Source organism: Polaribacter sp. (assembly GCF_049276715.1).
GTDB lineage: Bacteria > Bacteroidota > Bacteroidia > Flavobacteriales > Flavobacteriaceae > Polaribacter.
In genome coordinates, this window is the sequence record NZ_JBASWY010000016.1 from 57,672 (window position 1) to 115,342 (window position 57,671).

General features: G+C 30.6%; 54 protein-coding genes (2 of these 54 cut by a window edge). 30 read left to right on the forward strand and 24 right to left on the reverse strand.

Going from position 1 to position 57,671, the window contains the following annotated elements:
- The 3 genes from WAO74_RS04320 to WAO74_RS04330 all read left to right on the forward strand — a co-directional run.
- Window positions 1–1,746: the 3' portion of a hypothetical protein gene (locus WAO74_RS04320; RefSeq protein WP_422159939.1), read on the forward strand. Its footprint begins 594 nt before the window's first position; the window shows 1,746 of its 2,340 coding nt (coding positions 595–2,340); its start codon lies off the left edge, out of view; it ends in the stop codon at window positions 1,744–1,746.
- Window positions 1,747–1,924: 178 nt separating this feature from the next.
- Complete coding sequence (locus WAO74_RS04325; RefSeq protein ID WP_422159940.1) at window positions 1,925–2,383, forward strand: lipocalin family protein; 459 nt, start codon at window positions 1,925–1,927, stop codon at window positions 2,381–2,383.
- Between the two features lie 5 nt (window positions 2,384–2,388).
- Entirely contained in the window at window positions 2,389–3,093 is a 705-nt protein-coding gene (locus WAO74_RS04330) for an OmpA family protein (RefSeq protein ID WP_422159941.1), read from the forward strand.
- A gap of 49 nt (window positions 3,094–3,142) precedes the next feature.
- Here the strand turns inward: WAO74_RS04330 and WAO74_RS04335 are convergent, their stop codons facing one another.
- The 6 genes from WAO74_RS04335 to WAO74_RS04360 form a co-directional block, all read right to left on the reverse strand.
- Complete coding sequence (locus tag WAO74_RS04335; protein WP_422159942.1) at window positions 3,143–4,024, reverse strand: GIN domain-containing protein; 882 nt, start codon at window positions 4,022–4,024, stop codon at window positions 3,143–3,145.
- A 4-nt stretch (window positions 4,025–4,028) separates the two neighbouring features.
- A complete protein-coding gene (locus WAO74_RS04340) occupies window positions 4,029–4,412 on the reverse strand; it encodes a hypothetical protein (RefSeq protein WP_422159943.1) in 384 nt (127 codons plus the stop codon).
- Between the two features lies 1 nt (window position 4,413).
- Window positions 4,414–4,908, reverse strand: a complete 495-nt coding sequence (locus tag WAO74_RS04345) for a DoxX family protein (RefSeq protein WP_422159944.1) — start codon at window positions 4,906–4,908, stop codon at window positions 4,414–4,416.
- A gap of 171 nt (window positions 4,909–5,079) precedes the next feature.
- Window positions 5,080–6,069 (reverse strand): helix-turn-helix domain-containing protein, encoded by a 990-nt coding sequence (locus WAO74_RS04350; RefSeq protein WP_422159945.1) that lies wholly within the window; start codon window positions 6,067–6,069, stop codon window positions 5,080–5,082.
- A 196-nt stretch (window positions 6,070–6,265) separates the two neighbouring features.
- Window positions 6,266–8,416 carry a molybdopterin cofactor-binding domain-containing protein gene (locus tag WAO74_RS04355; protein ID WP_422159946.1) on the reverse strand — a complete coding sequence of 717 codons (2,151 nt, stop codon included), beginning with the start codon at window positions 8,414–8,416 and terminating at the stop codon, window positions 6,266–6,268.
- A gap of 13 nt (window positions 8,417–8,429) precedes the next feature.
- Complete coding sequence (locus WAO74_RS04360) at window positions 8,430–8,891, reverse strand: (2Fe-2S)-binding protein (RefSeq protein WP_422159947.1); 462 nt, start codon at window positions 8,889–8,891, stop codon at window positions 8,430–8,432.
- Window positions 8,892–9,049: 158 nt separating this feature from the next.
- Here WAO74_RS04360 and WAO74_RS04365 point away from each other — a divergent pair, with 158 nt between their 5' ends.
- Window positions 9,050–11,644 (forward strand): hypothetical protein, encoded by a 2,595-nt coding sequence (locus WAO74_RS04365; RefSeq protein ID WP_422159948.1) that lies wholly within the window; start codon window positions 9,050–9,052, stop codon window positions 11,642–11,644.
- A gap of 105 nt (window positions 11,645–11,749) precedes the next feature.
- On the opposite strand, the gene WAO74_RS04370 is transcribed toward WAO74_RS04365, so the two are convergent.
- Window positions 11,750–12,085: a single-stranded DNA-binding protein gene (locus WAO74_RS04370; RefSeq protein ID WP_422159949.1), complete on the reverse strand. Its 336-nt coding sequence runs from the start codon at window positions 12,083–12,085 to the stop codon at window positions 11,750–11,752.
- A gap of 176 nt (window positions 12,086–12,261) precedes the next feature.
- Here WAO74_RS04370 and WAO74_RS04375 point away from each other — a divergent pair, with 176 nt between their 5' ends.
- Entirely contained in the window at window positions 12,262–12,612 is a 351-nt protein-coding gene (locus WAO74_RS04375; RefSeq protein WP_422159950.1) for a hypothetical protein, read from the forward strand.
- A gap of 202 nt (window positions 12,613–12,814) precedes the next feature.
- Complete coding sequence (locus WAO74_RS04380) at window positions 12,815–13,516, forward strand: tectonin domain-containing protein (RefSeq protein ID WP_422159951.1); 702 nt, start codon at window positions 12,815–12,817, stop codon at window positions 13,514–13,516.
- A 119-nt stretch (window positions 13,517–13,635) separates the two neighbouring features.
- Here the strand turns inward: WAO74_RS04380 and WAO74_RS04385 are convergent, their stop codons facing one another.
- Complete coding sequence (locus WAO74_RS04385) at window positions 13,636–14,100, reverse strand: CBS domain-containing protein (protein ID WP_422159952.1); 465 nt, start codon at window positions 14,098–14,100, stop codon at window positions 13,636–13,638.
- A 104-nt stretch (window positions 14,101–14,204) separates the two neighbouring features.
- On the opposite strand from WAO74_RS04385, the gene WAO74_RS04390 reads away from it, so the two are divergent.
- Window positions 14,205–16,502, forward strand: a complete 2,298-nt coding sequence (locus WAO74_RS04390) for a M28 family peptidase (RefSeq protein WP_422159953.1) — start codon at window positions 14,205–14,207, stop codon at window positions 16,500–16,502.
- Window positions 16,503–16,575: 73 nt separating this feature from the next.
- On the opposite strand, the gene pyk is transcribed toward WAO74_RS04390, so the two are convergent.
- The 5 genes from pyk to WAO74_RS04415 all read right to left on the reverse strand — a co-directional run bounded on the left by pyk (window position 16,576) and on the right by WAO74_RS04415 (window position 20,814).
- Window positions 16,576–18,003: a pyruvate kinase gene (gene pyk / locus WAO74_RS04395; RefSeq protein ID WP_422159954.1), complete on the reverse strand. Its 1,428-nt coding sequence runs from the start codon at window positions 18,001–18,003 to the stop codon at window positions 16,576–16,578.
- Window positions 18,004–18,008: 5 nt separating this feature from the next.
- The gene (locus WAO74_RS04400; protein WP_422159955.1) at window positions 18,009–18,479 is read right to left on the reverse strand and encodes an IPExxxVDY family protein; all 471 of its coding nucleotides are present in this window, start codon (window positions 18,477–18,479) and stop codon (window positions 18,009–18,011) included.
- 92 nt (window positions 18,480–18,571) lie between these two features.
- On the reverse strand, window positions 18,572–19,309 hold the full coding sequence (gene rnc, locus WAO74_RS04405) for a ribonuclease III (RefSeq protein WP_422159956.1): 738 nt from the start codon (window positions 19,307–19,309) through the stop codon (window positions 18,572–18,574).
- Between the two features lie 7 nt (window positions 19,310–19,316).
- Window positions 19,317–20,570, reverse strand: coding sequence for a beta-ketoacyl-ACP synthase II (gene fabF, locus WAO74_RS04410; protein WP_422159957.1), 1,254 nt, complete (start codon window positions 20,568–20,570; stop codon window positions 19,317–19,319).
- A gap of 7 nt (window positions 20,571–20,577) precedes the next feature.
- Window positions 20,578–20,814, reverse strand: a complete 237-nt coding sequence (locus tag WAO74_RS04415; protein WP_422159958.1) for an acyl carrier protein — start codon at window positions 20,812–20,814, stop codon at window positions 20,578–20,580.
- A gap of 175 nt (window positions 20,815–20,989) precedes the next feature.
- Here WAO74_RS04415 and WAO74_RS04420 point away from each other — a divergent pair, with 175 nt between their 5' ends.
- The 4 genes from WAO74_RS04420 (at window position 20,990) to WAO74_RS04435 (ending at window position 26,841) form a co-directional block, all read left to right on the forward strand.
- A complete protein-coding gene (locus tag WAO74_RS04420) occupies window positions 20,990–21,562 on the forward strand; it encodes a phosphoribosylglycinamide formyltransferase (protein ID WP_422159959.1) in 573 nt (190 codons plus the stop codon).
- A complete protein-coding gene (locus tag WAO74_RS04425) occupies window positions 21,555–22,190 on the forward strand; it encodes a viroplasmin family protein (protein WP_422159960.1) in 636 nt (211 codons plus the stop codon). The genes WAO74_RS04420 and WAO74_RS04425 overlap by 8 nt, the downstream gene beginning before the upstream one ends.
- Window positions 22,191–22,264: 74 nt before the next feature.
- Window positions 22,265–25,519, forward strand: coding sequence for a VCBS repeat-containing protein (locus tag WAO74_RS04430; protein WP_422159961.1), 3,255 nt, complete (start codon window positions 22,265–22,267; stop codon window positions 25,517–25,519).
- A gap of 2 nt (window positions 25,520–25,521) precedes the next feature.
- Window positions 25,522–26,841, forward strand: a complete 1,320-nt coding sequence (locus WAO74_RS04435) for a vanadium-dependent haloperoxidase (RefSeq protein WP_422159962.1) — start codon at window positions 25,522–25,524, stop codon at window positions 26,839–26,841.
- 56 nt (window positions 26,842–26,897) lie between these two features.
- On the opposite strand, the gene WAO74_RS04440 is transcribed toward WAO74_RS04435, so the two are convergent.
- The 6 genes from WAO74_RS04440 to WAO74_RS04465 all read right to left on the reverse strand — a co-directional run bounded on the left by WAO74_RS04440 (window position 26,898) and on the right by WAO74_RS04465 (window position 34,535).
- Window positions 26,898–27,638 carry a succinate dehydrogenase/fumarate reductase iron-sulfur subunit gene (locus WAO74_RS04440; RefSeq protein ID WP_422159963.1) on the reverse strand — a complete coding sequence of 247 codons (741 nt, stop codon included), beginning with the start codon at window positions 27,636–27,638 and terminating at the stop codon, window positions 26,898–26,900.
- A gap of 34 nt (window positions 27,639–27,672) precedes the next feature.
- Window positions 27,673–28,212 carry a hypothetical protein gene (locus WAO74_RS04445; protein ID WP_422159964.1) on the reverse strand — a complete coding sequence of 180 codons (540 nt, stop codon included), beginning with the start codon at window positions 28,210–28,212 and terminating at the stop codon, window positions 27,673–27,675.
- 4 nt (window positions 28,213–28,216) lie between these two features.
- On the reverse strand, window positions 28,217–30,214 hold the full coding sequence (locus tag WAO74_RS04450; RefSeq protein ID WP_422159965.1) for a fumarate reductase/succinate dehydrogenase flavoprotein subunit: 1,998 nt from the start codon (window positions 30,212–30,214) through the stop codon (window positions 28,217–28,219).
- Between the two features lie 11 nt (window positions 30,215–30,225).
- Window positions 30,226–30,900: a succinate dehydrogenase cytochrome b subunit gene (locus tag WAO74_RS04455; protein WP_422159966.1), complete on the reverse strand. Its 675-nt coding sequence runs from the start codon at window positions 30,898–30,900 to the stop codon at window positions 30,226–30,228.
- 133 nt (window positions 30,901–31,033) lie between these two features.
- Window positions 31,034–31,648, reverse strand: coding sequence for a DUF6973 domain-containing protein (locus WAO74_RS04460; protein ID WP_422159967.1), 615 nt, complete (start codon window positions 31,646–31,648; stop codon window positions 31,034–31,036).
- 55 nt (window positions 31,649–31,703) lie between these two features.
- Window positions 31,704–34,535: a WD40/YVTN/BNR-like repeat-containing protein gene (locus tag WAO74_RS04465; protein ID WP_422159968.1), complete on the reverse strand. Its 2,832-nt coding sequence runs from the start codon at window positions 34,533–34,535 to the stop codon at window positions 31,704–31,706.
- Between the two features lie 140 nt (window positions 34,536–34,675).
- Between WAO74_RS04465 and WAO74_RS04470 the strand changes: the two genes are divergently transcribed.
- From WAO74_RS04470 to WAO74_RS04480, 3 genes are all read left to right on the forward strand, one after another.
- Window positions 34,676–34,942, forward strand: coding sequence for a GlsB/YeaQ/YmgE family stress response membrane protein (locus WAO74_RS04470; protein WP_422159969.1), 267 nt, complete (start codon window positions 34,676–34,678; stop codon window positions 34,940–34,942).
- A gap of 171 nt (window positions 34,943–35,113) precedes the next feature.
- Window positions 35,114–36,430: a DEAD/DEAH box helicase gene (locus WAO74_RS04475; RefSeq protein ID WP_422159970.1), complete on the forward strand. Its 1,317-nt coding sequence runs from the start codon at window positions 35,114–35,116 to the stop codon at window positions 36,428–36,430.
- A gap of 180 nt (window positions 36,431–36,610) precedes the next feature.
- Complete coding sequence (locus WAO74_RS04480) at window positions 36,611–37,903, forward strand: aminopeptidase P family protein (protein WP_422159971.1); 1,293 nt, start codon at window positions 36,611–36,613, stop codon at window positions 37,901–37,903.
- A 62-nt stretch (window positions 37,904–37,965) separates the two neighbouring features.
- Here WAO74_RS04480 and WAO74_RS04485 read toward each other — a convergent pair whose 3' ends face one another.
- The 3 genes from WAO74_RS04485 to WAO74_RS04495 all read right to left on the reverse strand — a co-directional run bounded on the left by WAO74_RS04485 (window position 37,966) and on the right by WAO74_RS04495 (window position 40,799).
- Complete coding sequence (locus WAO74_RS04485) at window positions 37,966–38,970, reverse strand: sugar kinase (RefSeq protein ID WP_422159972.1); 1,005 nt, start codon at window positions 38,968–38,970, stop codon at window positions 37,966–37,968.
- A gap of 70 nt (window positions 38,971–39,040) precedes the next feature.
- Window positions 39,041–39,823 carry an alpha/beta fold hydrolase gene (locus WAO74_RS04490; protein WP_422159973.1) on the reverse strand — a complete coding sequence of 261 codons (783 nt, stop codon included), beginning with the start codon at window positions 39,821–39,823 and terminating at the stop codon, window positions 39,041–39,043.
- Window positions 39,824–39,923: 100 nt separating this feature from the next.
- Window positions 39,924–40,799 (reverse strand): winged helix-turn-helix domain-containing protein, encoded by an 876-nt coding sequence (locus WAO74_RS04495; protein WP_422159974.1) that lies wholly within the window; start codon window positions 40,797–40,799, stop codon window positions 39,924–39,926.
- Window positions 40,800–40,919: 120 nt separating this feature from the next.
- Between WAO74_RS04495 and WAO74_RS04500 the strand changes: the two genes are divergently transcribed.
- The 4 genes from WAO74_RS04500 (at window position 40,920) to WAO74_RS04515 (ending at window position 44,727) form a co-directional block, all read left to right on the forward strand.
- Window positions 40,920–41,483 carry a YceI family protein gene (locus tag WAO74_RS04500; RefSeq protein WP_422159975.1) on the forward strand — a complete coding sequence of 188 codons (564 nt, stop codon included), beginning with the start codon at window positions 40,920–40,922 and terminating at the stop codon, window positions 41,481–41,483.
- Between the two features lie 5 nt (window positions 41,484–41,488).
- Window positions 41,489–42,070 carry a hypothetical protein gene (locus tag WAO74_RS04505; protein WP_422159976.1) on the forward strand — a complete coding sequence of 194 codons (582 nt, stop codon included), beginning with the start codon at window positions 41,489–41,491 and terminating at the stop codon, window positions 42,068–42,070.
- Between the two features lie 9 nt (window positions 42,071–42,079).
- Window positions 42,080–42,670: a hypothetical protein gene (locus WAO74_RS04510; RefSeq protein WP_422159977.1), complete on the forward strand. Its 591-nt coding sequence runs from the start codon at window positions 42,080–42,082 to the stop codon at window positions 42,668–42,670.
- Window positions 42,671–42,975: 305 nt separating this feature from the next.
- Complete coding sequence (locus WAO74_RS04515) at window positions 42,976–44,727, forward strand: T9SS type A sorting domain-containing protein (protein WP_422159978.1); 1,752 nt, start codon at window positions 42,976–42,978, stop codon at window positions 44,725–44,727.
- A gap of 120 nt (window positions 44,728–44,847) precedes the next feature.
- Here WAO74_RS04515 and brnQ read toward each other — a convergent pair whose 3' ends face one another.
- The gene (gene brnQ, locus WAO74_RS04520; protein WP_422159979.1) at window positions 44,848–46,125 is read right to left on the reverse strand and encodes a branched-chain amino acid transport system II carrier protein; all 1,278 of its coding nucleotides are present in this window, start codon (window positions 46,123–46,125) and stop codon (window positions 44,848–44,850) included.
- Window positions 46,126–46,169: 44 nt separating this feature from the next.
- Between brnQ and WAO74_RS04525 the strand changes: the two genes are divergently transcribed.
- Window positions 46,170–46,955 carry an alpha/beta fold hydrolase gene (locus WAO74_RS04525; RefSeq protein WP_422159980.1) on the forward strand — a complete coding sequence of 262 codons (786 nt, stop codon included), beginning with the start codon at window positions 46,170–46,172 and terminating at the stop codon, window positions 46,953–46,955.
- Between the two features lie 68 nt (window positions 46,956–47,023).
- Here WAO74_RS04525 and thiL read toward each other — a convergent pair whose 3' ends face one another.
- On the reverse strand, window positions 47,024–48,073 hold the full coding sequence (gene thiL, locus WAO74_RS04530) for a thiamine-phosphate kinase (RefSeq protein ID WP_422159981.1): 1,050 nt from the start codon (window positions 48,071–48,073) through the stop codon (window positions 47,024–47,026).
- A gap of 165 nt (window positions 48,074–48,238) precedes the next feature.
- On the opposite strand from thiL, the gene WAO74_RS04535 reads away from it, so the two are divergent.
- From WAO74_RS04535 to sufD, 11 genes are all read left to right on the forward strand, one after another.
- Window positions 48,239–49,510, forward strand: a complete 1,272-nt coding sequence (locus tag WAO74_RS04535; RefSeq protein ID WP_422159982.1) for a choice-of-anchor B family protein — start codon at window positions 48,239–48,241, stop codon at window positions 49,508–49,510.
- Between the two features lie 16 nt (window positions 49,511–49,526).
- Window positions 49,527–50,849: a hypothetical protein gene (locus WAO74_RS04540; RefSeq protein ID WP_422159983.1), complete on the forward strand. Its 1,323-nt coding sequence runs from the start codon at window positions 49,527–49,529 to the stop codon at window positions 50,847–50,849.
- A 2-nt stretch (window positions 50,850–50,851) separates the two neighbouring features.
- Window positions 50,852–51,601: an MbnP family protein gene (locus WAO74_RS04545; protein WP_422159984.1), complete on the forward strand. Its 750-nt coding sequence runs from the start codon at window positions 50,852–50,854 to the stop codon at window positions 51,599–51,601.
- 82 nt (window positions 51,602–51,683) lie between these two features.
- A complete protein-coding gene (locus WAO74_RS04550) occupies window positions 51,684–52,700 on the forward strand; it encodes a cytochrome-c peroxidase (RefSeq protein ID WP_422159985.1) in 1,017 nt (338 codons plus the stop codon).
- 106 nt (window positions 52,701–52,806) lie between these two features.
- Window positions 52,807–53,136, forward strand: coding sequence for a HesB/IscA family protein (locus WAO74_RS04555; RefSeq protein ID WP_422159986.1), 330 nt, complete (start codon window positions 52,807–52,809; stop codon window positions 53,134–53,136).
- A 36-nt stretch (window positions 53,137–53,172) separates the two neighbouring features.
- On the forward strand, window positions 53,173–53,544 hold the full coding sequence (locus WAO74_RS04560; protein WP_422159987.1) for a four helix bundle protein: 372 nt from the start codon (window positions 53,173–53,175) through the stop codon (window positions 53,542–53,544).
- A gap of 33 nt (window positions 53,545–53,577) precedes the next feature.
- A complete protein-coding gene (gene sufB, locus WAO74_RS04565; RefSeq protein WP_422159988.1) occupies window positions 53,578–55,026 on the forward strand; it encodes a Fe-S cluster assembly protein SufB in 1,449 nt (482 codons plus the stop codon).
- Window positions 55,027–55,049: 23 nt separating this feature from the next.
- On the forward strand, window positions 55,050–55,916 hold the full coding sequence (locus WAO74_RS04570) for an N-acyl homoserine lactonase family protein (RefSeq protein ID WP_422159989.1): 867 nt from the start codon (window positions 55,050–55,052) through the stop codon (window positions 55,914–55,916).
- Between the two features lie 19 nt (window positions 55,917–55,935).
- Complete coding sequence (gene sufC, locus WAO74_RS04575; protein ID WP_422159990.1) at window positions 55,936–56,685, forward strand: Fe-S cluster assembly ATPase SufC; 750 nt, start codon at window positions 55,936–55,938, stop codon at window positions 56,683–56,685.
- Between the two features lie 29 nt (window positions 56,686–56,714).
- Window positions 56,715–57,104, forward strand: a complete 390-nt coding sequence (locus WAO74_RS04580; RefSeq protein WP_422159991.1) for a four helix bundle protein — start codon at window positions 56,715–56,717, stop codon at window positions 57,102–57,104.
- A gap of 48 nt (window positions 57,105–57,152) precedes the next feature.
- On the forward strand, window positions 57,153–57,671 hold the 5' end (the start) of the coding sequence (gene sufD / locus WAO74_RS04585) for a Fe-S cluster assembly protein SufD (protein WP_422159992.1). Its footprint extends 795 nt past the window's final position; the window shows 519 of its 1,314 coding nt (coding positions 1–519); its start codon is at window positions 57,153–57,155; its stop codon lies off the right edge, out of view.

The window sequence follows — 57,671 nt, forward strand, 5'->3', positions numbered from 1 at the left end:
GATGATCAAAACAATTTCATTACCTCTTTTCAAGTAAATAAAAATGGAATTGGTCGGTTTTCTTTTATTCCGAAGTTTGAAAACAATTATAAAGCCAAAATAAAATACAAAAATAAAGACTTAGAAATCCCTTTTTCTCAGAATGTAGAAAAAGCTGGTGTATTATTAAAAGTGGCTCAAAACAAAGAAAATGCCATAGTTTCTGTCGTTACAAATTCTGATATTTTAAAAAATAAAAAGTATTTATTAACCTTTCATGATGGCAAAAATTTAAATAATATCGATATTAATTTTGATAAGGAAATGACAATTACAAAAAAAATCCCTTTTAAAAATTTATCAAAAGGTATTACTATTTTTACACTCTTTACAGAAGATAAAACTCCAGTTGCAGAAAGGCTTTTTTTTAATCATCAAAAAATAAAAATTATTAAAAGCGAGAATTTTACAAAAACGAGCTTAAAAGACACCTTGTATTTATCTGCAAAATATGATTCAAAAGATACACTTGGGTTTAACAATGTGAGTGTTTCTGTATTGCCAGCAACTACAAAATCGTATCAAAAAAATTCAAATATTATTTCTCAAGTACTTTTACAGCCCTACATTAAAGGCGCTATCGAAAATGCGAATTACTACTTCACTGATATTAACGAAGAAAAAATGTATGAATTAGATAATTTACTAATTACACAAGGTTGGAGCAGTTATAATTGGAATTCTATTTTTACAAACGATAATAAACCTATTTATGAATTCGAGAAAGGTATTTCTATAAACGTAAATATCCCAAAAACAGAAAAAAACAGAAAATTTTTTATCCATAATCTTTCTAATAGACCACCTCAAATATTAGAATTTACTGAAGAAATTAAATCTTTTAATGCAAAAGGTTATTTTCCTATAAACGATGAAAAACTATTTATATCTAAAATTAATAAAAGTGGAAATATTGAAACTGCATCTCTTTACATTCAATACAGCCCAAATGATGTGCCAAATCTAAAAACTGGTAATTCACCTTTATTAAAACCAGATTATTATGAAGATGAAAATTATACTGATTTCTCCATTTTCGAAAAGCTAAATAAAAAAGACGTGTTAAATGAGGTTGTTATTAAAGCGAATCTAGAAAAAAAGAGAATATTAGAAATCAAAAGAAAGTCTATGGGAAATGTTTATTTTCCATCAGATTTAGATAAAAACTTTACACTTGCACAGTTTTTAAACTTTAAGCCAGGAATTACAGCAGAAGATGACTTTAGCACTAATACCTTTAGAGCATATAATAGAATTGCCCAAGGCACACCTGCTGTTTATTTAGATGGTTTTCTAGTAATGGATAGCTTTCAACTATTTAGTTTTAATATGCAAATTGTAGATTACATAGAAATTAACCTATTAGATGCTTCTGGAGGCTCTATTATGGGTGTTGGAGGTTCTATTAAAATATTTACAGACCCTTATAAATATGGAGTAGATAGAACTGTGGTAAGTGATTTCGAGTTTCCTATTTCTTTTTCTTCGGATAAAAAGTTTTATGTGCCTCAATACGAAAATTACAATGGTGAGTTTTATAAAAATTACGGAGTTATAGATTGGTTACCTGCAAATAAAATTGATGAAAATGGTAACTTAAACTTCAGCTTTTACAATCCGCAAAAAAATGATATCAAACTATTTATAGAAGGTGTTACAGAAGATGGAACCTTTGTTTTCGAAGAAAAATTAATTACACTTAACTAATTGTAAACCAATATAATATTAGTTTACAAATTCGCATTATCAAAGCATGATAATGCGAATTTTAATTTATAGAAATTATATAAAACGTTAATATTTCGAATAAAGTAACCATTATATCATTTAAGTAAATTTACTGTGCTCTTTTACTCGACCTTTACTTAAAAATAAGATACATATAATGAAAAAAATATTGATATTTTCACTTACGCTGCTGCTATTTTCTTGCGGAGCTTCTAAAAATGTAAGGTCGAAAGAAAAAACAATTAAAGGAAATTGGACTTTAACAAATGTAAACTACAGTAATCTTGGAAATTACAAAATAACACTATTTCAAGACGAATCTAAAGAATGTTTTGAAGGCAGTGAATGGAGATTTATACCTAACAATAACACAGGTACTTATTCTATTCAAAAAACAAACTGCAATGCAGGAATTAGAGATTTTGTTTTTGTAATTCAAGAAACAGATGCAGCAACTGGTTATTTCAGTTTTTTACTAAAACCAGATGACAATGAAAACAATATAGGCTACAAAGTAGAATTAAAAGAATTAACAGAAAACACCATGTTATGGCAACAAAACTTAACTGTAGATGGTAAACTTTTTCTAATTAACATGAAATTTATAAAACAATAATAAAGATGAAAAATTTAACAAAAAATATATTTTTAGCAGTTTTAGTATTGACTATTACTTTCACATTTACTAACTGTGAAGCTACAAAAAACGCAAATAATAAACAGAAAGGTGCTGTAATTGGAGCCGCTGGAGGAGCAATACTTGGAGCGATAATTGGCAACAATGTTGGGAATAAAAATAACAGTGAATTAGGAGCTGTAATTGGTGGTGTTTTAGGAGGAACAGCAGGTGTTCTAATTGGGAAAAGAATGGATGAACAAGCTAAGAAAATTGAAACTGAAATTCCTGGAGCAGAGGTAGAAAGAGTAGATGATGGTATTGTAGTTACTTTTGATGAAAATAGTGGGGTTTATTTTGATACGAATAAAGCCGATATAAACCCTAAATCTAAAGTTACTTTAGACAAATTAGCGAATATATTTATAGAATTTAAAGACACTAAAATTTTGGTTGTTGGGCATACAGATAACACTGGTAAAGATGATTATAATATGATGCTTTCAGAAAAAAGAGCAAAATCTGTAACCAATTATTTAGTTAGTGATGGTATTTCAAATTCTAGATTTGAAACTCTTTGGTATGGAGAGACACAACCAAAATATGATAATACAACAGCCACTGGAAGAGCAAAAAACAGACGTGTTAATGTTGCAATTATACCAAATGATAAAATGAAAAATGAGGCAATTAAAGATGCACAACAATAAAAAATAGTTGACAAATAAAAGAAGAAAAGCCGCTTTTAAGCGGCTTTTTTTATTCAAATAATTTTAAAGTTTTATCTTTATCCTCTTGCTTTATTTCTACCAATAGCTCTCTTAAACCTAAACTATTTACTTTGTATACTTTAGTACCCACACTCCAATTTTCTTTTCTGGTATAACCTGGCATCATAGGAAAACCATAACTAAATTTAGAACCATCTTTTTTAGGCCCAATTACAAAAAACTGATTTCTATTCCATGAGTTGTTTTTAATCTTAAAATTTATCCATGCAATATTAGAATTCCATTCGTTTTTTGAATCTGTAACCGCTTTTTTGGTATCTCCTTTTAAAATTAGTGGTTCATTGGTTAGTACTAGCTTTCCATCGTTTTTAAGAATAGAATCTACTTCATTTTCTACATTAATAATTACTTTCCCTCTACCCCAAATATTAACTCTAGCATTCTCTGCAATTAAATTCGAGGCATCAATCTCACCAATTTCTGCTCCAATATTTAGTTGATCTACTTTTCCAGAAACCACAACTTTACCCACAATTGCCATAATATTTAAACTTTCTGAGTTTACGTTTACAATTTGCAAAGTTTCATGAGTACCAGTTTCTATTCTTTTTAAATTGGGTGCACCAATTTTTATAATCACTTTTTGTGAAGATTCAATCCATTCTAACTGATTTAAATTTAGTTTACCATCAACAATTTCTGTATCAATTTTATCAAACAAATTACTATCTGTAATGATTGTCATTTTTTCTTCTGCTGTATAATCAATAATAATTTTTGCGTACAAATTGATTTTAATATCTTCTAAATTTTCAACTGAAAAAGTTCTAGATTCTATGTTTTTATTTCCTTTTACTTGTGCAACTATTGATGCGTTTATCAATAAAGCAATTATGATTAATTTTTTCATGTTATTATTTTTTAGTGATTTCTGATTTTGGATCGTTAAATGTGGCTTTATAAATAATGGTTTCTGGTTTGTATTCAAATACAATATTTCTATTATTCTTATCTAATAATTCAAACTCGTTTCCATTTTTTACAAACTTGAAGTCTATCCCATAAACTGCTGTTTTTTCGTTAAATGTTATTTCGTAAATACCATCTTTATTTTCATCAGTTAAAGCCATATTTTCCCTCCATTTATTTGGTAAAAAATCTCCTCTAACTCCAATAGATTGGACATTTTCTAATCCATTAGTATCTACAAACAATGTTATTTTTTTATCAAATTCTTTTTGAACACAACTAAATAATACTATAGTTGCAAGTGCTAATATTGTTATTGTTTTTTTCATTTTATTTAATTTTTTTTGAAATTATATAGTCGACTCCAAAACGTCCAGAACCTAAATACAGATGATATAAAGACACCCATAGAAAACCCATTGCAGGCAGCATTGCCCAAGTTCCTTGATTCCATTTTTGCATAAATATGGCTACTAACATTGTGCACATAATTAAAAAGGATGCAATTCTTGTTTTTAAACCTAGAGCTAAAAATAAGCCGCCAACTGCTTCTGCAAATGCACCCATCCAAGCAAAGAAAACAGGGAATAAAGCAAAGATTCCTCCATATTCAGCTACGTCTTTTGGAAACCAAGCTGCTACTTCAAAGAAACCTAAATTTGGAGTATTAGACCATGGCAATCCAAATTTATCTGAGCCGAAGCTTAAAGTAAGTAGCATGCCACAAACAAATCGTGGAATTGAAAAAATTACATCTGCAAACCAATGTTTTTGAATTACGGGAGTAATAATAATTTTTAATAATTTTAAAATTCTTGTTTTCATAATAGATAAAATTTATTAGTTTCCTGTTTACACAGGAATGATAGTTTAGAAGTATGTTGAGAAATTCTCAAAATACATTTTTAAATTTTTCGATGGTACAAAGTTGGGACTTATCTATTCTGTGAGCGACTTACAACGTATAATAAGGTATTAAATACGTTTTGAGACGTCTTATTCTGCTTGGGAATTCAGAAATTCTGATGGTGAAGTATGTGTGAGTTTTTTAAAAACTCTATTAAAAGTCGCTTTACTATTAAAGCCACAATCGTAAGCGATGCCAAGTAAAGAGAGTTGTTTGTGTTCTCCTATTTTTAACTTTTCTTTGAAAGTGTTTACTCTATATTCGTTTATAAAATCATTAAAATTTTTATTGAACCCAGTATTGATTATTTTACTTAATTCTGCACGATTCATTTCTAATAAATCTGCTAAATCAGATAAATTCAAGTCCGGGTTTAGGTATGGTTTTTCTAATTTCATAAAATTTGAAACTTTATCAATGTCTATTTTAGAAGCTTCCTTTTTATCATCTTTTACTTCAGGGATACTTTCTGGATTTGGAGAAAAACTAAAAGATAGTTTATTCAATTTTGTAGTATCTGTAAAATATCCTTTTATCCCAACAAATAAAACAACTAAAGCCATAAAAATATTTAGCCACCAACGTTGCTCGTAGTTCAATTCTATAATTAAACTGCCAATAACACTTTGCAAAGAACTGTATAAAAATAAAGCAGTAAAAACAATTAGAAAACTTAAAATCCAATTCAACTCTAATTTATAAGTGTTTGAAAAATAGGCAGTAATACGTTTTCTGTAATTATAGAAAAGTTGAAAAGTGAATGCTAGATACAATAACATTTGGGCAAAACTTACAAACATTAAAATTGGCAAAACGATGGCTTCATCAACAGAAAGTTTTAGAATACCATTTTGTGTTTCAGAAAAACCTGGTTGTAAACTGTCATAAATATAAATTGATAATCTAAAAGTGATTAATAAAAAAATAGGAGCAAAATGCCACCAATTTTTTTTGTCGAATTTAAAATTTGAAGTGGTAATCGATTTTACATAAAAGTAAATTAAAGGGGCAATAGCTATGCCCATATCAATTAAAAAGTAGTTGATTTTTGTATTTTTAAACACATCATACCAACCCATAAAACCAATGGTGTAGCAAATCTGTTCATAACAGATAATTAGCAAAATAAGTCCCAAAAGAAGATCTGAAATGTTTTTTCTTTTGATGTATCTAGATAACAATAAGCTTACAAATAGTAACCCCTGCACTACAAGAATTAATAGTGGAGTGCTATAAATATTAAAGTTTGGAAATAGAAAAAATGCTTGCATTACATTATCCTAAAACTATACTTTTTTTCAGCTCTTTATAAAAAGGTTGACTATAAATTCTATTTCCTAAAGCAGCATTAATTGCATTGGCTACTGCACCACCTGCAGGAGGTAAACCTGGTTCTCCTAAACCAGTTGGAGATAAATTATTTTCTACAAAATGAACCTCAACTTTTGGTGTTTCTTGCATTCTAATTAACCTATAAGTATCAAAGTTTTTGTCTTTTGGCTTTCCGTTTTCGAAAGAAAAATCGGCATACATTGCATGCCCAATTCCATCTAAAACTCCACCTTCTACTTGGTTTCTAGCTCCAGTTGGATTTACAACAATTCCACAATCTACAGCTGCAGTAACTTTCTGAATTACAGGAAAACCATCTTTTAAAATAATATCTGCAATTTCTGCAACGTGTGTATTATGACTGTAATAAGCTGCAAAACCTTGATAAACACCTTCTTTAGAATTGCCCCAATTTGCTTTTTCTCTTACCAATTTAATAGTGTCTTCCATTCTTTGTCCAGAATATTCTATTTTTTCATCTGTATTATTTTTTACATTTTGCAATAAATCTAAACGTAATTGAATGGTATCAATCCCTAACTCTGTTGCTAATTCATCAAAAAAACTTTGTTCAGCAAAGGCTAAAAAGTTAGTGTAAGGTGCTCTCCAAGCTCCAGTTGTTATATTACTATTATAACTACCAGTGTCTACTTTATAATTTGGAATACAACCTGCAGGAAAAAAGTTTGGAATTAAGCCATACATATTTCCATTAATGGCGGCTTCTTTTAAATGATAAGCTGTTACTTTTCCGTCTTTTAAAGCAGCCTTTATTCTGTATTTTATAGCAGGTCTGTACGTTCCAGCAGTCATATCATCTTCTCTCGAAAAAACAACTTTTATGGCTTTATTAGTTAAGCTAGAAATTTCTGCAGCTTCTAAAGCAAAATCGCCATACAAACGTCTTCCAAAACCTCCACCCATTCTTGTCATTTCGCAATGAATTTCTTCTGGTTTTCTTTTTAATAATTCAGCAACTCTGTTCACTGTCCATTGTGGAGTTTGAATTGGCCCCACTAAATGTACCTTTTCTGCAGTTACGTTTGCATAAAAATTCATAGGTTCCAAACAATTATGAGGTAAAAAAGGCGAATGATATGTTCTCTCTATTACCTTGTCTGCTTTTGCAAAAGCCTGTTTTATATCACCATCTTCTCTTTCTGTTTTAAATTTTTTACCATCTAAAATTTTGGTTAAAATTTCCTCGTGATTTTCTGTACTTTCTAATTTATCATCTGTCCATATTGCAGTTAAAGCTTTTTTGCCTTTCATGGCTGCCCAAGTAGAATTTGCCAAAACAGCAACTTTATCTCCGAATTTTATTACTTCTAAAACTCCATTTACATTTTTTGCATTGGTGTCATCAAAACTTTCTAGTTTCTGGCCAAATGCTGGAGGTCTTAAAACTGAGGCAATTATCATTGCATCTGCTTTATAATCCAAACCAAATAAAGGTTTTCCTGTGATAATTTTATCAATATCTACGTTTACAATTTCTTGCCCAATAATTGTATAATCTTTACTTTCTTTTAGTATTACATTTTCTGGAACTTGTAACAACGCTGCTTCTTTTACTACTTCTCCATACCCTAATGTATCTCCATTTCCGTTTGTAATAATTCCTTTTGATGCTTCGCAAGAACTTGGCACCACATTCCATTTTTTTGCAGCAGCATTTATAAGCATTTGTTTTGTGGTTGCTCCTGTTTGTCGAAAAGCATCCCAGCAAGAGCGTATAGATTGACTTCCACCTGCAACTTGTCGTGTAAAATTTTTAGTGTCTAAAGCTCCTTGCACGACAGTAACCATTTTCCAATCTACATCTAATTCTTCTGCAATTATCATTGGCATGGATGTTTTTACACCTTGCCCAATTTCTGGATTTGGAGAAAATATTGTTACATAGCCTTCATCAGAAATTTTAATAAACGCATTAAAATCGTTAAAATTTAGGTTATTTATATCTACAGGCATTACTGCTTCTGGCTTGCATGCAGATAATAAATTGAAGCCAACTAACATTCCTCCACTTGCTAAAACAGATGTTTTTAAAAAGTTTCTTCTGCTAAAATTTGTATGTATTTGAGATTTCATTTTTGTGTAGGTTTTAAGACATTTTTTCTGCAGCCACTTTAACCGCTTTTTCAATTCTGTTATAAGATGCACATCTGCAAATATTACCATGCATGGCTTGTCTTATTTCATCTTCTGAAGGGTTTTTGTTTTCGGCTAAGAATGCTGATGCTGTCATTATTTGTCCTGCTTGACAGTAGCCACATTGTGGCACATCAATTTCTTTCCATGCTTGTTGTACTGGATGCTTACCATCATCAGACAGTCCCTCTATTGTTACTATTTTTACATCGTCTAACATAGAAACTTGCATTTGGCAACTTCTAGTTGCTACACCATCAATATGCACTGTGCACGCGCCACATTGTGCAATTCCACAACCAAATTTTGTTCCTACCAAATTAAGTTCGTCTCTTAAAACCCATAATAAAGGTGTGTCTTCGTCTGCAGTTACAGAGCGTTCTTTTCCATTGATGTTTAATGTATAATTTGGCATAGAAAGTAGTTTAATAATTTAAGTTGTAAGTTACAAAAAATTAGAATTCAAATTTTGATTTGTTTCTAAATAGATTTTTTATGAAGTTTTTAACACAAATAAGACTATTTTTAAGGGATTTTTAGTGCGAATCTGAAACATATCAATAAAACTTTTAAATGATGAAAACAATAAAGCTAAGGTTGTTTTTTTTAACATTCATTATATCCTCAATAATTTACTCTCAAAAAAACCAAACTACAGATAATGTTTTTGTTGATAAAAAAGGTGTTATGCGTTGGCAAAAAACCAATGATGAAGTAAAAGGTTTTGGGGTAAATTATTCTGTGCCTTTTGCACATGCTTATCGCTCTGCAAAAAGATTAAATATTGATGTAAAAAAAGCAATTGATAATGATGTATATCACTTTACAAGATTGGGTTTTGATTTGTACAGACTGCATGTTTGGGATACAGAAATTAGTGATACTCTTGGCAATTTAATTAATAACCAACATTTAGAAACTTTTGATTATTTACTAAAAAAGTTAAAAGACAATAATATTAATTATGTAATAACTCCCATTGCTTTTTGGGGAAATGGTTGGCCAGAACCAGATTCAAATTCTCCAGGATTTTCAAATAAATACGGAAAAGGGAAATCTTTAACCAACCCAGATGCTATTAAAGCACAACAAAATTATTTATATCAATTTTTAAATCATATAAACCCATATACAGAAGTTGCTTACAAAAACGAACCCAATGTAATTGCTTTTGAGGTTAGCAATGAACCACATCATAGTGGAGATGCAAAAAAGGTGACCGAATTTGTAGAAAGTATGGTGAATTCTATGCGCAAAACAGGCACAAAAAAACCTATTTTTTATAATATTAGTCATGGTGTACATTTTGTTGATGCCTATTTTGAGGCAGGAATTAATGGTGGTACTTTTCAATGGTACCCAACTGGTTTAGGTTATGGGCAAGAATTGTCTGGTAATATGTTACCAAATGTAAATGATTATAACATCCCTTTTAATGAACAAATTAAAAAACACAAAGGAGCCAAATTAGTCTATGAATTTGATGCTGCAGATATTGGAAAATCTTACATCTACCCAGCAATGGCAAGAAGTTTTAGAACTGCTGGTATTCAAATAGGTACTCATTTTGCATATGATCCAACTTATATGGCGTATGCTAATACAGAGTATAATACCCATTATATGAACTTAGTATACACACCTCAAAAAGCATTAAGCTTAAAAATTTCTGGGGAAGTTTTTAGAGAAGTGCCAATGTATAAACAATTTGGAAAATATCCTTTAAATAAAACCTTTGATAACTTTACAATAGATTATGAAAATGATTTAGCTCTTTATAATTCTAATGAAAAATTCTATTACACAAACAGCACAAATTCAATTCCCAAAAACCAAGCCTCATTAAAAGAAATTGCAGGTTCTAAAAACTCCTCTGTAATAAAATATGATGGTTGTGGAGCGTACTTCTTAGATAAAATTGATGCTGGTATTTGGCGATTAGAAGTTTTACCAGACGCTGTTTGGGTTGACGATCCTTTTGGAAGAAATAGTCCAAAAAAAACGGTGGCTGTTATAAAATGGGATGAACATAATATGACAATTAATTTAAATGATTTAGGTGAAAATTTCAAGATAGAGGCAATAAACGATGGTGAAAATTACAAAACATCAACCAACAATAAAACTTTTATAATTAAGCCAGGGACTTACATTGTAGGTAAAAATGGAGCAGCCAAAAACTGGAAAAAGACGGATGCTTTTAAAACTCATAAATTAAATGATTTTTTTGCACCTAAAACAACTGTAGATAAAACTTGGTATACACACAATGCAAAAGTTGAAGTTTCTGAAAACTTAGAGATAGAATTATCGGCTCAAATTGTTTCTAATAAAAAAATTAAAGAGGTTACTGTTTTTGGTTACAATAGCTATAACCAGTATTTTAATGTAAAAATGGAGTTAAAAAATCCTTATAATTATGTGGCAAAAATTTCATCAGAATACGTAAAACAAGGTTTTATAAACTACAATATTGTGTTAAAAACAGTTGATGAAGAGCAAATAACATATCCTTCAGGAAAAGAAGGAAACTTGTATGACTGGGATTTTTACGCTCGTGAACCTTATAAAATAGCAGTGGTTGCCAATACAAATCCTATTTATTTATTTGACGCTATTACAGATGCCGATTTTTTAGTTAAACAGTGGAAACGTACTTTTAAATTAGTGCCAACAGACAAAAAAAATGAGGCAGAATATCAAATGAGCTTAGATCAATTGTTTTCTCCTGATAATGAAAACTTAAATGCAATACCCATATACGATTACTCTTTTAAACATTTTGTAAGCAAACAATTCAACGAAAGAAAAATAGATTTAAAAGATAAAAAAGAACTTGTTTTTTATGGGCGATCTTTACAAAATAAACCTGTAAAATTACAAATTGCACTCGTTTTAAAAGACGGTTCTTCATTTGGAAAAGTTATCGAAATTAACTCTAAAATGGATACCTATAAAATCTCCCTAAGCGATTTAAACCCAGTTAAAACAGTTACTTTACCTAGACCTTATCCCAGTTTTTTACCTTACTTTTTTGAGCATGAAAACAACTCAACTTTCAATATTATGAAGGTGGAAAGTGTTCAATTTTCTATTGGGCCAGAATTAACCAAAAAAGAGCAGCTAGGAGAGCATGGTTTGGGTTTTGTGAAATTATGGTTAGAGTAAAACTAAAAATGTTTTTACTATTTAACAAAATATTGATGAAAATAAATGAATAACATAAGCATTGGAAAACACTCCAATGCTTATGTTAACATTAAAAAGATCAAGTTATTTTCCTCCTAGCATTAATAATTCGTTACAAAGTATTTCTGTAACATATCTTTTTTCGCCATCTTTAGTGTCATAAGATCTATTTGTTAATTTGCCCTCAATTGCAATTTCTTGCCCTTTATTTACATAGTTTTCTACAACAGTTACAAGACCTCCTTTTACAACTATGTTATGCCAATAAGCACGCTCTACTTTATTTCCATCTTTGTCTTTGTAGCTATCGTCTGTAGCCATAGAAAATTTTGCCATTTTATTTCCATCTTGGAAAGTTACTATTTCAGGATCTTGACCTAATCTACCAATTAACTGTACTGTGTTTCTTAACGTATTCATAAGATAAGTTTTTAAAAAATTATTATTTTGTTTCGTCAATTCGTTTTGACACTGCAAAGATGAATCTGTTTGCAAATTTAAATTGGTTATTAAACATTTGTTTTCGTTTGTAAATGAATGCATTCGTTTAATTATTTTTAATATATTTGTAATCAACAAGTTAATAAATTTAAAAAATGAAAGAAAGAAGCTGTTTAGAGTGTTCAGACAAAGTAGTTGGAAGAATTGATAAAAAATTCTGTTCTGATTATTGCAGAAATGCTTACAATAATAACGTGAACAAGGAAAGTAAAAACTTAATTAGAAACACAAATAATAGGCTTAGAAAAAATTACAAAATCTTATCAAAATTAAATGTTTCTGGTAAAACGAAAGTATCTAGAAGAAAATTATTTGATAATGGTTTCGACTTTCAGTTTTTTACTTCAATATATACCACTAAAACCGGAAACACTTATTTTTACATATATGATGAAGGCTATTTAGCACTAGAAAATGAGACTTTCTTATTAATTAAAAAAGATTAAATCTACCTTTTACTAACTTAAACTATCTTTTCAAAAAATATTTCTTTGTAAAATCTTGTAAAAGATTATATCACAATTATCAAAATAAATATTATAACATATCATCTTAAAAATAAATTTAATACTTTAGCTATGTCAAGTATTAACTTATAATTCTATAAAAATCCAGTCCATAAAAATTAAAATCAAAAAATTATATCTGATGAAAAACACCAAAAAAATTACACGAAGTTTTTTAACCGCAACTATTTTTACCTTATTATTTGCATTCAATTTTTCATTTAGTTATGGACAAAGTGAAACTAGTAAAGGAGAAACCGATAAAGGAACTATTTACGGAGTTGGAACTAACGATCAACTTTATCTTTGGGAAGGCACTGGATGGAAACATATACCCAATACTGGCGATATTACTGATATCGCTGTAATGAATGATGGGACTCTTGTGGCTATAGGAAAAAACAAACAGCTATACACCAGAACAAATTCTAATTGGGTAAATGTGCCTAACAGTGGAGATGTTTTTTCTGTTGCTGTAGCAAAAGATGGAACTATTTTAGGAGTTGGAAAAAACAAAAATTTATATAAATGGACACAAACTGCTTTAGCTAGTTCTTGGACACTTATTCCAAATAGTGGAGAGATTAACGATATTACTGTAATGAATGATGGAACTATTTTAGGTGTTGGAAATAATAAAGAGCTTTATATAAGAAATGGAAATTCTTGGAAAAACATTGTTAACAGTGGTTTTGTTATAGATATTGCTGTTGCAAAAGATGGTAGCATTTTAGGCGTAGGTACAAACAGTAAAATGTATATTTGGGTGAAAACTGCCTTATATTCAGCTTGGGAAGAAATACCAAATAGCCAAGGAATTGTGGCTATTGCTGTGAAACACTAACCAAAATAATTTAACTTTTATAAAAAAAGGATTATTTTCTACAAGAAAATAATCCTTTTTTTAATTCGTAAAAATTTAGATAAAGATGTAATCGTTAAATAACGATACCGAAAGTTATACTACCAAGTATTTCCCTTTACTTTAATTGCAGCTTTTAAAACATCTTTCTGACTTAACTGACCAATCAATTTACCATTATCACAAACAGGAAACCTTCTTCTGTGCGAACTAATAAACTTAAAGGCAGCATCAAAAATGTTCATGTCTTTATCAATAGTATCAACATCTGTAACCATGTATTTACCTACAGTATTGTTAGTATCTGCAGGCATATTATAATATTTACTCTCAGAAATATGTTTGATACAATCTGTCTCAGAAATAATACCAATTAACTCGTTATTGTCGTTAACAACTGGTCCTCCAGAAATTTTATGTTTTATCAATAAATTAATTACATGGTCTAAAGAATCTTCTGCTTTAAACGTAATTAGATTTGTTGTCATATAGTCAGATACTAGAATTTGCTCTTCTTCTTTTGGTTGATTCGTATCTCTTTTTCCTTGAAAGCTTTTAATACCCATTTTGTTCGTTTTAAGTTGTTTTAAATTTACAGAATTTTCTGTTCTGTTTAACAATTATAAAAAGTTTTTTTTATTTACTACTTTTATAAAAACTTTTATATCAAATGAAAAGATTTTCCACTGCTTTATCTATACTCATAATTTTAGGCGTTATCTATTGGAGTTTTTCTGATTTAAAACCTTCTTTACCACAAGAAAAATCTACTTTAAAAACCGATTTTTCGATTGATAATACATTATTTCACTTAAAAAATATTAGTGAAAAAGCGCATTATGTTGGTTCTGAAGAACATAAAAAGGTGCAAAACTATATAGTAAATGAACTAAATAAATTAGGTTTTAAGACTGAAATACAAACCCAAACTGCTGTTAATAAAAAATGGTTTGCAGCAACTACTCCCGAAAATATTTTAGCGCGTTTAAAGGGTTCAGAAAATGGAAAGGCACTCATGCTTCTAACTCATTACGATTCTAACCCACATTCGTCTTTAGGTGCTAGTGATGCTGGTTCTGGAGTGGTAACAATTTTAGAGGGTGTTAGAGCTTTTTTAGCAAAGAACGAAACTCCGAAAAATGATATTATTATTCTAATTTCAGACGCAGAAGAATTGGGCTTATTAGGTGCACAAGCTTTTGTTGATGCACATTCTTGGGCAAAAGATGTGGGTTTAATTCTAAATTTCGAAGCTAGAGGAAGTGGAGGCCCAAGTTACATGTTAATGGAAACCAATGGAAAAAATAGCAAGTTATTATCTGAGTTTTTAGCTGCAAAACCCAATTATCCTGCAGCCAATTCTTTAATGTATAGCATCTATAAAAAACTACCAAATGATACAGATTTAACTGTTTTTAGGCAAGATGCGAATATAAATGGGTTCAATTTTGCCTTTATTGGAGATCATTTCGATTATCACACAGCACAAGATTCTTACGAACGTTTAGACAAAGAAACGCTTTTGCATCAAGCAGATTATTTAACAACTACTTTAAACTATTTTGCGAATTCAGATTTAGAAAATTTGAATTCTGATGAAGATTTTGTGTACGTGAATTTTCCTTTTATAAAAATGCTAACCTACTCTTTTTCTTTGGTTTTACCTCTGGTAATTGCAGCATTCATTCTTTTTCTAATTTTACTTTTCTTCGGATTTTCCTTGAATAAAATTACCATAAAAGGTGCTTACAAAAGTTTTATTCCGTTTTTAATTTCTGTGGTTTTATGTGGTGGCATTTCTTATTATTTATGGAAATTATTGCTAATAATTCACCCACAATACACAGACATGTTGCATGGTTTTACCTATAATGGTTATACTTATATTTTTGCATTCGCATTTTTGAATCTCTGGATTCTATTAAAAGTTTACAAATATTTTTCGAAGCAAGAAAAAACAGCAGATTTATTAATTGCACCAATATGTATTTGGTTGCTCATTAATTTTTTAATTCTTGGAGACTTTAAAGGTGCCAGTTTTTTAATAATTCCTGTTTATTGTGCATTGCTTATTTTGGCAATTTCCATTTTTCTAAATCTCAAAACTCATTTTAAACGAATACTATTTACTACTATATCAATACCCATAATCTATATTTTTGCGCCCTTAATTAAATTATTTCCTGTTGGTTTAGGGCTAAACATGTTGGCAATTAGTGGTGTTTTACTTGCATTAATATTTGGGTTGATGGTGCTCACATTTCATCAAAAGAAACCTAGTTGGATCTTAAAAATTACGGGAATTTTAGCTATTATTTTGTTTGGATATGCAGGTTATTCAAGCGGATTTTCTATAGATAATAAAAAACCAAACAGCATTGTTTACATTCAAAATTCTGATGATAAAACTGCTTATTTTGGCACCTACAACAACACCCTTGATACCTATACAAAACAAGTTTTTGATGAAACTTCCACAAAAGGAAGTATTCAAAATGCCGAAACAAAAAGCAAATACAACACTCGTTTCAAATATCATAAAAAAACCGATTTTAAAAATATTTCATCATCAGAAATACTTTTAGAAATGGATACAATTATTGGTGATAATCGTTTTTTAGAATTGAAAATAACTCCTAATAGAAAAATAAACAAATTGGAATTTATCACTAAAAATAAACTTATACTTCAGCAGTTTAAAGTAAATGATGCTTTAGTAAATAATGGTAAAAATTACCAAGTAAAGAGCGGCACTTTTTTAATTTATCATTTAGCAAATTCAGATAAAGAAGTTACAATCTCTTTTACAGTTGATAAAGATGTATCTTTAGATATTTCATTAAATGAAATATCTTATGATCTGTTAACGAACTCTAATTTTTCCATCATACCAAGATCAGAAGAAATGATGCCAATGCCTTTTGTGACTAATGATGCAATTATTGTTAGCAAAAAATTAAAAATATAATCACCAGATATTTACAATAAAAAAAGCGTTCTAAAATTTTAGAACGCTTTTTTTAAATATATACATATGCTTTTTACTCAATTTCAGAAACTCGAAGTGTATTTACCATTCCTCTAGCCTCTGCTGGCATAGAAGCAAGATTTATAATTATATCTCCAGGTTTTACAAAACCTTTTTCTTTAGCTATGTTATTAATATCTACTACAGTGTCATCTGTAGACAGATTTTTATCATAAAAAAATGCTCTAACTCCCCACAATAAATTTAATTTCCCCAAGATTCTCTTATCTGTAGAAAATGCTAAAACATGTGTTCTTGGTCTCCAAGAAGATATTTGAAACGCAGTATAACCACTATTTGTTAAGGTACATATTGCAGCTGCATCTGTATCGTTTGCCATTAAAGCTGCATGATAACAAATAGATTTTGTAACAAATCTATTGGTTCTAATATGTGGTGGTTCTTGTGGAACTTTAATCATTCTAGAGTTTTCAACGGCTTTAATAATTTCAGACATTTTCTGAATTACTTTAATAGGATGTTTTCCTACAGAAGTTTCTCCAGAAAGCATTACTGCATCTGCACCATCCATAATAGAATTGGCAACATCATTAACCTCTGCTCTTGTTGGTACAGGATTATCGATCATTGTTTCCATCATTTGAGTAGCAATAATTACAGGTATTCTTGCTCTTTTTGCTCTTCGAACTAATTTTTTCTGAATTAAAGGAACGTCTTGCATTGGTATTTCTACTCCTAAATCTCCACGAGCAACCATTAATCCATCACAATAAGGAATTAATGCATCGATATTTGCAACTGCTTCTGGTTTTTCTATTTTGGCAATTACTGGTATTCTATAATCTGAGTGTTGTGCAATTAAATCGCGCAACATTCTTAAATCTTCGGGAGTTCTTACGAAAGATAATGCAATCCAATCTACTTGTTGTTCGATTGCAAAAATAGCATCTTCCATATCTTTTTTGGTTAAAGCTGGTAAAGAGATTGCTGTATTTGGTAGGTTTACTCCTTTCTTAGATTTTAACGGACCCCCATCTATTACTTTAACTACAACTTCATCTTTCTTATTTGTAGATATAACATGGAATAAAAGTTTACCATCATCTACCATAATTCGTTCTCCAGGTTTTACATCTTTTGGAAAACGTTGATACGTCATATAAGCTTTTTCTTTAGTACCAATGCATTTTTCTGTGGTAAATGTAAAAGTGGCTCCGTTTTCTAATACAACACCATCTTCCATAACTCCCACACGTAATTTTGGACCTTGTAAATCTCCAAGAATAGCTACATTATAACCATTTTCTTTATTAATTTCTCTAATCAATTTTATTTTTCTCTTTACATCTTCGTAATCTGCATGAGAAAAATTAATTCTAAAGACATTAACTCCATGTCTTGCTAATTCCGTTAAAACTTCTTTAGTATCTGTTGCAGGTCCCAGAGTTGCAACTATTTTTGTTTTATTATTATTTGGCATATTTTTTAAAATATTAAAAAGTCTTTCGACTTTAATGAGTTTTTATCAATCAAATAAGAAGTAATTACTTGATCAATTTTTTTTATATTATCTACTGTATTTATAACAAAGTTATATTCTGCGTCTCCAGAAATTTTAATAAAAAAATCTACTTTCTTTTTTTCTGGAATTAAATAGGATTTTGTTTCTGATGTAAGTAAAAGTTCATTGGATTCTGTTTGATTTTCTCTTTTTGAACTATTAGCAATTAGAAACCAATCAAAATCGTACTTTTTACTTGAATAACTATAGATAGAAAAAGACGTTTTTTTTTCTTCTTTTTCAAAATTCAAATCTTTTCTAGATTTAGAGAAACTAATATTTAAATATTTATTCAAAAAATAGGCTAATTTAAAATCTTCTAAAGCAGTATGTATACCAATTAAAGAATACTCTTCTTCAGAAAAATCTTCCAAACCTAATGAATGAATTTGCATAAGTAATGTTTAGTTTTTAATTCATCTATTAAGTGCTAAATTACTAATAGTTTATGAGTTTTGGTAGAATATTAACGAAAACGTTGTCGTAGTTAACCTGCAGATATCTCACTTTGGAAAGCGAAGTACACTCTTTTAGAAGCTAATTCTTCTGCTTTCTTTTTAGAGGTGGCTCTCCCTTTTGCAATCTGAATGCCATCGATACTGACTTTTACACTAAAATGTTTAATAGTCTCATTTCCTGAATCTTCGTAAGTATCAAATCTGTATTTTTTCTTTTGCTTTTGGCACCATTCTATAATTAATCCTTTATAACTAGTTATTTTTCCTTCTAGTTTTTCTATATCAACATAAGGTACTATTACATTTTCATAAATAAATTTTTGACATGTATTGTACCCTTTATCTAAATAAATGGCTCCAACTAAAGCTTCAAAAATATTTCCATGTATATTATCTCCAATAGTTGCTTGGTCTACCTTACTTTCAATAAAACGTATTAAGTTTAAATCTTTTCCTAATTCATTTAAATGCTCTCTACTTACAATTTTAGACCTCATTTGTGTAAGATAGCCTTCAGAACCTGTTGGAACTTCTTTGTATAAATACGCAGCAATTACAGAACCTAATATAGAATCTCCTAAAAACTCTAATCTTTCATAGTTTATAGGATTTCCATCTGTATCTAATTTTTGTAAAGATCTATGAGTAAATGCTTTTTTATATTTATCAATTTTTCTTGGTGAAAAATTTAGAAGTTTTTTTAGTTCGCTTTGTAATTGTTTGTCTTCTTGTGATTGAGACTTAACTATTTTACGAATAAAATTCATATAGCTATTATTCCTCTAATTTCTTAAAGGCAACACATGCATTATGACCTCCAAAACCAAATGTATTGCTCATGGCTACTTTTATAACCCGTTTTTGAGCTTTATTTAGCGTAAGATTTAATTCTGGATTAATGTTATCATCAACAACAGAGTGGTTTATTGTTGGTGGCACAATGCCATGTTCAATTGCTAAAATAGAAGCAATCGATTCAATAGCACCAGCAGCACCCAATAAATGCCCAGTCATAGATTTTGTAGAGTTTATGTTAATGTTTTTTGCATGCTTACCAAAAACCTCTGATATAGCTTTTAATTCTGCAACATCTCCAAGTGGAGTGGAAGTACCATGTGTATTAATATGATCTACATCTTCTGGATTTATGCCTGCGTTTTCCAAACAATTCCTCATCACAGCAATAACCCCTAACCCTTCTGGATGTGGAGCTGTCATATGATAAGCATCAGAAGACATTCCTCCTCCAATAACTTCTGCATATATTTTTGCTCCTCTTGCTTTTGCGTGCTCATATTCTTCTAAAATAATAGCACCTGCACCTTCGCCTAAAACAAAACCATCTCTTTCAGCATCGAAAGGTCTTGAAGCTGTTTCTGGAGTTTCGTTTCTAGTAGATAATGCATGCATTGCATTAAAACCTCCAACACCAGCAATAGCAATTGCAGCTTCTGAGCCACCAGTTACAATAACATCACAATGTCCTAGTCTTATGTAATTTAAAGCATCGATCATAGCGTTTGCAGAGGATGCACAAGCAGATACTGTAGTATAATTTGGCCCCATAAAACCATTTTTAATGGAAATATTTCCTGGAGCAATATCTGCAATCATTTTTGGAATAAAGAAAGGGTTTAATCTTGGGGTTCCATCTCCAGCAGCAAAATCTAACATTTCGTTCTGAAAAGTTTCTAAACCTCCAATTCCTGCACCCCAAATTACGCCAACACGCAATTTGTTAATTTTGTCTAGATCTAATTTCGAATCTGCAATTGCCTCATCTGAAGCAACCATAGCATATTGTGTAAATCTATCCATTTTACGCGCCTCTTTTCTATCAATAAAATCGGTAGCGTTAAAATTTTTTAATTCACATGCAAAACGAGTTTTGAACTTGGAAGCATCAAAGTAAGTAATTGGTGCTGCCCCACTAACTCCGTTAATTAAAGCATTCCAATACTCATCAATAGTGTTTCCTATTGGTGTTAATGCTCCAAGTCCAGTGACTACTACTCGTTTTAACTGCATATAAATATTACTTTTTTGCTTCTTCTATATAGCTAACTGCTTGACCAACAGTTCCGATGTTCTCTGCTTGATCGTCTGGAATTTGAATATCAAATTCTTTTTCGAATTCCATAATTAATTCAACAGTATCTAAAGAATCTGCTCCTAAATCGTTTGTGAAGCTAGCTTCTGGTGTTACTTCATTATCGTCTACTCCTAATTTATCTACGATAATAGCTTTTACTCTTGATGCAATGTCTGACATAATTTTTCTGTTTTTAAAATTTAAAATCGGGGCAAAAATACGAATCTTAGCAATTAAAACTAATTTTTGCTCGAAATAATCATAATTAAAGGTAATTAAAAAAAATTAATCTCCTAAATAAAATCATTCAATTTGTTAATTATTATTCTTTTTTTTGTACTCTAGTTAAGTAAATATGAAACGAATTGTTGTTTTTGCCTCTGGTTCTGGAACGAATGCAGAGAACATTATAAAGTTTTTTAATCACATTAAAACTGCTAAAGTTACTCAAGTGCTTTGTAACAACGAACGTGCCAAAGTGTTTGATAGATGTAAAGCATTAAATGTTAATTGTTTACACTTTACTAAATTTGATTTTTATGAATCAGATAAAGTAATTAGCCTTTTAAAAGAGAAAGCAGATTATATTATTTTGGCTGGTTTTTTATGGAAAGTTCCCTCAAAACTTATTGATGCTTTTCCAAAAAAAATTATGAATATTCATCCAGCTCTTTTACCAAAATATGGTGGGAAAGGCATGTATGGAATCCATATTCATAAGGCTGTAAAAGCTAATAATGAAAAAGAAACAGGCATTACCATTCATTATGTAAATGAAAATTACGATGAAGGCGCAATTATATTCCAAGCAAAAACGGCTTTAAGTGTTGTTGATACTCCAGAAACAATCGCTGAAAAAATTCATATTTTAGAACAACACTATTTTCCTAGAATAATTGAAGATGTAATTATAAAAATAAATGAGTAAAAAAAAGTTTTATGTAGTTTGGAAAGGCAGAAAAACCGGCGTTTTTACTTCTTGGAACGTTGTAAAAAGACAGGTTGATGGTTTTGAAGGTGCAGAATACAAATCTTTTTCAAACTTAAATGAAGCTGAAATTGCTTTTTCTAAAAAATACGATGATTATAAAGGTAAAAATACAGCAAAACCAGTATTATCAGCTTTAGAAAAAAAGAAGTTTGGTAACCCAATTTTAGAGAGTATTTCTGTGGATGCAGCTTGCTCAGGAAATCCAGGAAAAATGGAATACAGAGGCGTTTTTACACATAATAAAAAAGAAATTTTTAAAAAAGGACCTTACTTAAAAGGCACCAATAATGTTGGCGAATTTTTAGCATTGGTGCATGGAATTGCACTTTTAAAAAGTAAAAACAAGGAAAATATTCCTATTTACTCCGATTCTAAAATTGCAATGAGCTGGATTCGTCAAAAAAAATGTAAAACCAATTTAATTTTTGATGATGCTAACATAGAGTTATTAGAATTGATTAAAAGAGCAGAAAATTGGTTAAGAGAAAATACCTTTAAAAACCCAATTTTAAAATGGGAAACCAAAGCTTGGGGAGAAATTCCAGCAGACTTTGGGCGAAAGTAGAAATTACTTACCTGTTAAAATTATGTTAATGCAATTTTATACCTTTGTATTTACTAATAGTTTGTAAAATACCAATGTCTAAAAAATACCTCTTTGGAGTCTTTTTTTCTTTTTTTCTTTTTTTTATTAGTTGTAAAAAAGAGCAAGAAATTGCGCCTCAAAACCATCTACTAAATAAATTAGCAAGCTCTAAAACAAACATCAATTTTCAAAATAACTTATTAGAAGATACAGAGCATAGCATTATTAATTACATCTATTTTTATAACGGTGGAGGCGTTTCTGCAGGTGATATTAACAATGATGGCTTACCAGATTTATATTTTACATCCAACCAAAATCAAAATAAACTATACATAAATAAAGGCAATTTAAAATTTGAAGATGTAACCGAAAAAGCAAACGTCGGTGGTGCTTCTAGCTGGAATACAGGTACAACCATGGTAGATATTAACAACGATGGTTTGTTAGATATTTACGTTTGTGCAGTTTCTGAATTACTTGATTTTAAAGGACATAATGAATTGTTCATCAATAATGGAGATGGCACTTTTACAGAAAAAGCGAAAGAATATGGTTTAGATTTTAAAGGATATTCCACTCAATCTTACTTTTTCGATTACGATAAAGATGGTGATTTAGATGTATACATTGTAAACCATGCTGTGCACACGAGTATCTCTCATGGAAAAGCATCTCAAAGAAACAATAGAGTGCCTTTAACTGGTGATGTGTTATTGCAAAACAACAACAATAAATTTACAGATGTTAGTGCTTCTGCCAATATTTTTGGAGGTGTAAATGGCTATGGATTAAGTGCCTCTATTGCAGATTTTAACAACGATGGTTGGGATGATATTTATGTTTGCAACGATTTTCATGAGGATGATTATTATTACATCAATAATAAAAACGGAACTTTTACAGAAACATTAGCAAACTCATTTTCTACCATCAGTCGTTTTTCTATGGGAAGTGATGCTGCTGATATAAATGCGGATGGTTATCAAGATTTAATAACCTTAGATATGTTGCCTAATGATGAACGCGCATTGAAAGAAACAGAAGGTGATGATGCAATGTTAAACATGCAAGCAAATCTAAAAAACTTAGGTTACAAAGATCAGTATTCTAGAAATATGTTGCAAATAAGTGAGCAAGGAACTTACTATAACGAAACTGCACTTTTTAATGGAGTTGCAGATACAGACTGGAGTTGGTCTCCTCTTTTTGCTGATTTTAATAATGATGGAAATCAAGATTTATTTATTTCTAACGGAATTTTAAGAAGACCTAATGGTCTCGATTTTAAAAAATATGTGTCTAGTACTTTTAAAAAGTACGGAAATAAAGATGGTTTAAAATGGCTTTTCAAATCGATTAACGAAATGCCAAAAGGTGCTGTACCAAATCAGATATTTCAAGGAAACTCCTTAAAATTTATAGAAAAAACTGGAGATTGGATCGAAAACACACCCTCACTTTCTAATGGTGCTTTGTATGTAGATTTAGATTTAGATGGCGATTTAGATTTGGTTACTAATAATGTAAATGAAGAAGCTGGTATTTTTGAAAACACGACAAATTCTAGCAAAAATTATAGTTCCGTTCAACTGATTTATAAAGATAGAAATAGAGAAGCCATTGGAGCTAAAGTGTTTTTATATGCTGATGGTAAAAAGCAAACCAAACAAATTTTTAAATCGAGAGGTTTTTTATCATCTACAGAAGCAAAAGTTCATTTTGGTTTAGATACGATTTCTAAAATTGATTCTATTGTGGTTATTTGGCCAAATCTTACAAGTCAGAAAATAGAAAATCCAGCTGTAAATAAATTGGTAAAAATTTCTTTTGATCAAAATTCCAAACCTATAAATTTTTCTCAAAATTCTGGAAAAGAATCTATTTTTAAGAAAGAAAATATTCTTTCCTTTTTGCACGAAGAAGACATTTATAACGATTTTTTTAACGAACGTTTAATTCCGTATAAAACCTCTACACTTGGTCCTGCAGTTGCCATTGGCGATATTGATAAAAATGGGTTTGATGATGTTTTTATTGGAGCAGCTTCTGGTAAAGCTTCAGAAATTTACTTAAATAATGGTGTTTCGTTCCAAAAATCAAAACAGATTTATCTAGAAAATAGCACCCCTTTTGAAGATAATGATGCTACGTTTTTTGATGCAGATAATGATGGTGATTTAGATTTGTATGTAACCTCTGGAATAAATTCTGAACGAAAGAAAAATTTTGAATTCGATCGAATTTACATCAATATTAATGGTGTTTTTGAGCCTTCTAAAAACAAAACCATTTACAACCCTTTAAACACCTCTTGTGTTGCTGTTTCAGATTATGATAATGATGGTGATGAAGATATTTTTATTGGCAATTTATCGAATGCAGATAACTTTGGAAGTTCTATAAGTTCTGCCATTTTAAATAACGATGGAAAAGGTAATTTTACATTAAATGAAGCCTTTAAATTAAACTCAAGAGTAACTCAGGCTATTTGGATTGACGTAAACAATGATGATGAAAAAGATCTATTAGTTGCTACAGAATGGGATGCTCCTAAAATTTACATCAACAAAAACGGAAAATTAACCTTACAAGAACTGCCAAAAAACATGAATGGTTTATGGCAAGCTATTTCTGCTTTTGATGTAGATTTGGATGGAGATTTGGACATTGTGCTTGGAAATTGGGGAGAAAACAATCGATTTACAAAATACATCCAAAATCCTATTTTGTTGTACGCTGCAGATTTTGATTCTAATGGAAAAAATGAGAGTTTAATTGCATACAAAATTGGCAATCATTATTATCCTTTAAATACAAAAGACGAGTTGGCATCACAAATGAATTTTATTAGTAAAAAGTTTGTAAACCATGCCGATTTTGCGATGCAACCTATCGAAAATATTTTTGGTGAAGATGTTCTAAAAAAAGCTAAAAAAAGCAGTATTGAAACACTTTCTTCTGGCTATTTAAAAAACGAGAATGGTAGCTTTAAAATCTTTATTCCTTTTAACGCAAAACTACAACTTGCACCTATTACTAATTTTACAGAAATAGAAATTAATCAACAAAAACAATTGTTAATTACAGGTAATTCTTTAAAAGTTAACACCTATCATGGAGGGTATACTTCTTTAAAAGGTTATTTTTTAAAATCTATAAATGATGTAAAACCTGTTTATAATTTTGGTATAGAACCTATGAATAACCAAATAAAAAAAACTGCCATTTTAAAAATGAAACACAAAAATCTATTGCTTGTTTTTACAAATAATGATAGTTTAAAAACATATTCATTTAAAAAATAACAATGAAATTTTCTATTCGAATTACAGCTATAATTTCCTTTTTTTTGTTCATTTCTTGTGAGCAAGAACTTATTAAAATAACTTCAGAAGATTATCATAATATGGTTGATCAATTAACTGAAGTAATGATTCATGATATTTTTTCTCCTCCAGTTGCAAGTAGAATTTATGCGTACCCAAATATTGCTGCTTACCAAGTTTTAAATGCAGAAAACGGAAAATATAAATCTTTAGAAAATCAATTAAATGGATTAAAACCCATTGAAAATCTAAAATTAGAAACTACAACAGATAAAAATCTAGCAGCCTTAATTGCTTATTTAGATGTTGCCAAAGAATTGGTTTTTTCAAAAGAAAAAATAGAAGTTTTTAGAGATAGTTTATATAAAAATTGGTCTTCTAAAAACGACAACCAATTTACAAAAGCGAAAGCGTATGGTTTGTCTGTTTCTAAGAACATTTTAGCATGGATGCAAAAAGATAATTACAAGGAAACCAGAACTATGGCAGAGTTTAATGTGTACTCTAAAGACTCTTCTAGATGGCAACCAACACCACCTGCTTACATGAAAGGTATTGAGCCAAATTGGAATAAAATTAGAACTTTTGTGTTAGATTCTGCAAGCCAATTTAAACCCATTCCACCTCCAAAATTTTCAATGAAAAAAGGAACTGCTTTTCATACGGAATTAATGGATTTATACAATTTAACCAACGAAATTATAAAAAAAGGAAACGATTCTGAAGAAGTTGCAATTGCACAATTCTGGGATTGTAACCCATTTGTTGCAGTAAATAAAGGGCACTTTATGTTTGCATCAAAAAAAATTACACCTGGTGCACATTGGATTGGAATTTGTAAAATAGCGACTCAAAAATCGAATGCAGATTTTGATAAAACCGTTTTTGCATATACCAAAACATCGATTGCCATAGCAGATGCTTTTATAAGTTGTTGGGACGAAAAATACAGAAGTAACCTAATAAGACCAGAAACTTTAATTAATGCTTATTTAGATGAAAATTGGTATCCATTATTACAAACACCTCCATTTCCTGAATATACAAGTGGACATTCTGTAGTTTCTGGTGCAGCATCCGAAGTTTTAACCAATATTTTTGGTGATAATTTTGCTTTTGATGACACCACAGAAATCCCTTATGGATTGCCTGTAAGAAGTTTTACCTCTTTTAGAAATGCAGCAAAAGAAGCTGCTATTAGCAGAATTTATGGCGGAATTCATTACAACTCTGCTGTGAAAAATGGGTTAACTCAAGGAATAAGTATTGGTAATTTTGTGATTGAAAATTTAGAGTTATAAAAAAATAAAGCCTGATAAAATATCAGGCTTATAATTTTATATATTTTATTAAGAATTTAGATCGATGCTTTCATCAACTCTCTATTCATTCTTGCAATGGTATCTAAAGAAATTCCTTTTGGGCATTCCACTTCACAAGCTCCTGTATTTGTACAGTTTCCAAAACCTTCTAAATCCATTTGAGCTACCATGTTTCGAACTCTGTCTGCAGCTTCTACTTGTCCTTGAGGCAATAATGCATATTGAGATACTTTTGCGCCAACAAATAACATTGCAGAACTATTTTTACAAGTTGCTACACAAGCTCCACAACCAATACAAGTGGCAGCATCCATTGCTGTATCTGCTGCGTGTTTAGAAATTGGAATTGAGTTTGCATCTTGTGTATTCCCAGATGTATTTACAGAAATATAACCTCCTGCATGTTGTATTCTATCAAAAGCAGATCTATCTACAACCAAGTCTTTTATTACAGGAAAAGCTGCTGCTCTCCAAGGCTCAATAGTAATGGTATCTCCATCTTTAAACATACGCATGTGTAATTGACAAGTTGTAACACGTCTGTCTGGACCATGTGCTTCCCCATTAATATACATAGAGCACATACCACAAATACCTTCTCTACAATCGTGATCGAAAGCTACAGGTTGTTCACCTGCGTTTACCAACTGCTCGTTTAAAACATCCATCATTTCTAAAAAAGACATATGTTCTGAAATTTCAGTCACTTTGTAATCGACCATTTGACCCTTAGATTTAGCGTCTTTCTGTCTCCAAATTTTAAGTGTAAGATTCATAATTTTATGATTAGATTATCAAAAAAGAATTGATTTAAAAATCAAAATTCATGTTTGATGATAATATTTTTATTTTACTATTCGATTTATCTTTTATATCATCATAAGCACTGAGGGCTTTGGTAATATTTTCTTCTTTTTCTTTACTTTTACTGGATGTTACAACATTTGCACTTGTATGTTTGTCTAAAGCTTTTTTAAACCTTTTTAAATGCGTTTTGTTATCTGGAGAATATGGGTCTAAACCAACAGCAGCAATAAGTAATCCTATTTTAGCCCTAAGGTCTATCACATAAACTTTACCTGCTTTTAATTCTGCTTCAACATAATCTCTATTCTCAGAAGCTGCCCAAAATAAATGCTTTCCAGGATTACATTCGTAAGCAAAATAGGTTCTATTAGGCAAAGCACCTAAAAAAATATCCTTGTCATAAACTCTGAAATTTAAAGCACTTCCTATTGCATTGCTTCTAATAAAATAGACTAATGCTTTTCCTTTTTTAGGCTTCTGAATACTTTGTCCGAAACTAAATAAACTTACTGAGAGTAAGCATAATACGATTAGTTTTTTCATATAATTATTTATAAGATCTTTCTTTAACTTCTATGTTCTCATACACCAAAGGTTCTTTGTGTAAAACAGCATCTTTTGGCTCTCCTTTATATTCCCAAGCAGAAACAAACTGGAATTCTTTCATTCTTTTAGCTTCTCCTTCTTCTGTTTGGTATTCTTCTCTAAAATGTCCTCCAGCAGATTCTTCTCTTTCTAAAGCATCTTTTGCAAACAATTCTCCTAATTCTAAGAAATCTGCAACTCTACCAGCTTTTGCCAATTCTTCATTAAATTCATTTTCTGTTCCAGGAACCGAAACATTTTTCCAAAAATCTTTTCTTAAATCAGAAATTTCTTGAATGGCTTCTTTTAAACCTGCTTCGTTTCTAGACATTCCGCATTTATCCCACATAATTTTTCCTAATTTTTTGTGGTAATAATCTACAGAATGTGTTCCTTTATTGTTTATAAAGAAATCAATACTCGCTTTTACAGCTTTTTCTGCTTCATCAAACTCAGGTGTATCTGTTGGTATTTTTCCTGTTCTAATATCATCAGATAAATAATCGCCAATTGTATATGGCAACACAAAATAACCATCTGCTAAACCTTGCATTAAAGCAGAAGCACCTAATCTGTTTGCTCCATGTTCTGAAAAGTTTGCTTCACCAATTGCATAACAACCTGGAATGGTAGTCATTAAGTTATAATCAACCCAAACACCACCCATGGTATAATGCACAGCTGGATAAATCATCATAGGCGTTTCGTATGGATTTTCGTCGATGATTTTTTCATACATCTGAAATAAGTTTCCATATTTTGCTTTTACAATTTCTTGACCTAATTCTATAATTTTTTCTTTTGATGGATTTATTAAGTTATGAATTTTAGCCTGCTCTGTTCCATAACGCACAAATGAGGCTGCAAAATCTAAATACACAGCTTCGCCTGTTGCATTTACACCAAAGCCTTCATCACAACGTTCTTTTGCAGCTCTAGAAGCCACATCTCTTGGCACTAAATTACCAAAAGCTGGATAACGTCTTTCTAAAAAGTAGTCTCTTTCCTCTTCTTTTAATTCTGTTGGTTTTTTCTTTCTTTCACGAATTAATTTTGCGTCTTCTAAACTTTTTGGCACCCAAATTCGACCATCATTTCTTAATGATTCTGACATTAAGGTTAATTTTGATTGATAATCTCCTGAACGTGGAATACAAGTTGGATGAATTTGAGTAAAACAAGGATTTGCAAAAAACGCTCCTTTTTTATGAATTTTCCAAGCTGCTGTTACGTTAGAACCCATTGCATTGGTAGATAAGAAATACACGTTTCCATAACCCCCAGAAGCAATTACTACTGCATGTGCAGCATGTCTTTCTATTTCTCCTGTAACCAAGTTACGTGCAATAATTCCTCTTGCTTTACCATCAACAATAACTAAGTCTAACATTTCGTGTCTGTTAAACATTTCTATTTTACCACGCGCAATTTGCCTGTTCATAGCAGAATATGCACCTAATAATAATTGTTGACCTGTTTGCCCTTTTGCATAAAAAGTTCTAGAAACTAAAACCCCACCAAAAGATCGGTTATCTAATAAACCTCCATAATCACGTGCAAAAGGGACACCTTGTGCTACACATTGATCGATGATATTTGCAGAAACTTCTGCTAATCTATATACGTTTGCTTCACGAGATCTATAATCTCCACCTTTTACAGTATCATAAAATAATCTGTAGGTAGAATCTCCATCTCCTTGATAATTTTTTGCAGCATTTATTCCACCTTGAGCAGCAATTGAATGCGCTCTTCTAGGTGAATCTTGATAAGCAAATGCTTTTACATTGTAACCTAATTCTGCTAAGGTTGCAGCAGCAGAGCCACCTGCCAAACCTGTACCAACAACAATAACATCAATGTGTCGTTTGTTTGCAGGGTTTACCAAGTTAATGTGGTTTTTATAATCTGTCCATTTATCTTTTAATGGACCTTGTGGTATTTTTGAATCTAAAGCCATAATGTTCTCTATTAATGGTTTAAGTGATGATATAAAGCAATAAAAATAAATCCTGCAGGAACTATAATTGCATATGCTTTACCTATTTTGTCTAATTTTTTTCTTAAAGAAGCTGCTCCAACAGATTGAAATGCTGATGTAAATCCGTGCGCTAAATGCAAGCCTAAAAACACAAATGCAACAACGTAAGCACCAACTCTTAAAGGATTAACAAATTTATGTACCAATTCTTCATGATATCTAAATCCTTCAACACCTTCCATTAAACCAGACCAATCGCCTTTTATAAATTTGGTGTTAATTTCTGGAAACCAAAAATCTATAAAATGCAAAACAATAAATGCTAAAATTGCAATTCCACTATAAACCATGTTTCTGCTCATCCAAGATGAGTTTGCAGCACCATTATTTTTAGCGTACGAAATATTCCTTGCTCTGGTATTTTTTAACTCTAAAATAAAACCCATTACAAAGTGAAAAACAACCGCAAAAATTAAAACAGGTTGCAATGCAAATTGTACCACAGGATTTGTACCCATAAAATGAGAAACTTCATTAAAAAGTTCTGGGCTAAAAACCGATAAAATATTTATTGATAAATGCTGTAAAAGGAAGAACATTAGAAAGAATGCAGAAAGAGCCATGGCTACTTTTCTTCCAATTGAAGATTTGAAAAATCCGCTCATTGTTAATTTAATTATAATTTTGGATACAAAAATACGTCTAAAGAATTCTGAAAGCAAAGAAATTACAACGTTTTCGTTTGTATTTAGAATAAATTTAAATAGTTTGGTTAAACGATTAATAAATGTTTAAAAATTAGTTGTTAGAATCAATCAAACATTTATTATTTTCCCATTTTCTTTTTAAAGATTCTATAGAAATGATTTTACCATCACAAGTTAAAAAATTGCCTTTTTTGTCTTTTTTGATGATTTTCATTTTACCAGATTTTATAGCATTTATAACTCTATAAATCAGCCCTTTCTTTAAAATTTCACTACTTTTCTTAATTAATTTTAAACCCTCTTCGTTATTGTACAAATCCATATCAGTAGATATTTTATCTGGCACAAGACCATCTTCTAACTGATTTTTTTTAAAGGTTAGATAATTTTCTTTTTCATGGGCTTTTCCTAAAGAACGTGCAGCAGATTTTCCAATTTCCTGACGCAAACGCGCCATCCAAAAAGCATGTCTAAAAGCGTCGACTTGACCTCCAGAACCATCACCATCTAACAAATTTGTGTTTTTAATAGAATCTGAAATTCTATTTACTTCTTGTGAAATTCTAAATGCTTTTTTTGCCTTAAAAGGATGAAATAAAACCCAACTTCTTTTGGGGCTAGAAAGTTCGAAAAAGTTTTTGAAATCGGATTGAGAATGCATCGTAATTGATAACATCAAGAATAATAGCATTCGTAATTTTTTCATTTTCTATTCAATATAAAAGCCCTTCGTTTTATAATACGAAGGGCTTTTGTTGATTTTATTTTATCTCAAACTCGCTTTTGGCATCACCAATTTTAACAACGTATTTTCCTTTTGGCAAGTAATAAACATCGTTTTCTGCTTTGGTGATTTCTAAATCTTTGTTTGCTTTCTGGAAATCTTTTAAACCGTTTTTAGATAAAGATAAATCAAAATTAAATTCATTGAAACCTTTATCAGCATCCACAGAAATAGAGTTTACTTTTATATCTCCTTGATAAATATCTAAAATTACTTTTTTATTACTATTTGCATAAAAAGGTATTGAAATTTCTGGTTCGTAAACGTCTCTCCATTGACTTCTAGAACGTCCCCAATTTCTATTCTCTCTAATATTATCAATAGCAAAAATATGTGTTGATTTTGATAAAACCTCGTCTGTCATTTTTTGAAGTGGAGCAATGGCTGCTTTATACAAACTGCGTCCATGTGTTCCTACAATTAAGTGTTTTGCAGTTGGCTGAATTACCAAATCGTGGACTGCAACATTGGGTAGGTTTTTGGTAAAAATCTCCCAAGAATTCCCTTTGTTAAATGAAACATACAAGCCATTATCTGTCCCTAAATACAACAGATTCTCGTTTTCTGGATCTTCTTTAATTACATTTACTGCAGCTGTTGGAATAGATTCTCCTAAGTTTTTCCAAGTCTGTCCATAATCATCAGACATATATACATAAGGCGTAAAATCATCAAATCTGTATCCATTTAAAGTAGCAAAAACACGTTCTTTTTTATGTGATGATGCAATGACTCTAGAAACCCATAAATTTTGTGGTAAATTATCAGAAATACGTATCCAACTTCCTCCTCCATTTTTTGTTAAATTTATGTATCCATCATCTGAACCTACATAAATTAATCCGAATTGAAAAGGGCTTTCAGAAATTGTGGTTAACGTTCCATAAGCAACATTTCCTTTTTTACCTCCAGTAGTTAAATCGTCTGAAATGGTTTCCCAATCATCTCCTTTATTTAAAGATCTGTGTAATTTATTGCTTCCTAAATATAAAATGTCTTGATTGTGTTTTGATAACAAAATTGGGGTTTGCCAATTAAATCGATAAGGGTTTTCGCCTAAAGTGTGCTTTGGCTGAATGTATTCGTTTTTGCCTGTTTCTCTATTTATTCTAAAATAATTTCCAAATTGATAACCAGTGTAAACAATTTTTGGATTTCTATCATCTACCTGAACTTGCATTCCATCTCCACCCATAATGGACTCATATGGATTTTGACCCGATTGTTGCCAACTTTTATCAATCCTTGTATTGTTGTCTGCTACCCAAACTCCATTATCTTGCAAACCACCATACACTTTATAATTTTCTTGATTGTCTGCATAAACCGAATAAAATTGCCCAACTGCAGGATCGTTTAATTTTATCCAATTTTCACCATCATCATAAGAAAGGTTTAAGCCACCATCATTTCCATTTAAAATGTGTCCAGATTTTTTTGGATTTACCCACAAAGCTTGATGATCTGAATGCACATTTTCTGCACTAATTGATGTAAAAGTTTTTCCTCCATCTTTCGATTTTATAATAGGAACTCCTAAAACGTAAATTCCGTTTTCATCTTGTAAATCGACTCTAATTTCTCCAAAATAATACCCATAAGAACTGTACACATCTTCTAAAAAATTATCGTGTGTTTTATTCCACGATTTACCTCCATTTTCAGTTTTAAAAACCTCTGCCCCAATTACTTCTGTATCAAAAAGCATGGCGTTTGCATCCTCTAAATAACTGGCTAAATCCATTGGTTTTACAGTACCAACTCTTACCATTTGTTTTACATTTTGAGCTCTGTATTTTTCTTGAAAACCGTTATTTTTTAAATACGAGTTTAATTTTTTATCCTCTAATTTTAAAAATTCTTCAGTGGACATTGTTTTAAAATCATCTTTTATCAATTCATTTGATGATTTTTCTTTTGCATTCTTTGGTCTTCTAAATTGGCTATCATGCAAAGCATACACTTTATTTTCGTTAAAAACAGCTAAGCCAATTCTACCAACTCCATCTCCAGTTGGAAATCCGCTTTTATCAGAAATCTTTGTCCAAGAAGTTCCAGCATCTGTGCTTTTGTAAATCGTAGAATTAGAACCATCGCCATCAAAATCCCAAGCTTTACGCTCTCTTTCCCAAGAAGCTGCATACATTACATTAAAATTTTCTGGAGCAAAGTCTACATCAATAATTCCTGTGTTTTCATCAATAAAAAGTGTTTTGTTCCATGTTTTTCCTCCATCTGTAGTTTTAAAAATTCCTCTTTCTAAATTTGATGAATATAAATGTCCAATAACACCCACAATAAGCTCATCTGAATTTTTTGGATTGAGGACAATTCTACTCACATGATGCGAATCTAACAACCCAACATTCTGCCAAGTTTTGCCCTTGTCTGTAGATTTTAGCAATCCAATTCCTGCATAACTTGAACGTGAAGAATTTTTTTCGCCTGTACCAACCCAAATCGTTCCAGAGTTCCAATCTACAGCAATATCACCAATATTCTGGGTTGGAGAATTGTCTAAAACAGGTGTAAAAGTTGTTCCATTATTGTTTGTGTACCATAAACCTCCAGAAGCATAACCCACATAAAATTCTATTGGATTGCTTGGATTTACATCAACATCTGCAACTCTACCACTCATAACTGTTGGGCCAATATTTGTAAAGTTGATATTTTTTACAAGAGAATTTTTAGCTCGTTTTTCTTTATCAATTAAAGCTTTCTGAATAATCGGAGCATTTGTTGACTTTTGTTGACTGAATACTATTGATGTAAAAAAAATGAAGCTGAGGAAAAATACTTTTTTCATGATATTTGGTAAATATTAATTACAGTTAAGATTGATTTTTTTAATAATTTTTACTAAAATATTGGTTTTTAAAGACTTCTTTTGGTATTTGTGGTTATTTTTTTTTAAATTGCTGTAATTAATCAATTAAATTTTAAAAGATGGGATTTTTATACACAATAATTATTGGAGCTATTTGTGGTTACATTGCAGATGTTCTAATGAGAGACAATGGTTTTGGCTTATTAGTTAATATTATTATTGGTATTGCAGGTAGTTTTGTAGGAGATTGGCTTTATGGACAATTAGGTTTAAAAATAAATGTAAGTCCATATTGGTTAGAAGACATCATAGTTGGTGCTACTGGTGCAATTGTAATTCTTTTTTTAGTAGGTGTTTTAAGAGGCACTCGTTCAAGAAGAAGATAATAATCTCCAACCCAGAATAAAACAAAAAGATGCTTAAAAGCATCTTTTTTTATTTTAACTATCCCAGTTCTCTATATAATTTATGAATACTCTATTTTAAAGAAAGAATCAACCTACATTTGCACTACTATTTAGAAGCAACATAAAGAGCGTGTTTCTTAAAAATTATATATGACATTTAAATCTTTAGGCCTATCTGATGCCTTTATAAAAGCAGTAGAAGAAAAAGGATACACAACTCCATCTCCAATACAACAAAAAGCAATTCCACATATTTTACAAGGAAAAGATGTATTAGCATCTGCCCAAACAGGAACAGGAAAAACAGCAGGGTTTACTTTGCCTGTTTTGCAATATTTAGTAGAAACTAAACATGAAAAATACAGACCTTTACGTGCATTAGTTCTAACTCCAACAAGAGAATTGGCAGCTCAAGTTTATGAAAATGTAAGAGAATATAGTAAGTATGTAGATATAAAGTCTGCAGTTATTTTTGGAGGTGTAAAACCTGCTTCACAAATCGCCACGTTAAGAAGAGGTGTAGACATTTTAGTGGCAACACCTGGAAGATTGTTAGATTTACACGATCAAAAAGCGGTTTCTTTTAAACGAATTGATGTGTTAATTTTAGATGAAGCAGACAGAATGTTAGACATGGGTTTTGCTAGAGATTTGAACAAACTCATCAGTTTTATGCCTACAAAACGTCAAAATTTGATGTTTTCTGCAACTTTTTCTGATGATATAAAGAAGTTGGCTAGTGGTATATTAAACAATCCTGTTGAAGTTGAAACTGCGCCACAAAATGCAACTGCACAGAAAGTTAGCCATAAAGTATATAAAATTGATAAAAAAAGAAAAACCGAGTTTACTATTAAATTGATTAAAGACAATAATATAGACCAAGTTTTAATTTTTACAAGAACAAAACATGGTGCCAATAAATTAACTCAGAACTTAGTAAAAGCTAAAATTTCTGCTGCAGCTATTCATGGGAACAAAAGTCAGGGAGCAAGAACAAAAGCCCTACAAAACTTTAAAGAGAATTCTATTAAAGTTTTAGTTGCCACAGACATTGCTGCTCGTGGTTTAGACATTCCTTTATTGCCACATGTAATTAATTACGAACTACCAAATGTACCTGAAGATTATGTACATAGAATAGGAAGAACAGGGAGAGCAGGAGCTGAAGGCGAGGCTATTTCTTTAGTTTGTAGTGAGGAAACAGAATACCAAAGTGAAATTGAAAAAATACTTAAAGAGCGATTAGAAACCTCTATTATAGAAGGCTTTGAGCCTATAGATACTGCACCACCAAAAAGGGCTGCAACACAAAGTAAAGGTTCTTTTGGGAAAAAGAAAAAAGGAGGAAATTCAGGTTCATCCAATGAAAACAAACCAAAAGGGAAGCCTCATTTTAAAGGCAATAAACCCGCAAATGCCTCTGGTAGCCGAAGAACTGGAGCTCCTAAAAAGAAGCGTTATTAATTTACAATTAAAAGTGTATTCTTAAGTTATTATACCTGCAAGGCTTTAAAAGTCTAGCAGGTTTTTTTTAGATTTAATTCGTCTACAAAAACTTAAAATTAACCTTTTAGAATACTATTTAAATCTCATTTTAAATTGGTGTTTATTATTGTTACCTTTGGTTTATAAACTTTTTTCGAAATGAAATATCACTCTATAAATTCAGCACTTTTTATTAAAAATCGTAAAAATTTTGCTTCTGCAATGCAACCAAAAAGTATTGCCGTTTTTAATTCTAACGACATTTATCCTATAAGTGCAGACAGTACAATGCCTTTTGAGCAACATCGAGATATTTTTTATTTAAGTGGTGTAGATCAAGAAGAGAGCATTTTAATGCTTTTTCCTGATTGCCCAAATAACGATTTAAAAGAAGTTTTATTTGTTAGAGAAACCAACGATCATATTGCTGTTTGGGAAGGTGAAAAACTAACCAAAGAAGCTGCTTTTAAAACTTCTGGAATTAAAACAGTTTATTGGCTGCAAGACCTGGAAAAAGTCTTGTTTGAAATGAGTTCTTATGCAGACACTTTTTACATCAACACAAACGAACATTACAGAGCTTCTGTAGAAACTGAAACTCGCGAAGACAGATTTACAAAATGGTTATTGGCAAAATATCCTGCACATTCTGTGGCAAAAAGTAATCCTATTTTACAACGTTTACGTTCTGTAAAAGATCAAATTGAGTTGGATTTAATGCAGCATGCATGTAATATTACAGAAAAAGGTTTTAGACGTATTTTAAACTTTGTAAAACCCAATGTTTGGGAATATGAAATTGAAGCAGAATTGGTGCATGAGTTTATAAAAAACAGATCTAAAGGTTTTGCATATACTCCAATTATAGCATCAGGAAATAATGCAAATGTGTTGCACTATATTGAGAATAATCAACAGTGTAAAAGTGGTGATTTAATCTTATTTGATATTGCAGCAGAATATGCCAATTATAAAAGTGATTTGTCTAGAACTATTCCTGTTTCTGGGAGGTTTTCTGAAAGACAAAAAGCAGTTTACAATGCTGTAAATCATGTTAAAAAAGAAGCTACAAAACTATTAGTTCCTGGCACTTTATGGAAAGAATATCATGTAGAAGTTGGTAAAATTATGACTTCAGAATTGTTAAAACTAGGTTTGTTAGACAAAGCTGATGTGCAAAATGAAGACCCAAAATGGCCTGCATATAAAAAGTATTTTATGCACGGAACCAGTCATCATATTGGTTTAGATACACATGATTATGGTTTGTTACATGAACCCATGCAAGCAAATATGGTTTTTACTGTAGAACCTGGAATATACATACCAAAAGAAGGTTTTGGTATTCGTTTAGAAGATGATGTTGTTGTTCAAGAAAAAGGAGAGCCTTTTAATTTGATGGGAAATATACCTATTGAAGCTGATGAAATAGAGGAATTGATGCAAGGTTAAACCTTGAAATAAGAAGTAAAAAAAGCGAGTTGAAGAACTCGCTTTTTTAGGTTGTATAAATTTTATCTTGTAAACCTACCTGTAGTATTACCATTTAAAATCGTCATCACATCTTTTTCGTTTGCGTAATTTACATCCCCTAAATAGGTATGTTTAATGGCGCAAGCTGCATTGCCAAACTCCATGGCTTTGTAATCATCAAAATGTTGTAAGCCATGAATAATTCCAGCAGCAAAAGCATCACCTGTACCAATTCTATCTACAATATGTGTAATGTCTAATTCATTCGTTTCTTTGAATTCAGTTCCATTCCACATTCTTGCTTTAATTTTATGCCAAGAAGAATTAATAGAAGTTCTTATTTTATCGAACACTTTTTCTATAGATGGAAATTGTTCCATTAAATGTTTACTTGCCTTTATAAAATCGTCATTAGAATACGAATAATTCGTTTCTAAAAGCTCGTTTATTTCATTAATTCCGCCAATATAAATGGTAGAGTAATTAATTAATTCTGATAAAACCTCCTTTGCGTTTTCGCCATATTTCCACAAACCAGCTCTATAAGTTGGGTCTGCAGAAACTGTCATTCCTTTTTTTCTAGCCAATTTTAAACCTTCTAATAAAGTTTGTTGACTACCTCTATTTAACGCAGGTGTAATTCCTGTCCAATGAAACCATGTTCCATTTTCTAATGCTGTTTTCCAATCCACCATTTCTGGTTTAATTTCTGAAAAAGAAGAATGAGATCTGTTGTAAGAAATAGAACTTGGCCTCATTACTGCACCAACTTCTAAAAAATAAACTCCTAAAGGTCTAGAAGAGCGAACTATAGACGAAGTGTCTAAGTCGAATTTATTTAAATAAGAAAGCGCTGTGTCACCAATAAAATCATCAGAAATGCAAGAAATGTGTTTTACTTTTCCACCAAAATTAGCAATAGAAATTCCTACATTTAATTCTGTGCCTCCAAAATAAAATTCAATGGCATTCGATTGCACAAACTTTCTATTTCCTAATGGAGATATTCTCATTAAAACTTCGCCAAAAGTGATGGTTTGATTCATGTTTTACTTTTTTAAAAAAGTAAATATAAAAGATTAAAACTGGTAAACCAATTAAATTCCTCTAATAAATTTAAGCAAGTGAAGAAATAAAGTGAATGGTCTTATTATTAAAAGCTTCCGGTTTTTCTACATTTACTACATGTCCACAATTATCCACTACAAATAAAGAAGATGTTAAGTGTTTAGCAACAATATTTTTTATAGAGGGCAAGAACAAGTGATCTTCTGCGCCCATAATGTAAAGCGTGGGAATTTTAATATCTTTAGCTCTAAAAAAACGCAATAAAGGGTTAATTTCTGAGGTTAATTTAAACCAGCGTATAAACTCTTTTTGGTATAATTTTTTAGCTTCGTTTACAAACAACAATCTCGATTTTTTATGATTTTTCTTTGGCATAATAATAAAAGCAAAGAGCTTATATAAAAGCATGTAAGGGACTACAGATTTAAAAATTACACCCAACTTCATTAAAATCTGAGAACGGAAATTTAGTTTAATTATGGCACCACCCATAATCATACTTTTTACCAATTCTGGTCTTTTTTCTGCTAAGTTTCTTATCAAAATTGTGCCTAAAGAAATACCAATAAAATGCGATTTTTCTATTTGTAAATGCTCTATCACCTCAACAATATCATTGGTTATAGAATCGAAAGTGTATTTAGGATTAAAAGTGTCTTTTAGAGTTGGCTTACTATTTCCATGTCCACGTAAATCTAAAATTAAAACATTAAACCGTTTTTTAAAATCGCGTACTTGTTTAAACCAAATAGAACTACTACCTCCTGCACCATGCACAAAAGTTACCCATTCTTTGGATGTTTTATGTGAATATAAATAGTAGTTTAACAAATGTTATAGCGTTTATGTATCTAAAAATCAGTATCAAAAATACCATTTTTTAATTTGAAATAACATGTTTGACTATTTCTTAACATTATTTAAAGAAATTTTACAAGAAAACCTCTTTGTTTTTTACCTCTAATTTATACCCAATTCCATGAATGTTTGTTAGTTTTATAGCTTCGTCTTTTTGTAGCTTTTTTCTTAGTTTAGAAATATACGTATCTAAACTTCTACCTACAAAAACACCATTATCTTCCCAAACCTTTTTAGTAAGTTCTTCTCTTTTTACAGTCTGATTTATATTTGCTACCAAAACTTCCAGTAACTCACATTCCTTTTTAGAAAGTGCGATTTCTTTTGCTTGTTGCATTAATTTATTTTGTTCTGGATAAAAAATAAAACCTCCTAAAACTGTCTTGTTTTTATCCTCTACTATTTCTTGTTTATGGTTAAAAGATTTTCTATAAAATAATCCTAATAGGATTATTGGAATTATCATATATAAAAGAAAATTATACTTAGATTTTGAAGAAGTTTTATCTAAAAATTGCACTTCAATTACATAACATTTAATTGGCAAAACTCTTCCTGCACAAGGAATAATCGTTTTTTCTTCATTTGTATTTATTTCGTAACTATAGGCAACTTCATTGTCTAAACATTGTAAAACCTCAACTCTATAATTTTTAGATAGTGCTATTTTTTCTATATTATCCTTATTAATTTGAACAATGAGATTAGGCTCAAAAGAAAGCTCTTTTTCAAATGAAATTCTGAATTTATTTTCAGCAATTTCTTGAATAGGTAAAATTAAAGAAGTCGAATCTTTATTAGAAAGCAACAACTTATTTCCAACTTGCCTCAAAACAATTTTGGCTTTTTCCGAAAAACCTTCAACTTCATTTTTTTGAGGAGAAAAACTCCAAACAAAAAAAACAGATAAAATTAAAAGGATGAGATAATAAAATTTCTTTTGATTCATACAGTTACAAATAACTAACATTTTAATCAATTTTTACATCTGTTGACACTTCTTTTACATTCTTTTGACACTTTTTTCAATGGTTCAGAATAGTTTTACATCAAACTTAAAACAATCCACATGAAAAAATTATTTTTACTACTTATTGCATCTATTTTATTAAATTCTTTTTCGTATTCACAAGAAAAACTGAACATCGACATTCAAAAAAGTACTATAAAATGGATGGGGGAATACACTTTTTATTTTGGTGGACATGATGGTTTTATCAACTTTAAAGAAGGATATTTTATAAAAACTGGAGATGTAATTACTGGTGGCGAATTTATTATTGATATGAATTCGATTACAAATACCGATATCAAAGAACAACAAGGAAAGGAAGGTTTAATAGATCACTTAAAAAATGAAGATTTTTTTGATGTAAAAAAATTTTCAAACTCACAAATTGTGATCACAAAAGTGGAATATGAAGATAAAAATAATGCTAGAATCGAAGCTGATTTAACCCTAAAAGGAATTACAAAACCTATAAATTTTAGAGCTACATTTAATTATGCAGAAAAAGAATTAAAAACACGTTTTAAAATTGATAGAAAAAAATGGAATGTAAACTATGAAAGCAAATTTAAAGACGGTGCCATTTCTGATGCCATTGGTTTTGAGGTTACTATAAAATTATAAGAATTATGAAAAAAACAATCCTGTTATATATCTTATTTTTTTATATCTATTCATTTTCAGCACAAGAAAATGAAAAGCTATCTCTTTTAAAAAACACGAAAAATTGGGATAGAGAAATTATAAAGTTTCCTATTTCTTGGGCGCCAAATCTAAAAGTTAATGGCTTTGAAGAGCTTTTATTTATGCCAAAAAGAGCCGACCCAAAAAGTGATGAGTTTTGGTCTTTGGTTATTGCTTGGAAAATAGAAGCTAAAAAACCGTTATCTAAAATAGAAATTGAAGGTAATTTAAAAAGTTATTTTGATGGTTTAATGAAACCTAACCACTGGTCTGCAGATTTCCCAGAACCTAAAGTTAATTTTACTAGAAATAAAGGTCAAAATTCTGATATTAATTTTATTGGAAAAATGACATTTTTTGATGGCTTTTATACAGGAAAAGTAATTTACGTAAATTTACTGATAGAACAATATTTTTGCAAAAAACAACAAGAAACCATCCTAATTTATAGAGTTTCTAATAAAAATTTTAACGAAAAAGTTTGGCAAGAATTAAATGAAATAACCTTAAATAATAATTGTAATTAAACTAAAAATATGAAAAATAAATTTATCATAACAATTTTTATATTGTTCTCTATTGTTACAATTGGACAAGAAGAAGAGCATACAAACCTAATTAAATTAGACTCAACTTGGGGACAAGAAATTTTTCCTTTTCCTATTCGTTTTGCACAAAACATAAAGTATACAGGCATTGCAGAAGTTCGATTTCCACCAAAAGGATGGATAAATCCAGAACACACTTTTTTTTGGTCTTATACCTATGCTTGGAGCATCAATTTAAATAGAAAAATTACAGCAAAAGAATTAGCTTTAGATTTAGAAACATATTTTGATGGTTTAAATAGCGTATCAGAAAACAACAATTTAGATCAAAAAGCAGCAGCAATAATTACTAAAATTAAGAGAAAAGGTGAAATTACTTTTTTTGAAGGAAAAGTTGATACTTATGATCATTTTGCAACCAACAAACGCCTTATATTAAACGTAAAAATAGAAAGTAGTTTTTGTAAAAAGGAAAAGAAAACTGTACTTCTTTTTACCTTTTCGCCAAAAGAATTTAATCATGAAGTTTGGAAAACATTAAATAAAATTGATTTGGTTGATGGGTTTTGTGAGAAATAATTTTTTAAATGATAACTAAATTAACAAAAGAATTCATAAAATATCTAGGATCAAATTTACAGGTGATATCAACATCCTTTTTAACATTAAAATGAAAACAACAGCAACCAAACACCTTAGAACATTAGTAGTAAAATTGATTGTATTACTTAGGTTTATAACCTAAAAAAGAAATGTTCTAAATACTTATTGTATTGTTTTTGTATTGGTTTATTTTCCTGGTTATCAATTTTCTAAAATTATCTTTGCTGAGCTATTAGTGTAAAAAATACTCAAATTTGCAATCTGAATTTCAACCAAGAAAAATGAAAAAATTTATTCTTTTTTTAAGCTTATTTACTTTTACAATAAGCTTTTCCCAAAGTCTACCAATAAACTTTGAAGGTGATGTTTCTACCTCAGACTTTGTTAGTTTTGATGGAGGAACCGCCATTGTAACAAATAATCCAGAAAAATCTGGAATAAACACCAGTAATTCTGTTGCTCAAATTATAAGAGATGGTGGAGCTGTTTGGTCTGGGGGTAAAATTCTTTTAACAGATAATCTTGATTTTTCAGAATTCACAAAAATCACAATGAAAGTGTATACAACTGCTCCTGTAGGAACAATTGTTAAATTAAAATTGGAAGGTTCTGGACCATCAGCAGAAATAGATGCTTTTACAACAGTTTCTGGCTCTTGGGAAACTTTAGAATGGGTGTTTTTAGGAATTCCAAATACACTTAATGAAATCGTTTTTATGTTCGATTTTGGAAAAGTAGGTGATGGTTCTGCTACCTCTACTTTTTATTTTGATGATATAGAACAAGTGCAAGGCCCAACAGCTCCAAAACCAACTGCTTTACCTCTTGATTTTGAATCAGATATTGTAGATACAGATTTTTTAAATTATTCAGGAGCTACAGTAAGTGTAATTGATAATCCTGAAAAAAACGGCATAAATACGAGTACTAAAGTAGGGCAAGTAATACGTGATGGAGGTGATTTTTTAGCTAGAAGCTCTGTGTTTCTAACAAACAATTTAGATTTATCTACTATGTGGCATATTTCTATGGTTGTTTTTACCACGGCTCCTGTTGGCACAAGAATTAAGTTAGAATTAGATGGCCCTAATGGAAAAACAAATTCAGACTATTTAACGACAAAATCAGGAGAATGGGAAACTGCTAGTTGGAATTTTAGTGGACAAACAAAACCTTTTAATAAAATAAGCTTTTCTTTCGATTTTGGAAAAGTAGGTAATGGTTCTGCTACTTCAACTTTTCTTTTTGATGACGTAAAACAAATTGTTGGAGCTGCTTTGCCTGCGCCAGTTCCAACTACTCTTCCTGTAGATTTTGAAACTAGTGTAGTAACCTCAGATTTTATAAACGAAGATGGTGGAATTACAACTGTCATTGCAAATCCGCATGTAAATGCAAATAATCCAAGTGCAACTGTTGCTCAATTTGTAAGAAGTGGTGGCGCTCCTTGGGCAAAAAGTAAATTAGTTTTAACTAGTAGTATTAATTTTTCTTCACAAAATTCAATTTCTATGAAGGTTTATACAGATGCTCCTGTAGGCGCTTTGTTAAAACTAAAAGTAGAAAGTATTGTTCCTAATCAGTTTGCGGACGAAAGAAATGTAAACACAACCGTTTCTGGAGAATGGGCAACCTATACTTGGAGTTTCCCTTCTGATGTTCCCCCTTTATACAGTGTTTTATCATTAATGTTGGGTTATACAACACCAAATGATGCATCTGCAAATGCTACTTTTTTAATTGATGATATTGTACAAACAAGTAGCACATTAAGTACAGAAGACAATAATTTATCTAACATAGCAGGAATTTACAGCTACCCAAATCCTGCAAAAGATGTATTAACCTTTAGTTCAAAAAATAAAACTATCAATAGTATTTCTTTGTATACAATTCTTGGCAATCAAGTTGCAGTAATACAACCAAATAGTTTAAAGGCAACTATTGATGTTTCTACTTTTGCTAGCGGAGTTTACATTGCAAAAATTACAACACCTTCTGGATCAGGAAGTATGAAACTAATAATAGAATAAATATTTCTGCTTTTTAAAACATAGTAAACAATAGTTTTATTAGTAAACCAAGCCAATTTTACAGAATAGAATTGGCTTGCTTTGTTTTATGCAGTTCGCTTTTAAGAGGGTAAAAAGTAATTATTTTTTGTTCATTAGAAAGTGGTTCAAATTTACTGCTAAAAAAGTGATGAAAGCAGGCAGCACCCAACCTAAACTATACTTAGCAAAAGGAATAACTTTAATGATTCCTGTTAAGTTTTCTCTAGGTATAATAAACCCTAAAAAATCTGGAACACTAAAAATAAATGTTACCAAAACAACACCTCTAAAAACTAATTTAGTGGCATATTTATCTGGTACAATATTTAGTAATATCAAAACAATTGTTATTGGATATAAAAACATTAAAGCTGGCACTGCAACATCAATAATAAAACCAACATTATAACTCCCTACAACAATTCCAATAATAGAAGAAATTGCAGCTGTAATAAAATAAGCTGTCTTAGAATTATTGCAAATTCCTTTGATATAATCTGCTGTTCCTGTTACAATTCCTACAGCAGTTGTAAAACATGCTAAAGCCACTAAAACACTTAAAAAAGTTGTTCCGAAATTTCCTAAAGTTTGCGTACTTAAACTAGATAAAATAGCTGTTCTAGAAGCATTTTCTGCAAATGTTGCACTAAATAAAGAGCCACTTAAAATTAAACCTCCATAAATAACCAACAAACCTGTTCCTGCAATAAAACCTGCTTGTCTTATTAATTTTCTTTTGGCATCAAAAGTTGTGTGCGTGCTGTAATTTAAAGAGATGATAATTACGGCTCCTACAACAACACCTCCAATTGCGTCAAAGGTTTGATAACCTTCTAAAACTCCGTCAACAAAAGGCGTTGTAAATGTTGATGGATTTATATTTCCTGGAGAAGTGAAAAATGCAATTCCAATAATTATCAATAAAATAATGACAATAATTGGCGTTAAAAACTTACCAATTAAACCAATAACTCTAGATCTATTTATGGCAAAAATAAAAACCAAAACAAAGTAAATCACACTTGTTAAAAGTGCTGATGTTTCAAAAAAAGGTTGAACAGTCATTTCATGTGTAACTGCTGCAGTTCTTGGTGATGGAATTGCTATTGCAATAATATAGATTAGAAAACAATAAATGGTGCTAAAAATGGGTGATACTTTTTTCCCAAAATCGTACAAAGTTCCTTGTAATTTTGCATGTGCAAAAATGGCTAAAATAGGAATTGTAACTGCTGTTAAAACAAAACCTAACACAACAATCCACCAATCTAAACCTGCTTTTGCGCCTAAACTTGGAGGCAAAATTAAATTTCCCGCTCCAAAAAAGAGAGAAAAGAGTGCAAAACCTGCAATCCAAATTTCTTTTGTTTTGTTCATATATTATTTGATTATTATTCTTGAAATATACATATTTTTGATTGATGCAAAAATCAATCATTTTTAAAAATGCGAACATTTCTTTTTCGGATATTGGAAAAGGAACTGCTGTTGTTTTAATTCATGGGTTTTTAGAAAATTCTACGATGTGGAAAAACATAGCTCCAGAACTTTCGAAAAGAAACAGAATAATTACTGTTGATTTATTAGGTCATGGAAAAACAGATTGCTTGGGTTATGTACATTCTATGGAGTTATTTGCAGAAGCTATTGAAGCTGTTTTAAAACACCTAAAAATTAGAAAATTTATTTTGGTGGGGCATTCTTTAGGTGGTTATATTTCTTTAGCTCTTGCCAAAAATAATCCTAATAAAATAAAGGGTTTGTGTCTATTAAATTCAACTTCTAATGAAGATTCCGAAGAACGAAAAAATTTAAGATTAAGAGCAAATAAAATGGTGCAAAATAATTTTGATAACATCGTTAAAATATCTGTTTCAAATTTATTTCATCAAGAAAATTTATCAAAATTTAAAGAAGAAATTGAGGCCATTAAAAAAGAAGCTTTACAAACACCCATTCAAGGATATATTGCTGCCAACGAAGGTATGAGAATTCGCTCAAATACAAATCATATACTATCAAAAAACAACTTTAAAAAGTTGATAATTATTGGTGAGAAAGATCCTGTTTTGGATTATGAAAGTAGTTTAGAAGAAGCCAAAAGAACAAATACTGAAATTGTGGTTTTTAATGGTGGACATATGAGTTATGTTGAAAATAGAGACGATTTGATTTCTGTTTTGAAAGAGTTTATAAAAGGTTGTTAAGCGAGCATTTTTCTAAAAATAAAAGCCGAAAATTTTAAATTTTCGGCTTTTTTATAATTTTATTATTTTTAATACTCTTTCAAAGCATTCCAACCCTGAGCTTTCAATTCAATTTCTTGATTTGCTCTTGTTATTAATTGCAAGCCTTGGTTTTCTGAAGTAATATGTCCAATAATAGAAAAATTAGGATTTGCTTTTACTTTATCAAAATCTGCAATGGGTACTGTAAATAAAAGTTCATAATCTTCACCTCCACTTAAAGCAACCATAGTAGAATCTAGTTCAAATTCTTCACAAGCAGAAATTACTTGCGGATCTAAAGGCAATTTATCTTCATAAATTTTACAGCCCACTTTACTTTGCGTACAAATATGAAAAAGCTCTGAAGAAAGTCCGTCAGAAATATCAATCATAGAAGTTGGTTTTACTTCTAATTCTTTTAAAATTTCTGCAACATCTTTACGTGCTTCTGGTTTTAATTGACGCTCAATTAAGTAGGTATAATTATCTAAATCTGGCTGATTATTTGGGTTCACTTTAAAAACCTGTTTCTCTCTTTCCAAAACCTGTAAACCTAAATATGCTGCTCCTAAATCGCCAGTAACCACAATTAAATCGGTTTCTTTGGCAGTATTTCTGTAAACAATATCTTCCTTTTCAGCTTTACCAATAGCAGTTATAGAAATTAAAATTCCTTTGGTAGATGATGTTGTATCTCCACCAATTAAATCAACTTTATACGTTTCACAAGCTAGTTGAATTCCTGCATATAACTCCTCTATAGCCTCTAAAGGAAACCTGTTAGAAACTGCTAACGAAACTGTTATTTGCTCTGCAACTCCATTCATAGCATACACATCCGATAAATTAACCATCACAGCTTTGTAACCTAAATGCTTTAAAGGCATATAGCTTAAATCGAAATGCACGCCTTCAATCAATAAATCTGTAGTAACTAAGGTTTGTTTTGCAGATGCGTCTAAAACTGCAGCATCATCTCCAACAGCTTTAATAGTCGATGCATTTTCAACTTTAAAATATTGTGTAATATGATTAATCAAACCAAACTCACCAAGTTCAGCTAACGATGTTTTATTCTGATTTTTGTCTTCTAACATACTGCAAAGATAGTTACATTCTTAAAATTGATAGAATTACTTTAACAGAGATTTTTTATAAAATCCGATTTTATGTCATATTTTTGAACAGCTAATTGTTTAAAATACTTAAAGTGTTAAAAGCACGTTTAAAAATAATTGTATTTCGACATTAAACTCTTTCGAATGATAAAAAAAATATGCCTCTTACTTCTTTTAATAGCAATTAGTTGCTCAAAAGACAATATAGAAACGGATGTAATCGTAGACCCTCCAATAGAAGAACCTATAGATCCAGTAGACCCTGTTGTGGTTGTAACACCAGCTAAAAAATGCGAAAATGGTTTTGCAGACGGTTATCCTTGTAATGGTTATGATTTATTGGCCAGAATAAGTTTGGCAAATTTAGATCATGTTTCTGCGAACCCAAGTGGTTTAAGTGGAAATGATTCTTGGGGATGGACAGACCCAACAACCAATAAAGAATATGCTCTAATGGGTTTAAATTCAGGTATTTCTTTTGTAGATATTAGCGAACCAACTGAACCTGTTGTGTTAGGTTTTTTACCTACATCAACTGTAAATAGCGATTGGAGAGATGTAAAAGTTTACAACAATCATGCATTTGTAGTGAGTGAAGCTAACAATCATGGAATGCAAGTTTTCGATTTAACAAAATTAAGAACTGTTACAAATCCGCCTCAAACTTTTACTGCAGATGCAACTTATACAGGTTTTGGAAGCGCACACAACATCGTTATAAACCAAACTGAAGGGTATGCATATCCTGTAGGAACTACAAGAAGTGGAACGTATAAAGGTGGCCCACTGTTTATCAATATTCAAAACCCTTTAAGCCCTATAGATGAAGGTGGTTTTTTAAACTATGCTCATGATGCACAAGTGGTTACCTATAATGGGCCAGATACAGAACACTTAGGAAAAGAAATCTTAATTGGTAGCAATGAAACTGAAGTTGTAATTGTAGATATTTCTGATAAAGGAAGACCAATAAAATTATCGTCAATCTCTTATCAAAATGTGCATTACACACATCAAGGTTGGTTTACAGAAGATTTTAAATATTTTCTTTTGGGTGATGAGTTAGACGAATTAAGAGCAGGTAATAAAACGAGAACTATTGTTTTCGATTTCACAGATTTAGACAATCCAAAACATCATGTAGATTATATTACCAATAATGCTGCAATCGATCATAATGGATATGTAAAAGGAAACCTTTTTTATCAAGCAAGTTATACAGCAGGTGTAAGAATTGTAGATCTTTCTAGTATCGACAGTAAAAACTTAACAGAAGTAGGCTATTTCGACACTTTTCCAGCAAGCGATGCAACTTCTTTTAATGGTGTTTGGAATGTATATCCGTATTTTGAAAGCGGAGTTATTGTAGTAAGTGATATAGAAAGAGGACTTTTCCTCATCAAAAAATCTGAGTAATTTTTAGATTTTCTTTATGAAAAAACTTTGCTACATAGCAATCCTTTTTTTACTATTTCAATGCTCTAAAACCGAAATAGACGATACTCTTTCAGCAAACTTTGCACAAGTAGAATTCGTTAAAATCTTTGGTGGTTCTAAAAATGATGTGTTACAATCTGTTGTAAAAACTACAGATGGTGGCTATGCAAGTTTAGGCTATACACAAAGCAGCGATTTCGACATTACAGATAAAACAGATGACAGTTTCGATTTTTTGTTGATGAAATTTTCAGCTGATGATGTTCTCATCTGGAGTAAAACTTTTGGAGGTTCAGATGATGATAGAGGTGCAGACATTATTACAACAAACGATGGAGGATTTGCTCTTTTTGGTTTTAGCAAAAGTTCAGATATAGATGTGACACAAAATGCAGGAGCTCAAGATTTCTGGATTGTAAAAATAACTGTAGATGGAACTATTTCATGGCAAAAAACATTCGGTTATTCAGGTGCAGATTCTGGTACAACTGTATTACAAACCAAAGACAATGGTTTTTTAATTACAGGTGTTTTAGATGTTACAGCTTCTGGTGGACAAGGAAACTCTGCTAAAAACTCTCAAAAACATGCAGGAGGAGATATTTGGGCAATAAAACTTAACACTATTGGAGATTTAGAGTGGAGCAGGTATTTTGGTGGCTCTTTTACAGACACGCCTTTTGGTGCTGTAGAAACCCAAGATAATGCCTATATCATTGCAGCTTCTTCAGACAGTGAAGATTTTAATATTTCGAATAACAAAGGCACATACGATTTTTGGATTCTAAAAATTTCTGCAGATGGAGATTTAATTTGGGAGAAAAATTTTGGAGGTTCTGAAGTAGATGAACCAAGAGGAATTACCACTACAAATGATGGTAATTTTATAATTGTAGGCGATACCAGAAGCTCAGACAAAGATGTAACAACCAACAATGGGGGTGCAGATTTATGGATGCTAAAAATTTCTACGGATGGGAATTTAATTTGGCAAAAAACATTTGGAGGAACTAATTTTGATGTGGCCAGATCCATTTCTAAAACACAAGACAATGGTTTTATCATTGCTGGAAATTCAAGAAGTTTAGATGCTGGTTTTACCAATCAAGGACAAAATGATGCTTGGGTTTTAAAAGTAGATGCGAATGGAAATTTAGTTTGGCAAAAATTTGTTGGTGGCTCTGAAAACGAATTTCTTTTTGATGCCATAGAATTAAACAACCAAACAATAATTGCTGTTGGAGAAAGCAATAGTTCAGATGTAAATATCCCTGAAAATAAAGGTTTTTCAGATGCATTAATTATCAAAATAAAGTAATCATGAAAAAGAGTTTTTATTTCTTGTTTTTAACATTTTTTGCCTTTATTTCTTGCAGTGAAGACAATGATGTTGAAGTTCAAAAAGTAGATGTCATTTTAAAATTTACCCATAATTGGGATGGAGTTTCTGTAACTTCTTCAGACTTTAATACCTTCAAGTTTACAACAGAAAATGGAGAGGCTGTAAGCATAGAAAAATTACGGTATTTAGTTTCTAACATCACTTTAGATACTGAAACAAAAGAATATCAACTTATTAATATTGGAGAAAATTCAGGTGCAGAAATTGTTTTTAGTGATGTTGTTATTGGTTCAAAATCATTAAAGTTTAGATTTGGTTTTACGGATGCAGACAATACAGATGGTGTTTATCAAGATTTAAATTCCGTTTCTTTTAACGTCCCTGAAATGTTGGGTGGTGGTTATCATTACATGCAATTTGATGGCAAATACAAAGACACAAATAACGCTGATGCGAATTTTAATTATCACGCAATTAGAGCTGTAGATAGAACAGACCCAAACAATTTAATTTTCGAAGACACCTCTTTTGAGGTAGATTTAGGCTCTATAAGTATCACAAAGAATGCAACTATAGAAATTAAAATGGACATTTCAGAATGGTTTGAAGACCCTAATCTTTGGGATTTAAACACGTTAAACACAGTTTTAATGCCCAATTTCGAGGCTCAAAAAATGATTAGTGCCAATGGAAAATCCGTTTTTTCTTTAGGTGATGTAACACAATAAATTTCTATCTGTCATTTCGACTTTATAGAGAAATCTTAAAATGAAACAAATCTGGCTTTACATATTTTTATTTTTTATTTTGATGAGTTGCTCATCAAAAGAAGAAGACATTTATACGCCAATTCCATATAATTTAGAAATTCCTCAGTTATTTGCAGACAAACTGATTTCACCTGTAGTTCCAACTAACAATCCATTAACAGAAGAAGGAGTTGCACTTGGTAAAAAACTTTTTTTTGATACAATCCTTTCTGGAGATGAATCTCAATCTTGCGCAACTTGTCATAGTCCACAGAAAGCATTTACAGATAATCTAAAATTTAGCTTTGGTATTAATAATATACCTGGTAAAAGAAATGTAATGCCATTATTCAATTTAGCTTGGAATTTCGATGATCGTTTTAATTGGGATGGAAGCGCTTTCGGTTTAGAAAAACAAGCTTTTGAACCTGTTACAAACCCAATAGAGATGCACGCAAATTGGGAAACTGTAGCTCAAAAATTGCGAAATCATTCAGAATATCCAACTCTTTTTTTAAGAGCTTTTGGAACCTCAACAATAGATTCTACTTTGGTTACCAAAGCAATTGCACAATTCGAAAGAACTTTAATTTCTGGCAATTCTAAATTCGATAAATTTTTACGAAATGAAATCACTTTAACGCCAGAAGAAGAAAATGGTTTCAATGTTTTTATGGATGAAGCAAAAGGGGATTGTTTTCATTGTCATGGAAGCAATAACAATCCACTTTGGACAGATAACAAGTTTCATAACAATGGTTTAGATACCAATTTTTCTGATTTAGGCTTGGGGAAAATAACAGGAGACCCAGCAGACAATGGAAAATTTAAATCGCCATCTATCAGAAATTTAGCATTTACTGCACCTTACATGCACGATAGTCGTTTTACAACCTTAGAAGAAGTCATCAATCACTATTCAGAAGGTTTGCAATTTTCATCAACTATAGACCCATTGATGAAAAAAGTAAATCAAGGTGGAGTGGGTTTATCAGCCAAAGATAAAGCCGATTTAAAAGCTTTTCTTTTATCACTTTCGGATTTTGAATTTATCAATAATTCTGCTTTTCAAGAATAATCAATAAAACCAATTAATCTATTAGGTTTCGCAATAAAAATTTGTCTTTTTTATGAGACTTATATTGTATATTTGCATCCTATTTAGATTTAATCTATTTAAAATTATGATAAAAGTTTCAGATACAGCAAAAAAGAAAGTCATAGAATTAATGACAGATGATGGTTTTGACGCAGCTAAAGATTTTGTGAGAGTTGGCGTAAAAAGCGGAGGTTGTTCAGGTTTATCTTACGATTTAACTTTCGATAAAAATCAACAAGAAAATGACAAAGTTTTTGAAGAAAATAATGTAAAAATTATTGTTGACAAAAAAAGCTTTTTATATTTAGTAGGAACCACTCTAGAATATTCTGGAGGTTTAAATGGTAAAGGATTTGTATTTAATAACCCAAATGCCAATAGAACCTGTGGCTGTGGGGAGTCTTTTAGTTTATAAAGTTGAAAGTTAAAAAGTTGTAAATTATAGCAAATAATGGCAAAATTTAGTTCTTTTGAAGAAATCCTTTCATGGCAAAAAGCAAGAGAATTAAACGTAAGCATTTATAAAGTAACAAATTCAAATGATTTATTTAATAAAGATTTTGGATTAAAAGATCAAATAAGAAGAGCGTCTGTTTCAATTTCATCTAATATTGCAGAAGGGTTTGAAAGACAGACAACCAAAGAATTTATTAGATTTTTATATATAGCTAAAGCATCTGCAGGCGAAGTTCGTTCTCAGTTATATTTAGCTTTTGATATAGAATATATTAACAAAAAAGAGTTTGAAGAATTAAAGTTAAAAACAAATGAAGTTTCAAAATTGATTAGTGGTTTATTAAAATACCTGCATTCAACTTTATAAACTTTCAACTTTTTAACATTATAAACTAATTGTATGAGTAAATATACAGAAGACGATTTAGAACAAGAACTAAAAACCAAAGAATACGAATATGGTTTTTATACAGAAATAGAAAGCGATAAGTTTGAAAAAGGCTTAAGTGAAGAGGTTGTTATTGCAATTTCTAAAAAGAAAAACGAGCCAGATTGGATGACTCAATGGCGTTTAGAAGCTTACAGAGTTTGGGAGAAAATGACAGAGCCAGATTGGGCAAATGTAAAATATCCTAAACCAAATTTTCAAGAAATAGCATATTATGCTGCTCCAAAAAAGAAACCAAAACTAAACTCTTTAGACGAAGTAGATCCAGATTTACTAGACACTTTTAAACGTTTAGGAATTTCGATTGATGAGCAAAAGAAACTAGCAAATGTAGCTGTAGATATTGTAATGGATTCGGTTTCTGTAGCCACTACTTTCAAGAAAACTTTAGGCGAGAAAGGGATTATTTTTATGCCAATTTCTGAGGCAATTCAAGAACATCCAGAATTGGTTCGTAAATATTTAGGGACTGTTGTGCCAACTTCAGACAATTTTTATGCAGCTTTAAATTCGGCAGTTTTTTCTGATGGATCTTTCTGTTACATTCCAAAAGGTGTTCGTTGTCCTATGGAATTGTCTACCTATTTTAGAATAAATGAAGGAGGAACAGGACAGTTTGAACGAACATTGGTTGTTGCAGATAAAGGAAGTTATGTTTCTTATTTAGAAGGTTGTACTGCTCCAAGTAGAGACGAAAATCAATTACATGCAGCAGTTGTAGAATTAATTGCCATGGATGATGCAGAAATTAAATATTCGACTGTTCAGAACTGGTATCCTGGAGATAAAAACGGTATAGGTGGCGTTTTCAACTTTGTAACCAAAAGAGGTTTATGCGAAACCAATGCAAAAATTTCTTGGACACAAGTAGAAACAGGTTCTGCTGTAACTTGGAAATACCCTTCTTGTATTTTAAAAGGGAATAATTCTGTAGGTGAATTTTATTCTATTGCTGTAACCAATCATTATCAGCAAGCAGATACAGGTACTAAAATGATTCATTTAGGTAAAAACACAAAATCAACAATTATCTCTAAAGGTATTTCTGCGGGTCATTCTCAAAACTCCTATAGAGGTTTGGTACAAATAAATTCGAGAGCAGAAAATGCTCGTAATTTTTCTCAATGCGATTCTTTATTAATGGGGAATGCTTGTGGAGCCCATACATTCCCTTACATAGAAGTAAAAAACAAATCTGCACAAATAGAACACGAAGCAACTACCAGTAAAATTGGTGAAGAACAATTGTTTTATTGCAATCAAAGAGGAATTGACACAGAAAAAGCAATCGCTTTAATTGTAAACGGATTTAGCAAAGAAGTACTTAATAAATTACCAATGGAATTTGCTGTAGAAGCACAAAAATTATTGGAAATTAGTTTAGAAGGTTCTGTTGGTTAATCAATTTAATATTAAATAACAAAATGAAAAAAATACTATTCTTATTATTAGCAGTTAGCATTGTTGGTTGTAAAAATTCACAAAAAAAAGAGACTGTAGAAGTTGCAAAAGAATTTGAAAACGGGGTAAAGTTATACCAATTAGTTGGGGGCTCTATTTTGGTAAATAAATTAGAAATTTTTGCGCAAGATAAAGCTTATGAAGGGCAATCGAAACAATTTACAAATATGTATTATGTAATTTCTCACCCAAAAGGAAACTTAATGTGGGATGCAGGTTTGCCAGAAAATTTAGTGGTAGAAGAACCATTTACAGAAATAAGTGGTGTTTTTACACTTCAAAGACCAGATTCTTTGGCAAATCAGTTAGAAACAATCGGTTTTAAAATTGAAGATTTCAACTATTTTGCAATGTCTCACACTCATTTCGATCACACAGGACATGCAAATTTAATGAAAGACTCTAATTGGATTCTTCAAGAAAAAGAATATAATTATGTTGCTGATTCTATTACAATTAAAGATCCTGCTTTAAAAGAACTACAAATATCTAAAGCCATAAAAATTAATGGAGACTATGATGTTTTTGGTGATGGAACTGTAGTTATAAAATCGATGCCTGGTCATACCATTGGTCATCAAGTTTTGTATATCGAAGTTGATGGTTTAACAAAACCAATTTTATTAACAGGAGATTTATATCACTTTGAAGAAAACAGAGCCAACAGAGGTGTTCCTTCTTTTAACTATAATGTACAAGAAACATTAGAAAGTATGGATGCGTTTGAAGCTTTTGCAAAAGAAAAAAATGCAGAAGTAATTATACAGCATTCTCCAAATGATGCCGAAAAATTAGAAATAATATTAAACAGCTTAGAGCCAAAAGCTTAAAGCAAATAGCTTAAAAACGATGTTAAAAATTAATAATTTACACGCTTCAATAAACGAAAAATCTATTTTAAAAGGATTGAATTTAGAGGTAAAAGCTGGTGAAGTTCATGCAATTATGGGTCCAAATGGTGCTGGGAAAAGTACCTTGGCAAATATTATTGCTGGTAAAGAAGATTACGAAGTTACAAACGGAACTATAGAATTAAATGGAGAAGATATTAGCGAATTGGCTCCAGAAGAAAGAGCACATAATGGTGTTTTTCTATCCTTTCAATATCCTGTAGAAATTCCTGGAGTTTCTGTAACCAATTTCATTAAAACAGCAATCAACGAAACCAGAAAAGCAAAAGGTTTAGAAGATATGCCTGCTAAAGATATGCTGAAAAAAATAAGAGAAAAATCTGAATTATTAGAAATAGACAGAAAATTCTTGTCTCGTTCTTTAAACGAAGGTTTTTCTGGAGGTGAAAAAAAACGTAATGAAATCTTTCAAATGGCAATGTTAGAGCCAAAATTAGCCATTTTAGACGAAACTGATTCTGGTTTAGATATTGATGCATTGCGTATTGTTGCAAACGGAGTAAACAAACTAAAATCTAAGGATAATGCTGTAATTGTTATTACACACTATCAACGTTTGTTAGATTATATAGTGCCAGATTTTGTACACGTTTTACACGATGGAAAAATTGTAAAAACGGGTGACGCTTCTTTGGCTTTAGAATTAGAAGCAAAAGGGTATGATTGGATTAAGAAGGAACTAGTTTAAATTGTTTCTATTGTTTAAAGTTTCAAGTTTTGGCTACCATTAAAAGATTCGAAGATTTAGAAATATGGCAATTGGCTAGAAAATTATCTCAGCAAATTATTTTAATTTCTAAAAACACTGAGTTAAAAAATGATTATCGATTTAAAGATCAAATAAAAGCTTCATCTGGTTCAGTTATGGACAATATAGCTGAAGGTTTTGAAAGAGATGGAAACTTAGAGTTTAGACAATATTTATCAATAGCAAAAGGTTCTGCAGGAGAAACACGCTCTCAATCTTACAGGCTTTTTGATTCAGATTATATTTCTGAAGAAGAATTAAAACAACTCATTAGCGAGTGTGAGAGTTTGAGTAAAAAAATAGCAAATTTTATCAGCTATTTAAACAAAAAGGATTTTAAAGGAAATAAGTTTAAGTAAGCAATAACTTGAAACAAAAGAAACTTTAAACCTGAAACTTATAGAAAAATGGAATTAAAAGATAAAATAGTATCATCTTACGTAGCATTTGAAAATAATTTGAATACAAATTCTGCTATTCATGACATTAGAACAAAAGCTTTAGAGAATTTTGAAAAATTAGGCTTTCCTACCAAAAAGTTAGAAGCTTGGAAATACACCTCTTTAAATTCGGTTTTAAAGGAAGATTACAGCATTTTTCCGAATAAAGATGTAGCTGTAGAATTGGCAGATGTAAAAAAGTATTTTATACATGATATAGATACTTATAAAGTTGTTTTTATTGATGGCAAATACAGCTCATTTTTGTCTGCAACCACACATGATACTATAGATGTTTGCTTAATGTCTTCTGCATTATCAAAACCAAAATACAAGGCAATTATAGAAAACTACTTTAATAAAGTAGCCAAACAAGACAATTTAACCTCCTTAAATACGGCTTTTGCAACAGAAGGAGCTTACATACATATTCCAAAAAATGTTGAAGTAGAAAAGCCAATTCAAATCATCAACTTTACAACAGGC

What these genes read in the sequence shown, in the direction of transcription:
- WAO74_RS04400 (WP_422159955.1), bottom strand. Translation starts at nt 18,479, where the DNA reads ATGCAAATTCATTCATTAGGTTTGGAAGATTTTTCTGAAGAAGAGTAT.
- sufC (WP_422159990.1), top strand. Translation starts at nt 55,936, where the DNA reads ATGTTAAAAATTAATAATTTACACGCTTCAATAAACGAAAAATCTATT.
- WAO74_RS04415 (WP_422159958.1), bottom strand. Translation starts at nt 20,814, where the DNA reads ATGTCAGACATTGCATCAAGAGTAAAAGCTATTATCGTAGATAAATTA.
- WAO74_RS04540 (WP_422159983.1), top strand. Translation starts at nt 49,527, where the DNA reads ATGAAAAAACTTTGCTACATAGCAATCCTTTTTTTACTATTTCAATGC.
- WAO74_RS04560 (WP_422159987.1), top strand. Translation starts at nt 53,173, where the DNA reads ATGGCAAAATTTAGTTCTTTTGAAGAAATCCTTTCATGGCAAAAAGCA.
- WAO74_RS04475 (WP_422159970.1), top strand. Translation starts at nt 35,114, where the DNA reads ATGACATTTAAATCTTTAGGCCTATCTGATGCCTTTATAAAAGCAGTA.
- WAO74_RS04480 (WP_422159971.1), top strand. Translation starts at nt 36,611, where the DNA reads ATGAAATATCACTCTATAAATTCAGCACTTTTTATTAAAAATCGTAAA.
- WAO74_RS04375 (WP_422159950.1), top strand. Translation starts at nt 12,262, where the DNA reads ATGAAAGAAAGAAGCTGTTTAGAGTGTTCAGACAAAGTAGTTGGAAGA.
- WAO74_RS04390 (WP_422159953.1), top strand. Translation starts at nt 14,205, where the DNA reads ATGAAAAGATTTTCCACTGCTTTATCTATACTCATAATTTTAGGCGTT.
- WAO74_RS04500 (WP_422159975.1), top strand. Translation starts at nt 40,920, where the DNA reads ATGAAAAAATTATTTTTACTACTTATTGCATCTATTTTATTAAATTCT.
- WAO74_RS04430 (WP_422159961.1), top strand. Translation starts at nt 22,265, where the DNA reads ATGTCTAAAAAATACCTCTTTGGAGTCTTTTTTTCTTTTTTTCTTTTT.
- WAO74_RS04495 (WP_422159974.1), bottom strand. Translation starts at nt 40,799, where the DNA reads ATGAATCAAAAGAAATTTTATTATCTCATCCTTTTAATTTTATCTGTT.
- WAO74_RS04515 (WP_422159978.1), top strand. Translation starts at nt 42,976, where the DNA reads ATGAAAAAATTTATTCTTTTTTTAAGCTTATTTACTTTTACAATAAGC.
- WAO74_RS04365 (WP_422159948.1), top strand. Translation starts at nt 9,050, where the DNA reads ATGATGAAAACAATAAAGCTAAGGTTGTTTTTTTTAACATTCATTATA.
- WAO74_RS04555 (WP_422159986.1), top strand. Translation starts at nt 52,807, where the DNA reads ATGATAAAAGTTTCAGATACAGCAAAAAAGAAAGTCATAGAATTAATG.
- WAO74_RS04385 (WP_422159952.1), bottom strand. Translation starts at nt 14,100, where the DNA reads ATGGGTATTAAAAGCTTTCAAGGAAAAAGAGATACGAATCAACCAAAA.
- sufB (WP_422159988.1), top strand. Translation starts at nt 53,578, where the DNA reads ATGAGTAAATATACAGAAGACGATTTAGAACAAGAACTAAAAACCAAA.
- WAO74_RS04525 (WP_422159980.1), top strand. Translation starts at nt 46,170, where the DNA reads ATGCAAAAATCAATCATTTTTAAAAATGCGAACATTTCTTTTTCGGAT.
- rnc (WP_422159956.1), bottom strand. Translation starts at nt 19,309, where the DNA reads ATGAATTTTATTCGTAAAATAGTTAAGTCTCAATCACAAGAAGACAAA.
- WAO74_RS04445 (WP_422159964.1), bottom strand. Translation starts at nt 28,212, where the DNA reads ATGAAAAAACTAATCGTATTATGCTTACTCTCAGTAAGTTTATTTAGT.
- thiL (WP_422159981.1), bottom strand. Translation starts at nt 48,073, where the DNA reads ATGTTAGAAGACAAAAATCAGAATAAAACATCGTTAGCTGAACTTGGT.
- WAO74_RS04370 (WP_422159949.1), bottom strand. Translation starts at nt 12,085, where the DNA reads ATGAATACGTTAAGAAACACAGTACAGTTAATTGGTAGATTAGGTCAA.
- WAO74_RS04545 (WP_422159984.1), top strand. Translation starts at nt 50,852, where the DNA reads ATGAAAAAGAGTTTTTATTTCTTGTTTTTAACATTTTTTGCCTTTATT.
- WAO74_RS04505 (WP_422159976.1), top strand. Translation starts at nt 41,489, where the DNA reads ATGAAAAAAACAATCCTGTTATATATCTTATTTTTTTATATCTATTCA.
- WAO74_RS04485 (WP_422159972.1), bottom strand. Translation starts at nt 38,970, where the DNA reads ATGAATCAAACCATCACTTTTGGCGAAGTTTTAATGAGAATATCTCCA.
- WAO74_RS04470 (WP_422159969.1), top strand. Translation starts at nt 34,676, where the DNA reads ATGGGATTTTTATACACAATAATTATTGGAGCTATTTGTGGTTACATT.
- WAO74_RS04440 (WP_422159963.1), bottom strand. Translation starts at nt 27,638, where the DNA reads ATGAATCTTACACTTAAAATTTGGAGACAGAAAGACGCTAAATCTAAG.
- WAO74_RS04325 (WP_422159940.1), top strand. Translation starts at nt 1,925, where the DNA reads ATGAAAAAAATATTGATATTTTCACTTACGCTGCTGCTATTTTCTTGC.
- WAO74_RS04345 (WP_422159944.1), bottom strand. Translation starts at nt 4,908, where the DNA reads ATGAAAACAAGAATTTTAAAATTATTAAAAATTATTATTACTCCCGTA.
- WAO74_RS04330 (WP_422159941.1), top strand. Translation starts at nt 2,389, where the DNA reads ATGAAAAATTTAACAAAAAATATATTTTTAGCAGTTTTAGTATTGACT.
- WAO74_RS04570 (WP_422159989.1), top strand. Translation starts at nt 55,050, where the DNA reads ATGAAAAAAATACTATTCTTATTATTAGCAGTTAGCATTGTTGGTTGT.
- WAO74_RS04340 (WP_422159943.1), bottom strand. Translation starts at nt 4,412, where the DNA reads ATGAAAAAAACAATAACAATATTAGCACTTGCAACTATAGTATTATTT.
- WAO74_RS04455 (WP_422159966.1), bottom strand. Translation starts at nt 30,900, where the DNA reads ATGAGCGGATTTTTCAAATCTTCAATTGGAAGAAAAGTAGCCATGGCT.
- WAO74_RS04510 (WP_422159977.1), top strand. Translation starts at nt 42,080, where the DNA reads ATGAAAAATAAATTTATCATAACAATTTTTATATTGTTCTCTATTGTT.
- WAO74_RS04360 (WP_422159947.1), bottom strand. Translation starts at nt 8,891, where the DNA reads ATGCCAAATTATACATTAAACATCAATGGAAAAGAACGCTCTGTAACT.
- WAO74_RS04460 (WP_422159967.1), bottom strand. Translation starts at nt 31,648, where the DNA reads ATGAAAAAATTACGAATGCTATTATTCTTGATGTTATCAATTACGATG.
- WAO74_RS04425 (WP_422159960.1), top strand. Translation starts at nt 21,555, where the DNA reads ATGAGTAAAAAAAAGTTTTATGTAGTTTGGAAAGGCAGAAAAACCGGC.
- fabF (WP_422159957.1), bottom strand. Translation starts at nt 20,570, where the DNA reads ATGCAGTTAAAACGAGTAGTAGTCACTGGACTTGGAGCATTAACACCA.
- WAO74_RS04465 (WP_422159968.1), bottom strand. Translation starts at nt 34,535, where the DNA reads ATGAAAAAAGTATTTTTCCTCAGCTTCATTTTTTTTACATCAATAGTA.
- WAO74_RS04535 (WP_422159982.1), top strand. Translation starts at nt 48,239, where the DNA reads ATGATAAAAAAAATATGCCTCTTACTTCTTTTAATAGCAATTAGTTGC.
- WAO74_RS04420 (WP_422159959.1), top strand. Translation starts at nt 20,990, where the DNA reads ATGAAACGAATTGTTGTTTTTGCCTCTGGTTCTGGAACGAATGCAGAG.
- WAO74_RS04550 (WP_422159985.1), top strand. Translation starts at nt 51,684, where the DNA reads ATGAGTTGCTCATCAAAAGAAGAAGACATTTATACGCCAATTCCATAT.
- WAO74_RS04350 (WP_422159945.1), bottom strand. Translation starts at nt 6,069, where the DNA reads ATGGGTTGGTATGATGTGTTTAAAAATACAAAAATCAACTACTTTTTA.
- WAO74_RS04450 (WP_422159965.1), bottom strand. Translation starts at nt 30,214, where the DNA reads ATGGCTTTAGATTCAAAAATACCACAAGGTCCATTAAAAGATAAATGG.
- WAO74_RS04335 (WP_422159942.1), bottom strand. Translation starts at nt 4,024, where the DNA reads ATGAAAAAATTAATCATAATTGCTTTATTGATAAACGCATCAATAGTT.
- brnQ (WP_422159979.1), bottom strand. Translation starts at nt 46,125, where the DNA reads ATGAACAAAACAAAAGAAATTTGGATTGCAGGTTTTGCACTCTTTTCT.
- WAO74_RS04435 (WP_422159962.1), top strand. Translation starts at nt 25,522, where the DNA reads ATGAAATTTTCTATTCGAATTACAGCTATAATTTCCTTTTTTTTGTTC.
- WAO74_RS04355 (WP_422159946.1), bottom strand. Translation starts at nt 8,416, where the DNA reads ATGAAATCTCAAATACATACAAATTTTAGCAGAAGAAACTTTTTAAAA.
- WAO74_RS04380 (WP_422159951.1), top strand. Translation starts at nt 12,815, where the DNA reads ATGAAAAACACCAAAAAAATTACACGAAGTTTTTTAACCGCAACTATT.
- pyk (WP_422159954.1), bottom strand. Translation starts at nt 18,003, where the DNA reads ATGCCAAATAATAATAAAACAAAAATAGTTGCAACTCTGGGACCTGCA.